Here is a 57671-nt window from a genome sequence, read left to right as displayed (position 1 = left end):
GTTTGCGTTCGGTATTTTTGCGTTAGTAGTTGGAATAATTGTTGATATTTATGGGCTCGTCACCCAGTTTGGCTCGCTGGACAGCGCTCAAGTCGTCCTAATCGGATCCATTATTTTAGCGATCGGCCTGGCATTCCTGTCTCTCCCCAATCGGTGGGAACGATATTCCGGCCAGCTGATTGTTGGACTGGGACTTTTTTATTATTTTTATACCCAAACCAACAAATGGTGGGTAGCGCTGATTATCGCAGCAGTCGCCATGGCATTAATGGAATATGGCCTTAAACATCGTTAAAATGTGTCAAAATTTCAATTATTGGTATAATGGATTTATAGAACAAGTTGGATCATGAATTTTGATGGAGGAGAATTATGATGGCAGAAAAATTTAGTACCTTAGCAGAAGAAATTATCAATTATCAAAAGAAGAACGATATGCCGGATACAGCGTTAGCATTTAACCTGCACATATCAGTTGAACGCCTCCACAACATAAAATCAATGGAATCGGACCCTACTCCTGATGAGAAGCGGACGATTGAGCAGTTTGTGAGATAGAGTGCGGACTGGGGCGGTTAGCAACCAGTGTCTAAGGTGCTTTGGGCGGAAATCGAGTTTGATTTTCGTCCGAAGCACCTTAGATGCAGGTTGCTGCCCCAGGGAGCACGTTTCGGCTAGAGAAAAAGCAACCACACAACAACCTCTACCGAAAACCAAAACCACAAACAAACACCACAAAAAGAGCACGAAAAAAATAGGATCGAAGCCCACAAAGGCTTCAATCCTATTTTTTATGCTCATGATCCTGTGATTTTTTCTCCGCCTCATAACGGCTCATCCCCTCTTTATAGGGATTGCCAAACAACTTGCTCAACCCTGTCCACCAAGAATTGGCGTTTTGGCTGTGGTCATCATTTATCGGCAATTTCTTGCCGCAGCTCGGGCACACAACGTCTTCAGGTTTCAACTTCGCACCACAATACGGACAAAATGAAAACTTTTGCTCTGCCATTCTGCTTACCTCGATTGCTGCTGACCTTTGTTGCGGTTGGCATTTCGTTGACGGCGCTTCTCGGCTTCCGCCTGTTCTTTAGCTGCACCAGCCTGACGAATTTGTTCTTCGCGTTCTTTTTTGGCTTTGTCTTCGGCCACAATTTGGTTATGCATAATGTTCATCCGATGAGAAAGAAAGTTCCAGCCACCAATTAAAAACAGCGCGCCGACAAGTGAGTATGGATATGTCCACCAAGGAAAATAGTTGCCATTTTTAAAAACCATTGGGCCAAGAAAATTATAAAGTGCCATCAGGATTGCGACCATCACGGTCATCTGCAATGTATTGGTCAGCCACTTTGGAAATTTAAAGCCCTTCTTTTTTGCCACAGTGCATCCCCCTAATCAATTTCGTTTTCTGTCAGGAAGGCTTTGAAATAATCAAAGGCCATTTCCCGAATATTTTCGATGCCAATCTGTCTTGTCGGCAAGTCGCCATCATCGTCAACGTCGAGCAGCTCAACTGTCAACACCCCTGTCTCCAAATTAATTGAAGTTGGGTATCCGGCAAAGTTGTCTTCATCGGCCGTTTCAAAGCGAATCACCTTTTGATACTGAATCGACTGGGTAATAATATGAACCAAAATATTGTCAGCGTTATCAAATGCGCGGTCAGAATTCAGGACCGGTAAGGCAAACTGCTTGTTATGCTTGTTTTCTGTCACAAATTTATCGATCACTCGTAAGTAATCAGAATCTGTAATAATTCTACCAATATCATCATAACGAATCCAGACGTATCCGCCAAATCGGCCGTTCATATCCACGACCATCATGACAAATTCCTTGAGGTTGCTGGAAATAATCTTACCAACATAAAAATATTTGCGATCGTCATTGGTATCAATCACAACCCAATCACTACTATCGCGTAGCTTCTCAATCTCATCATGGAAGGTAGATGAATCTGAAATGATGACATTTTCTACATGATTCTCTGGTTTGACCATGTCCAATACGTTTTGAAGCAGTTGCAGTTCAGTCCCGCCAAATTCGATGCCACGAATGTCGTCAAATTTAATGTTGAAAACTGGCCGCTTCGAAAAATCGAATTTATTAATATTGGTGAAAGTCAGTCCATCGTCTTGGAGCTCTGAGATCAAGCCTTCATTGTATTTCAGCTTGCCACTCTGTTCCGTAATGATCAGGCCAACCTTTTGCTCATCATGCAAGGTATGAATCACTCGGTCAGATAAAGAATCGCTCATCTTAATTGGCAAATCAAATGCCGGCTGAGAATTTGAATGATGTTTCTCATCAAACTCAATTCGATCCTGCATATTCGCCAGATCATAACTATCTGTATCGATTGATTTAACAGATGAAATCTTCAAATAAACTTCCCCATCCTGAATCCCATAATCGTTGTAGGTCAGCATGATGAAGTCTCGACTGCTTAAAAATTGGATGACACCGGTGTAAACGATGTCGGAATCATTTTGAAACGCATTAATCAACTGCTCATCGATTTGGGCTGTGCGCAGTTTGTCGTATAGGGTTTTCAAGGTGTCACTTCTTTCTTTGGTTTGGTGGTGTTGGTTTGTGGTATTTGTTTTGGTTGGATGTTGCTTTTCCGGGTTTGCTTTTCTCTAGTGGAAACGTGCTCCGACGCAACTGAGGCTAACTTCTAAGTGCACTTCGATTAAAGCCCTAAAACCAGGGTTTCAATCAAAGTACCCTTAGAAACCGCCTCAACCGTTGCTCGTCGCACTCTATGAAATTGCATTCCCCATAAACTCCCGCAACTCATCTCCATGCATATTATCACTCAATCCGACTAAAAGCTTGATTCTTGCCTTCTGCCCATTCAATCCTTGGCAGAGAATCGTTCCCATTTTTCTTAATTGGATGCCGCCACCCTCATAATCGTAAATATCTTGGGCAACTCCGTTATAACATCTTGAAACCAGCACGATTGGGATCTGATTGTCCAACAATCGTTGGATTGCCGGTAATGTCTGTGGTGGCACATTTCCTGCTCCCAGGCCTTCCAGAACTAAGCCCTTGGTATTTTCTTTATTGATCGCATCAAACAGGGTGCCGTCCATTCCCGCATATGCTTTGATCAAATAGACGCCTTCGACCACTTGATTAATGTCGCAGACTTCCGTTTGAATTAATTCCTGGAAGTATTTTGCCTTGTTTTGCGTTACAATTCCAATTGGTCCAAAAGTTGGTGTTCTAAACGTTGCCACGTTGGTTGTATGGGTTTTCGTGACATATCGAGCCGTGTGAATTTCATCATTCATGACAACCACGACACCTTTACCGTATGACTCGTCGGTAGCAGCCACCATAATGGCATTTCTAAAGTTGTACAAACCATCTGAGCCGATTTCATTTGATGATCGCATTGCCCCAGTTACCACAACCGGGATTGTATTTGGCAACGTCAAATCTAAGAAATAAGCCGTTTCCTCCAGTGTGTCGGTTCCGTGGGTAATGACCACGCCGTCGACTCCTTCGTCAATGGCTTTCATGATCCGCTGCTTGATTTTTAACATCACTTCCGGTGTTACATGAGGTGATGGCAAATTGAACATTTCATCCGTTATTAAGTTAATTTGGCCTTTTAAAATCACCTGTTCTTCGGCGATTGGGTTTTCGTCATTTGGGACGACTTCACCCTTCTCATTTTGTGACATTGAGATTGTGCCGCCTGTATGAATTGCAAGAATTGTTTTCATTAATTTCATCCTCCATCAACCTGTTAATCTATACCATTGTACCGTAAAATGGAACTTGTAAACTTACAATCAAGAAAGAAGTGCCAGATATGCCAAATTCCGACCGTTACTATACGCCGCAAGATTCTAAAGATGCCATGCGACAAATCGAAAAATTGTTCAATAAATATAAGGACGCCCCAATTACCCAAGAGCTCGTTACCTACCATCAGAATTTAGTCAACCGTTTGAAGACCGACATCATGGCAGCTGCCAAACAGGAAAATGTCCCGGCTCGAGTTGAATCAATCAACTCAATGATTGCGGTCATGGAACGCTGGCTCAAAGTTCGAATGGCTGGCAATCCGTTTAACGGTAAAATGAAGAATTTCAAATTTGTTGGTGACGAATCCCTGCCGAAATTTAAACGCCACGTCCACAAAATGAATGGCAGCTCCGGACACCGGTCTTCTCGTCATTAATCAAATAGTGTCTAGTCAATTTGCTTGTAGCGCGGTGTATCCAATCGTTATAATTATCGTATTCAATCATATTAGGAGGAAGACCGTTGAGCAAAACCATTGTTGAATTAAAAAACGTCTACAAAAAGTACGACGACGGCTTTACCGCTCTTAAAAATATCAGTTTCAAATTACAGGAAGGTGAATTCTATACCCTCCTTGGCCCCTCCGGCTGTGGGAAAACGACGATTCTTCAATCAATCGCCGGTTTTACCGAGGTGACTTCCGGCCAAGTCCTGTTTGACGGCAAGAAGATCAATGACATCCCCGCCAACAAGCGCCAATTAAACACCGTCTTCCAAGATTACGCACTCTTCCCAAACATGAACGTCTTTGATAATGTTGCTTTTGGGCTTGTCGTTCACAATGCCAAGAAAGATGAAATCCAGACTCGCGTTCACGATGCCTTGAAAATGGTTCAGCTGGAACAATACGCCAACCGGGAAATTAGCGAGCTCTCCGGTGGCCAACAACAGCGAATTGCGATTGCCAGAGCGATTGTCAACCGGCCCAAGGTATTGTTGCTCGACGAACCATTGTCGGCCTTAGACGCCAAATTACGCAAGGATATGCAGTATGAATTACGTGAGCTCCAGCAAAACTTGGGCATCACCTTTTTATTCGTGACTCATGACCAGGAAGAAGCCTTGGCAATGAGTGATGAAATTTTTGTCATGAACAAAGGTGAAATCCTTCAAAAAGGCTCACCGGTGGACATTTATGATGAACCAATCAACCACTTCGTCGCTGATTTTATTGGGGAAAGCAACATTGTCCAAGGAAAAATGGTTGCTGATTACCAAGTTGCCTTTCTGGGTCACCAATTCGAATGTTCTGATGCCGGCATGCGGCCCAACGAACCTGTCGAAGTGGTGATTCGCCCCGAAGATTTGGTGATTACCACTCCGGAAAAAGGCAAGCTCCAGGTGAAAGTTGACACCCAGTTGTTCCGTGGCGATTACTATGAAATTCTCGCCTATGACAAAGCCGGCAACGAATGGCTGATTCATTCAACTAACGCCAGCACAGATGATGCGATTGTCGGACTGACATTTGGCCCTGATGACATGCATATCATGCGTTATAACGAAACTGAAGCCAAGTTCAATCACCGGCTTGAAAGTTACGAAGATTAGGGGGCTGAGAAATGAAGAAAAACTTTCGTGGATTATTTTTCACCCCCTATGTGCTCTGGTTAGCGATGTTTGTCATTGCGCCAGTGGCGTTAATCTTCTACTATTCATTTTTTGATATTCATCACAATTTCACCTTGGCTAACTACCAGGAATTCTTCACTTCCGGTACTTATTTGACGATGACCGCCAACTCGGTGTTGTACGCATTTTTAATCACCTTGTTTGCGATCTTGATCAGTTATCCGATGGCATTAGTTATCAGTAAACTCAAGCACCGCGATTTGTGGATCCTGCTGGTCATTCTACCAACTTGGATTAATTTACTGCTGAAAGCTTATGCCTTTATCGGCCTGTTAAGTCACGACGGTTTGGTCAACGAACTGTTCCAATTCTTCGGTCTTCCGATTCAGCACATGCTATTCACGGACGCCAGCTTTATCCTGGTTGCCGCCTACATTCAAATTCCGTTTATGATTCTGCCCATTTATAATTCATTAACCGATATCAGCAATTCATACATTCGGGCAAGTCGGGATTTGGGTGCAACCAAATGGCAAACTTTGACCAAAGTGATCATTCCGATGACCCTGCCCGGAATTAAATCCGGCATTCAAATCGTTTTCATCCCTTCATTATCACTCTTCATGCTTTCACGCCTGATCGGTGGTAATAAGGTGATCACTTTAGGGACTGCCGTTGAGGAACATTTCCTCACAACCATGAACTGGGGAATGGGCTCAACGATTGGGGTCGTCTTGATTATCTCGATGGTGATTGTCATGCTGCTGACGAATACGAAACGTAAAAGGAGGCGGGCATAGTGGAAGATAAAGCCTCCAGAACCGGTAAAATTTATATCACAATTGTCTTTTTACTTTTGTATATTCCCATCGTTTACCTCATCCTGTACTCATTCAGTAAAGGGACGACGATGACCAATTTTCAAGGATTCTCGCTGAAACATTACGGCGAACTCTTCGCTGATAAACGAATGCTGGCAATCTTCCTTAACACGATTTTGATTGCCCTGCTTTCATCCGTCTGCTCAACGATTATCGGAACTATGGGTGCCCTGGCTGTTCACAACGCCAAACGTCGGCACGAACGGGAAACCCTACTGTCACTCAACAGCATCCTGCTAGTGTCACCGGATGTTATCATTGGTGCCAGCTTTCTGATCTTTTTTACGGCATTGAAGCTGCCACTAGGATTTTGGTCAGTGTTGCTAAGTCATATTGCATTTGAAATTCCAATCGTCTTGCTGTTAGTATTGCCACGACTAGATGAAATGAGTCCATCCATGACCAACGCTGCCATGGATTTAGGGGCAAGTCCATCCCAGATCTTAAGCAAAATTGTCCTGCCCTACATTCAACCGGGGATCATCGCCGGCTTCTTCATGGCGATTACCTATTCGCTAGATGATTTTGCAGTGACCTTCTTCGTAACTGGTAACGGCTTTACCACCTTGTCAGTTGAAATTTACTCACGGGCTCGCCAAGGTATCAGCCTGGAAATCAATGCGTTGGCCGGCATTATGTTCATCTTCTCGCTGATTTTAGTTGGTGTATATTACTTGATTGAAACCCACAACACCGGCAATGGCGCTAAGAAGAGCATTGTGGAGGTGACTGATCGATGAAAAAATTTCTCGCAGCATTCATCGCAATTCTGGCTCTTTGCGGCGGCCTGGCATATGGCAGTAATCAGTTGACCAAATCCACAGGCGACACCGGCAACAAAGTTCTCAACCTCTACAATTGGGGGGATTATATTGATCCAGCCCTTCTCACCAAATTCCAGAAGGAAACCGGCTACCACGTTAATGTGGAAACTTTCGATAGTAACGAAGCCATGTATACCAAAATTAAGCAGGGCGGTACCAGTTATGACCTGACCGTCCCAAGTGAATACATGGTTGAAAAAATGAAGACAGATCACATGCTGATCCCGCTGGATAAATCACGGCTGACCGGCATGAACAATTACGGCTCATCTTTCATGAACAAATCGTTTGATCGGGGCAACAAATATTCAATCCCCTATTTCTGGGGAACCTTGGGAATTATTTACAATGATCAATCCATCAAACCCGGTTCGTTGGAGCATTGGAACCAGCTTTGGAGTACGAAATATCGGAATGATATTATGTTGATCGATTCAGCCCGTGATATCATGGGCTTCTCGCTGATTTCAATGGGCAAATCAGTGAACACCACCAATTCAGCTGAGTTGATCAAAGCCAAAGACAAGCTCAATCAACTGTCACCAAACGTCAAAGCGGTGGTTGCTGATGAAATCAAGATGTACATGGCCGAAGGTGAAGCCCCGGTAGCAGTTGACTGGTCCGGTGAGGCATCAGAAATGATGTCGCAGAATTCACATTTGCATTATGTGGTTCCGACTGAAGGCAGTAACATGTGGTTCGATAATCTGGTTATTCCAAAAACTGCCAAACATTTTAAAGCAATTTATGCCTTCCTGAATTTCATGAGCAAACCTGAAAATGCCGCTCAAAATGCCGAGTATATCGGTTACTCAACTCCGAATACAACAGCATACAAATTGCTTCCTAAGAATATCCGGGATGACAAACAATTCTATCCGGACCAAAAGGTGATCGACCGCCTGCAGGTTTATAGCAACCTCAGCCCGCAAAAGGTTCAGGAATATAACGATTTGTATTTGGAATTCAAGATGCACCATTAATATTTGTTAATCATTCTTAATTGGTCTTTATACACAAAATGCATTAAACTTATTACGAGGTGAAAATAATGGCAAAGAAAAACATGCGACAAGAAATCATTATTGATATGGACGAATTCATCGTCACATACGCAGCAACACTATTAGATCCAAATGAAAATCTTTCCCAGTTAGTATATAACACAGCAAAAGATGACATCACAAAGTGGGACGACCTGTTCCACGATCAAGGATTTGGAAGAAAAAACAAGTTCATCAACATCGGTAGAGGCTACTTACGCGATTCCTTAAACTTGGATGCAGAAGAGGCCGAAAAACAAGGCGACCAGTTAGCTCAAGAGGCCATTGAGTACCTGGGCAAGCACACCGACTTTTTTGAGAAGTGGAGAACAGATTAGAGTGTGACGAGACCTGGGTGGTCGCGGTGCATAAGTGGAAAATGGCTATTAATGAACGGTCTTTGTTCATTGATAGCCATTTTCTGCTTATGTGTAGCGACCAGGGTCGTCGGAGCGCATTTTAAAGGCCGAAGGGAGCTCTAAATATCATAACAAACGTGCCGCTTACGACTAAAAAATTTCTACCAAACAACACTCGACCCACCAACCAAAACTAAAAACGAGGCTGGGATAAAAGCGTAAAACCTTCTATTCCAGCCACTTTTTGTGCTCCCTTGTTATTCAGCAAAAACGTGCAACAATCGGCTGATCCCTCTTAAATTCTGGGATTAAAGCGCCTCTCGTCCCACTCTCACAAGCTTTTTCCACCAATTTCCCGAAGCTTTGCGTCATAATAGACCTGTTTAAAATTAACGCAAATTCGGAGGGAAGGTAATTCAAATGAACAACACACCTGCACAATCGACCACCCAAAAGAATGGTTGGTGGATCCTGGTTTCTATCGGCATGTTTGCCTTCATGTCGAACCTGGACTCCAGTATTGTGAACATTGCGATGCCAATCATGGCAAAGCAGCTGCACGTGCCCATGAACCAGATTGAATGGGTTGTGTACTCCTACCTGATTGTGCTGACGGCGTTATTGCTATTTTTCGGGAAATTAGGTGACATTTACGGTAAGATTAAAGTCTTCCGAATCGGGACGGTGGTCTTTTTGCTGGGATCATTCTTATCTGGCCTACAAATTAACTTCCCATTCCTGTTGGTTGGCCGATTTATCCAGGGAACCGGGGCTGCAATGACCCTTTCCAACACTTACGGCATTACAACTTCGACTTTTGGGATTAAAGAACGTGGCCGAGCGATGGGGTTTGTCGGCACATTTGTGGCCTTAGGTGCGATTGCCGGACCAGGGCTCGGCGGTTTAATTCTGTCTCAGTTATCTTGGGGCTACATTTTCTGGGTCAACCTGCCGATTGGCATCATTGCGGTTGCTTTGGGAGCGATTGTGATGCCCAAAGCTTATCAAACAGTCCCTGGAACCATCGACTGGCTGGGATTTATCAACTTTTCACTGATGATCATCGGTCTATTCCTCGGTGTCTTCATTGGCCAAGAAGTTGGTTACACCAAGCCGATTCCCCTTGCATTGTTTGCGTTGGGAATCGTTACCTTCTGGGGGTTCTTCCACACTGAAAAGCGCGCCAAAAATCCGCTGATGCCCCTTTCATTATTTAAAATCAAGCCCTTTTCATATGGGCTCGGCGCTGCGGTGCTCATCTTCTTATCGAACTTCTTCACCGTGGTCATTGTGCCCTTCTACCTTGAAGACGCTCGGAAACTAACGGCTGGTCAAGCAGGTATGCTACTAATCATCTTTCCAGTCGTCATGGTCTTTGCGGGCCCATTTGGAGGCTGGTTGGCCGATCATTTTTCACCAGCCAGAATTGCGACGGGTGGCCTGCTGATTGTCGCGGTCGCTCAGGCGATGTACTACTTCCTGACCTTAACCAGTCCGATGTGGGTGTATGTCATCATCACGATTATCATGGCCTTTGGCACTGGTTTGTTCCAGTCACCAAATAGCGATATTGTCATGTCGGTGGTCCCAAAAGATTCACTTGGAAGTGCCGGGAGTCTAAACGCCTTAGCACGAAACGTCGGAATGATTTCCGGAACGGCACTCTCAACCAGTACTTTATTCATTGGGATGAGTATTAAAGCTGGCTTCCACGTAACCAACTATTTGCCAAAACAACCTGAAGTTTTTATTTTCGGTATGCATATTGCTTTCGCAGTCTCACTGGTCATTATCCTCGGCGCCTGGGCCCTTTCGATCATGCAGGGCCGAACCGTTAAACCCGGTGATTTGAAATAGTCAATGGTGTTCATCCAACACCGTTGTTGTTAAAAGTGATATAACTGATTTATAGAAAAAATATAACTTTGGGGGTATTTGAATGAATTCTGATAATAATAAGAATCAAAACAATGATCAACGGGCAATGTGGTTATTGCCCTTACTGAGCTTGGTTACGCTGTCGATTTACTATACATCAGTCGTTAGCCGACCAATTGAATCAACCTATTTCTTCGCAATTGTCGTGCTGGTTGGATACCTGTACTTCGCTTGGGACTATTACCGCAAGCATGAAATGAAGTACATGGTGACAGCGCTAATTTCATTAATCGCAATTCCAATTTTGATCGTAATCATTAATCTATTTAGATAATATGTATAAAAAATGAGACCTGGCAAACAACTGCCAGGTCTCATTTTTGATTACTCTTTAATTTTAGTGGCTTGTCCCTTACGTTTCCGATACTCAATCCGGCCAAGCTTGATAATCTCTGTAACCACCAGTACGATAAACCCAGCAATGGTTGGAACAACCCAGCCATAGTAAAAGTTAATTGTACCAGTGTGGAAGACATCCTGCATGAATGGAATGTAAATCATTGCGGCTTGAAGTGCCAACAGGATTCCAATGATGATGAACGCCATCTTGTTCTCAAAGAAATGCTTGGAAATAATTGGATACGAATTTCGAATATTGAACAGGTAAAAAATCTTACCAAAGATAATGATGTTGACGGCCATGGTACTACCTAAAACGGCAGTCAGCACGCCGGAATCAACAAATCGGTCAAAGGTGAAGATACCCAAGGCGGAAATTAGGACGGATACGTAGGCGATTTCAAACACATCCATCTTCCCTAAGATCCCCTTGGCGACATTTCTTGGACCACGAATCATAATTGATTCTTCAGCCGGCTCGAAGATGAAGGCAAACTGAATTGTCAGGGCTGAAACAGTGTTGATCCACAGCAATTGGGTTGGGAATAATGGTAACTCCTGTCCCATAATCATACTGAGTAAAACAACCAGACCTTCAGCAAAACTGGTTGGCAAGAGGAATCGAATTGTCTTTTGAATATTATCAAAGACATGTCGGCCTTCCGCAACCGCCTCAACAATGGTGGTGAAACTATCATTCACCAGCACCATATCCGCAGCTTCTTTGGCAACGGCAGTTCCCTTGATTCCCATGGCAATGCCGATATTGGCTTGCTTCAACGCAGCCGCATCATTAACCCCATCACCAGTCATGGCAACGATCTTGTTGTTAGCCTGCTGAGCCTTCACAATTCGCAACTTGTTGGCAGGTGTGGTTCGGGCAAAGACATTGTAGCGACCAATATTTTTTATCAAATCTTCGTCAGACATCTCGTCGACTTCAGGGCCGGTGATGGCATGAATGCTTTCATCCAAATCCAGTTTACGAGCAATCGCCGCAGCGGTATCCGGATGGTCACCTGTGATCATATTAACCTTAACACCCGCACGTCGCAGACTGTGAATAGACGGAATAACTTCCTCACGAGGCGGGTCGATAATTCCAACGACACCACTTAACTTGATGCCATCATAAATCTTATCTTGATCAATCTCGCTTATGTCGGCTGAGACATCTTTGTATCCCAAAGCAACAACCCGCAATCCTTGTTCAGTTAACCCGGCAACTCGCTTATACCAGGTCTTGTCATCAAAGCTGGGATCAGTTTTCTTAGCCATATCGAAGATGGTTCCGGGCGCACCTTTTACCATTAATTCGTTATGGTCGGATTCTTTGATCAAACGGGCACTGTAACGGTACGCCGAATCAAATGGAAGTGTGTCAACTTCTTCGACTTCTGGTTCGCGTCCAATCAGCTTATGAAACAAGGTCGTCAAAGCACCATCGGTCGGCTCACCGTTTAACTGCCATTTGCCGTCAGTTTGCACCAACTCGGCATCAGTCGTTGTTCCGGCGATATCGACTAAATCACGGAAATGTTGGTCATTTTGCCAGTCATATTTTTTACCATCAAGTATAACGTCACCATCAACGCCTTTATCGCCATCTACAAACCCAATTCCGGTCACATGGTAGTGATGTTCATCAGTAATCACATCGGTAACGGTCATTTCATTCTTGGTCAAAGTTCCCGTCTTATCAGTATCAACGATATCCACAGCACCTAAGGTTTCGACGGCGGGTAAAGTCTTGACGATTGCACCCTTCTTGGTCATCACCTGGACACCTCGTGCCAACACAACCGATGTGGAGGCTGGTAGTCCTTCAGGGATTGAACCAACGACCATTGTGATGATCGCAATGGTTAGCGTAGGCAAACTGTAAATTTTGGTGTACAAACCGAGCACAAATAGCAGAACGGCAATCGCAACGATAAAGATTGATAAGTTGACACCCAACTTATTCAGGTTCTTCATTAATGGTGTCACTTGAGATTTAACTTCGGCAACACTCTGTTGAATCTGGCCAATTTGCGTTGCCTGACCGGTTGCAATCACAATTCCAACACCGGATCCCTGGGTAACGGCAGTCGAAGCATATGCCATGTTCGAACGTTCAGCTAATGGTAATTTGTCTTGATTGATTGGATCTTCGGTTTTTTCAACTGAGTTACTTTCACCAGTTAACGTTGATTCCTGCGCCCGCATATTATCTGCAGAAATTAATCTCAAATCCGCCGGAACTGCATCCCCGGCTTCAAGGTTAACCAAATCACCAACAACCAACTCACGCGCTGGTACTTCAATCTTGTGACCGTCACGAATAACATAGTTCTGACTAACCAGAAGTTCTCGGATTCTACTTAAAGCATTGTCAGCCTGCATTTCTTGGAAGAATCCAATAAATGCGTTGGCAATAATAACGATCCCAATAACCGCCGAATCTGAATAATGGTGCATGATCAGCGTAATGACGGCCGCAGCAATCAAAATATAAATGATGCTGTTGTTAAATTGAAGTAAGAACTGGAGCAGCTTACTCTTTTTCTTGGCGGTTAATTCGTTATAGCCATCTCGAGTCAGCCGTTTAGCTGCTTCTTGTTCGCTGATACCATCTTCCGCATTGGTCTGATACTTCTTAACCAACTCTTCCGTGGTACTTTGCCACAATTTTTGATCAGGAGGAACCTCGTTTGTATTGTCTGACATTACATGTATCACCTTTCTTTTTATGAAAATTAGATTCTTGTTAACAATATTATAATATATCATCAGCAAGATTTGGTAGTTAAATCACCGTGGCTAGATAATTTAATCTTTGCAACACAAAACAGCCGGCAAAAACCAGCTGCTGATCGAGCCTATTCTTTAACAACCGTCCATTCATTAATCGACTTGCCGTCATCATCCTTCAAAACCAGCCAGCTGTTTGTCCCGGCAAAGTACAAAAAGAGGCCAACTTCATTGACCGACTTCAAGACGATATCTTTGGTGGTCACAAAATTCTGAAAACTATCGGTATGTTCAGAGCGCAGTTTGAGAGCAAACTTGGCCGAAAATCCCATGGAGCCGTCTTTGTTCAAATCCGGTTGTGGCTTCATCACAGCGCCTGCCTTGATCAACATTTCGTTGCGCTTCTGCCAGTAAACAGTGGCTTTGGCGCCATCATGATCAACGTGGAATGGAATTTGACTGACCTGTTTGGTGAATTTATGACGGGGCTTACCTTTGAATTTCTTCTTGGGTATGGTGAGCGATCTAAAGCCGAGTCCATTCAAAACAGTCAGGATCATATCCCGAAATTTTTCGATAGTGGCTCTTTGACTGCCAGGAATCTTGATAGCTGGTAAGGGATCCTTTTTGAAAACACCCTTTTCAACAGCGTATTCAGAGAAGCTCTTGGCCAGATAGTCAGCTTCCTGGTCCCAAGCCGGTTCAATCCGGATCAGACCATCAGCCACCTTGGCAGCTGACGAATCATCAATACCGGCCAATTTCCCATCTTTCAAATACAAATTTACCGTGGTATCGGTCGCTTTATCAGGATTGGCCACAACCAGCCGACCCTGGCCGTCTGGTAATGTAATCACGGTTGAATCATCATTAATTTCAACTTCAAGTTTCATCTAATCACCTTTTTTTATTGTCCAACTAAATTTATCATAACATTAAATTAAAAAATAAGTTCATGATCCTCTATTTCTAAAGGGGTCATGAACTTATTTTTAATCGAAGAAGAAGTTGTGTTATTCAGTGGTAAGTTTGTTGGTTAAATTACCAGACCATTTCCAGTTTTGAACTTCTGGAATATCTGTTCCGTATTGACGGATGTAATCATGATGCTTCTGAAGCATTTGATCCATTTTAGCTTCAAATTTATCAGCTTGGGAAGCAAACTGAGTCTTGGAAATTGCATCTTTGGCCAAGTGGTAACGGTCGAGTTCGTTCAAGACTCGCATATCAAATGGCGTGGTAATATCACCGTTCTCACGATAACCGTGGAAACTGATATTGTGATTATGACGGTTGTATACCAACCCACGGAAGGTGTTTTCAAAGCCGTGGAAGGCAAAGATAACTGGTTTGTCAGTGGTGAAGTATTTGTCAAATTCATCCTGGGTCAAACCACGGCTGTCCTGATCTTCATTACTTGGACGTAATCTCAAAATGTCGATCACATTGATGAAACGCACTTTGAGTTCAGGGAATGATTCGTGCAGCATGTCAATCGCAGCTAAGCTTTCCATTGTAGCTTCGGTTCCGGCAGTCGCAAAGATAACGTCTGGATCGCCTTGATCATTTGAAGCCCAAGGAATAATGCCTAGTCCATCGTTGACCAGCTTAGTGGCTTGATCCATTGAGAACCATTGTGGACGTGGGTGCTTTGAGGCAACAATCAAATTGATCTTTTCGCGGGTCTGCAAAGCCGTGTTCATCACTGCAAGTAATGAGTTGGCGTCGGCAGGAACGTATTCATTTACTAATTCATGACCCTTTTCAGCCAAGTGACCGAGCATCCCTGGATCTTGGTGAGTATAACCATTGTGATCCTGCTGGAAGGCGTGAGAAACGTTCATGATGTTCAATGAAGGATAGTCATGACGCCATGACTGTTCATTGGCCTTTCTAAGCCATTTGTAATGCTGTGTGAGCATTGAATCGATGACTCGGGTAAATGCTTCATATGAGGCAAAGAATCCGTGACGACCGCTTAATACGTATCCTTCAAGCCAACCTTCTGCTTGATGTTCTGAAAGTTGAGAGTCAATGACCCGGCCTTCTGGTGCCATGTTTTCATCATTTGGCGTCTTAATTGGTTCTTCCCATTGACGCTTACCATAATCCAACATTGAGAAGAATTTGTTGGACTTGGTTTCATCGGGGCCAAACGCTCTAAATGAATTGGCATTGCGTTTCATGATTTCAGTGTAGAAATTCGACAAGACTTCAGTATCTTGGGCTTCTTTGTCACCAGGCTTGTCAATCTTCAAGGCAAAGTCAGCTGGATCAGGCATATCCAATTTCTTAGGGTTGATGCCGCCGTTGACGATTGGGTTCATTGCCATCCGTTGATCGCCTTCTGGTGCCATTGCCTTGATATCAGCTTTGATTGAACCATTGTCGTTGAACAAATCTTCTGGATGATATGATTTGAGCCAGTTAACCAGCAAATCCTTGTGTTCCATTTGACCGGCACTGACAGGAATTGGCACTTGGTGAGCACGGAATGAGCCGGCAATTGGATTGCCGTCAAGGTTAAACTTAGGACCTGTCCAGCCCTTTGGTGAGCGGAGAACCAGTATTGGCCAGTGTGGCAGCGTATCATCGTTGTTATCACGTGCATTCTTTTGAATACTCTTGATTTTGGTAATGATGGTATCCATTGTCTTGGCCATATCGTGGTGAACTCGAGTATAGTCTTCGGGATCGCCTTGGGTTTCAACAAAATATGGTTTCCAGCCCATGCCTTCAAAGTACTTAGTCAAATCGGCATCACTCATGCGTGACAGGATGGTTGGGTTTGAAATCTTAAAACCATTCAGATTCAGCATTGGCAGAATTGCGCCATCGTGGATCGGATTGATAAATTTGTTTGAGAACCATGAAGCAGCTAAAGGACCAGTTTCAGCTTCACCGTCACCAATTTCAACTGCGGCAATCACATCTGGATTGTCAAGAATCGCACCGGTACCATGAGCGATTGAATAGCCCAATTCGCCACCTTCATGCATTGAGCCTGGCGTTTCTGGTGCAGCATGTGAAGCAACCCCACCTGGGAACGAGAATTGTTTGAACAAACGTTGAAGGCCAGTTTCATTTTGAGCAATTTTTGGATAAATTTCACTATAACTGCCATCAAGGTATGAGTTGGATACCATGACCTGACCACCATGACCGGAACCTTCAATGTAGAACATGTTCAAATTATATTTCTTGATCACTCGGTTTAAATGGGCATACATAAAGTTCTGTGAAGCAATTGTGCCCCAGTGACCGATTGGCTTGATCTTAACATCGTCGGCAACCAAGTCCCGTTTGAGTAATGGGTTGTCACGTAAGAACAATTGACCAACTGATAAGTAGTTAGCGGCATTCCAATAGCGGTTGACTTGTTGCAGATATTCGTCAGAATCGAAGTTTGTCATATTCGTAACCTCCTGAATTTTCAGTAAGCAGACACCAATTTGATTATTGGACCGGTCCAAATTCAAATTACAAGTTAATTGTATGCCTGAGCAACTGATAATTCAATGGTTTAAGCATTGTGTTTTTTTATTTTAATATAGACAAAGTTTATATTAAACTTGTTTGTCATAGAAAAATGCATGTATTTCAATAAAACCATTCAAATTTTGGAGGACATTTATGCCAAAAAGTCGCGTATCGACATCCATGCAATTTGTCATTGCTGCGGGATTGATTTTAATTCTTGAAGTACTGGATATTTTTCTAAAGCGCACTACCCCAACTGTCAGAGCATGCGTCGGGCTATTATATTCAATCATATCAGCTGCGTTAATTGGCTACATATTAAAATCAACCAAAGTTCGCGATTATCACATCAAGTATCAAAAAGCGACAAAAGTCATCGGAATCATCTGGATAATTGCGTTACTGGTCTTATTCCTGATATTTGCCCACGTCCTTAATAATGTCATTGCCGTTTTAGACGCCAAAACGCTGATTTCAGACACCATGATGTCTTTATCAGCAGGCTTTTTTGAGGAATTTATTTGTCGCGGCTTACTGTTCAGTGCCTTTTGACTATGTTTAAAAATAATGGTTATAAATATACGCTCACTGCTTGTTCTTCGGCGCTCTTCTTTGGTGCCTTTCATCCATTAAATCTGATCAATGGACAGCCACTCGATCCAACCATTCAGTAAGTCATTTACGCATTTGTTCTTGGCATCATTCTGGCGTCCGTTCGCGCGGTAACCAATACTTTGGTCTGGCCGGTGATTCTGCATTTCTTATTTGACTGGCAGGCCGGGATGGCTGTCAGTCATGTTTTTACCGGGGTTGTCGCCTGGCCAGCCTTCCTAATTGTGTGGGGATTCTTCTTGATAGTGACACTTATTTTCCTAATTTCTTATGATCGGAATGTGAATCATTCACGACCCTTAAGCAGTTATCGTACCAGTTAATTTAGAAATTGTTCTTTATTAAGCTTGATTTGAGAAATCCATTTGTTTCGGAAAAGAGAACTTCCGGTTATAATTGAATTAAGTTATTCAAGTGATTTACCTAACGGACTTAAATAATTAAGTTGCTTTCATGATATACGATATATTTAAATATAGGTCGGGTGTCCCACAGCAACATTTCAAAATATTTTTAAAATGGAGAAACTAACTCATGAAAATTAATTTATTACATCTTTCAAAAATTATCGGTGGCATAGCTGCCATTGGTACAGCTACATTAATTGGATTAACGACCACCACCCACGCATATAGTGATTTGGGTGCAAACACAAACATTCAATATGTAAAAGTGAAGCGGCCACTCTTTACCGGCCAGTACACTAAGGTTAATGGCAGAAAAGGCCAAAAGGTCATTACCCCCAAAGGAACCATCCTTAAAGTTGAGCAAACCAATGGCAAGTCGCAGGCTTACTTAACCCGTGGTGCAATTAGTTACCAAAAACAACAACGGATTTATCAGCCCTCTCAATCAGTGCCCTATACAAAGCATTACACAACACAGTATTTCACGCCGTATAAGCTCAAATTGCCGGTTAGAACTCGAGCATTACAACTGGGCAAAGGCTATACTAACAACAAATCGGGTGATTACAAGCCAATATTTTATATCACTTTGGATGGGTATATTCAATACTACAGTACACCGCGTCTGAAACATTATAAGATTCAAAATAGCCAGGAATCATCGACTCAGACACGTGCTATTGATAATCCAATTTGGACAATCCAGCCAACAACGACAGAAAAAGTCAACACATTCAAAACTAAGGGTAATACATCATACGTTTACTATAAGAAAGGAATCAAGGGGCTCCCAGATAAAAAGGTTTCCTCAAATTATTATCGGCTGGCTATTAAAAAGTTAAACGCTCAAAATAAACTCACTCATTATGGTGATGAAGATTGGCAACTAGCAACTTGGGTAACGTACAATGTTGGTGGTCACCACTTTTATGATCTGACTGAAATCTCAAGTGGTGATTAACATCCGGAATATGAAAACGCCAATTTTTGAAATTTCATATAATTGATGAAAAATAAAATCGGATCTTAAACTCACCTATTATCGCTTTCTGTGGAATCACAACTGGAGGCAATTACAATGAAGTACCTATATTTTGCGTTATTCACTAAGAATTCAGACGACCAAGTTGAAGTTAACTTTCCCGATTTTGATCCCCATGTAGTAACTTTTGGTGATAATATGTCTGATGCTCTTCACATGGCCCATGACGCTTTAGAGGGATATCTGCTCACAGTACAAGATTATCATGATGCCTTGCCGACCCTTTCTGATCCCCAAAACATCCCCCATAGTCAAAATCAATTGGTTATTCCAATTGAAGTGGACACGACTATTGCTAGGGAACGGGAAGAAAATGCAAGTGTTAAAAAGACGCTTACCATTCCTAAGTACCTTAATGACCTGGGCAACCAACACCACATCAACTTTTCTGCAACGCTTACCGATGCTTTGAAAGAAAGGCTTGGTGTATCGTAATTAAATAAATTGTCTCTTCATCCTCACCATAGTCAATACTGTGGTGTTTTTATGTAAAGATCTCAGAAAACGCCCCAATCTGAACTAAAAAAAACACGCGCCAGAAGGAGAAAGTATCATGACCCAGACTGATGATTTGATTAAAAATTTATGAAGGAACGCCCCGGCTTGGAAAAGAAGATGCTTACTATGACCAGCAATTTGATTATGCCACAGCAATCATTGACCTCCGGAAGTCACTCAATCTAACTCAGCAGCAATTGGTGAAACCTGAAAATTCATTCTTGGGTTTTGCTTTTTTTATGTAAAAAAGACCGACCAATTCGAAAAATGGTCGGCCTTTTGTTAATTTTTGAATTATGTGTGAATCAAATTTCTATTTCATGTAGATTAGGACAGCTCCGACGCAACTGATGCTAGTCGCTCACTATCCCAAGTACGGGTCATCCGGCACTCTAACCAAATCATCGGCAACCAAACGTTCCGCAATCTGGACAGCGTTCCAAGCAGCACCCTTCAATAGGTTATCGGAAACAACCCACATGTTGAATGCCCCTTCGTTTTCGAAATCGGGACGAACACGACCGACGAAGGTGTCACGCTTGCCTTCAGCCTCAATTGATTGAGGATAAATTTGGTGGGCAGTGTCGTCTTGTAAGACAACGCCATCTGCACCATCCAAGACAGCCTTGATTTGATCAGCAGTCGCAGTTTGGTCAGCAACTTCAAAGTAGACTGACTCACCATGGGCAATTCGAATTGGTACTCGGACACAAGTTGCAGTTACTTTGATATCCTTGGCATCCATATCATCAAGCATAATCTTCTTGGTTTCATGAATCATTTTCCACTCTTCATGAGTGTAGTAACCGTCGGATTCAAAAACATCGATCTGCGGTAAGAGGTTAAAGGCCATTTGGTAATGTTTCTTGTCACCCTTGGTAGGCAGGATCTTTGGATCAGTTGGTTCGCCATTCAAAACTTGTTGAGATTCTTCCATCAACTCATTCAGTGCTGATTGACCAGCACCAGAAACAGCTTGGTAAGTTGAAACAATGACTTGTTTCAAACCGTACTTCCTATAAATAGGGTCGAGACAAACCACCATTTGAATCGTTGAACAGTTAGGGTTGGCGATAATGCCGCGATGATTGTAAAGCGCCTTTTCGTTAACTTCAGGAATGACCAACGGAACTTCTTTTTCCATCCGGAAAGCACTGGTGTTATCGACACAGACAGCGCCACGTTTAACAGCTTCCGGCAGGAATTTCTTAGAAGTTGAGCCACCAGCTGAAGACAGAACCAAATCAATCCCGTTGAATGAATCCGGGGTGGTTTCTTCAACCGTGATATCTTCACCACGGAACTGCAGAACTTTACCTGCAGAACGTGAGGAGGCCAGCAATTTAACACTCTTAACTGGAATGGTTGATTGCTCTAATTGTTGAATCATGCGGGTTCCAACAGCTCCCGTAGCACCTAAAATTGCGACGTTAAACTCTTTCATCTAATGAATCCCCTTTTCTTTATTTCGTTAATTCAAGTAAATAACTGTTCATTCGATCCATTGCCAACTTGATGTCGTCATCAGAAGCGGCGTATGACATCCGGATCCAACCTTCACCGCCGGGACCAAATGCTGATCCTGGAGTAACACCAACTTTGGCATTCTTAGCCAACTCAGTCGCAAATTCGACTGATGTTTCGTCTATTGTATCAGGAATTTTGGCAAAAATGTAAAAAGCGCCTTGAGGCATGACAATGTGCATCCCCATTTTCTCAAGTCGATCCGCAATGTAATCCCGACGTTTATGATAAGCAGCCCGCATTGGGATTGGATCATCAAGACCATTATTCAAAGCTTCAGCAGCAGCGTATTGGGCTGGGTTGGAAGGTGCAGTCACCACGAAGGCGTGCATCTTGGAAGCATTGGTCACAAAATCCTTGGGAGCGGCAATATATCCGATACGATACCCGGTCATTGCGTGGGATTTAGATAAACCATTGATTAAAATGGTTTGCCCTGGAATCATAGCAGCGATTGAATGATGTTCCACACCATAAGTCAATTCACTATAAATTTCATCAGCCAACACATACATCTTGTGTTGAGAAATAATATCAGCCAAGGCTTTAAGTTGGGCCTCTGAATATTCAACACCAGTTGGGTTGGAAGGATAATTCAAAATAATTGCTTTAACACTGTCCCCGTTTTCATCAAGGACTTTTTGCAGCTTCTCAGGAGTTAAGACAAACCCATCGTCAGAAGTATCAATTGTGATCAGCTCAGCCCCAGCCACCTTGATGATTGGGAAATACAGCGCAAATGCAGGTGTCGGCACGATGACTTTATCACCAGGATTCAAAATTGAAGTCAACGCTGAAAAAATAGCCTCTGTAGCCCCAACGGTGACAATAATTTCGGATGCTGGATCATAGTAAACACCCGTCCGTTGTTTGAGATAATTGCTGATACCAGCACGTAATTCGGCAATCCCCTTTTGAGCAGAATAGTGAGATTTATTTTCCTCAATACTCTTAATGGCAGCCTCCTTGGCATGTTCCGGAACATCAAAGTCCGGTTCACCAATCGTTAATTTAACGATACCGGGGATCGATGAAATCTCTTGGTCAAATTCACGAATCCCTGAAGGGCCAACTGCGTTCACGTTTTGATTTACTACTTCTGAAAGTTTGCTGTCTAACTGTGGCATATTTTCCTCCTGAATTTTAATTACATAATGTTTTCCAAGCCGACGATCAATTGAGTTGCTTTGGCAGCTGCCGGTACAGCCAGTTCAACCCCACTCATAAATGAGCCGCGGTCAAACGAGTCCTGCCTGATGGTTAATGCTTCACCTTTGCTGCCAAATAAGACTTGTTCATGGGCAACATACCCTGGCAGACGCACGGAATGAATTTTGATACCATCGTAATCACCGCCACGGACACCCTTTAAGGTTTCCTCAGTGGTCGGAGCATCCTGCTTGCCACGAACTTCGGCAATCATTTTAGCGGTTGCCAATGCGGTCCCTGAAGGCGCATCCAGCTTGTCGTCGTGGTGCATTTCAATGATTTCAACACCTGGCATGTACTTAGCGGCTTCTTTGGCAAATTTCATTAACAAGACCGCTGAAATACCAAAGTTGGGAGCAAGAATGCCGCCAACCTGTTTTTCTTCTGCCAACTTGCTCAGCTGGGCAACCTGGTCATCGGTCATCCCCGATGTGCCAATGACTGGATGAATGCCGTGTTCAATCGCAAATTTGGCGTTATCAAACGCTGCACCTGGGACTGTAAAATCAATCCAGACGTCGGCGTCTGTGTCGATATCGTCCAAGTTTGCAAACAATTTGACCCGATCGTCCATCCCCATCCCTTGGAGATGAACCGTGTCAATTCCAGGGTTGTAGGCGCCAACCAATTCAAAATCGTTATTTTTATTGACCATCTGAACGGTCTTTTGACCCATTGAACCCATAAAACCAGCGACTAAAACTTTAATCATTGAGAAAAACTCCCTTGTCTATGTTTATCGAATTCCAAATCAAGCGGATTAACTGTGTGCCATTTCAGTCCCGTCCACCGGAATGTCTTCCAAGCGTTTAACCCCTAATTTTGCGGCCAACGTGGCTTTCTCTTCGTCGTTTAACGAAAGAATTGGAAGACGGCAGTCACCGGCACCAAAGCCTTGAACGTTCAAAATAGCTTTGATACATGATGGTGATGGGTACATGAACAATGCTTGAACTTTAGGTGTTAAGAAACGCATCATATCACCAGCAGTCTCAACATCACCCGATTCAAGAGCATCGTACATCTTCCGCATTTCTCGACCATAGATATGGCTGGTAACTGAGATCACACCGTTGGCACCAACTGCTTTGGCAGACAACGCCTGGGCATCTTCACCGGTGTAGACGTTAAAATCATCAGGGGTGTTTTGAACCAGATATTCCAAGTCTTCCAATGAAGTACATTGTTTAACACCAGCGATGTTGCTGTTGTGTGATAATTCAATCACCGTGTCGTTCGCCATGGTGACGCCGGTTCGACCAGGAATATTGTAAATGATCAACGGAACTGGTGATTGTTCTGCGACAGCGGTGAAGTGGGCAACCATTCCGCGTTGATTTGGTTTGTTATAGTATGGCACAACCACGAGCGCGTAATCAATGCCGGGGATATTGCCAACTTCAGCAGTTAGCTGCACCGTTTCAGCAGTGTTGTTGCTACCGGTACCGGCAATAATGGTGCCTCGGCCAGCAACGATTTGTGCGAAACGGGTGTAAAGCTCAATCTTTTCATCATGACTCAAAGTTGGTGTTTCACCAGTCGTTCCGCCGATGACAAATCCACGGCTGCCAGTATCAATTAAATGGTTGGTTAATTTTTCCAAACCATCAAAGTTGATATTGCCGTCTTCACCAAATGGGGTCACAATCGCTGTCATAATATCTGCACTAATCATAAGAATCCCTACTTTCTTTTTTGTTAGTTTAATTATTCATCCTGTATTCAAAAAATCTGGTAATCGAATTAATGCCCTTTGGAATTGACGATTCTTTGGGGTTCAAAGTTGCCGAGTGGAGCTGTGAATCATCGTCGACCCCCAGCCAAAACATGGTTCCGGGAATCTTGGATAATAGGTAACCGAAATCCTCGCCGGTCATTGCCGGTTCAGTTTCAACAAAATCGGTTTCCGGATCCTGTTTGGCAAATTCAATGAAGCGTTTGGTCAACTCATCGTTATTTTCAACCGGTAAGTAGCCGCCTTGGTTAAAATGAATGTCCACTTCAGCACCGTAGCTGGTTGCAATGCCATTGGCGACCATCTTCAGTCGATCAACAATGTGTTCAATCATCTTTTGAGTCAGTCCGCGAATGGTGCCTTCGATCCTGGCTTGACCGGCGATGACGTTTCGGATCGTACCTGCGTCCAATTTGCCAAAGGTAATCACACCGCCTTCGATTGGGTTAACACTTCTGGAAACAATCGTCTGCACCTGACCGATAAATTCGGCTGCGGCAACCACCATGTCGTTCGCATTTTGTGGATATGCCGCGTGGCCGCTTTTGCCAATCAGGTCGACATTAACTTCAGTGGTTCCGGCAAACAAAGTTCCCATCCGGCAGCCAATTGCACCAGCAGGTAGATCAGGATTGTCGTGGAGCCCATAAAATTCATCTGGCCGCCACTTTCCTTGAAATACGCCTAGTTCATAAGCAACCTTGCCGCCGTTTTCACTTTCCTCGGCGGGTTGGAAGAAGAAAATCAGGTTATCAGCTGGCTGATGCTCGGTAAACCAGTTCAGAACCCCCAGTGCGACGGTCATATGAATGTCATGACCACAGGCGTGCATCACGCCAGGATTTTTAGATGAAAATGGTAATCCCGTCTGCTCGGTAACCGGCAGCGCATCGATATCGGTACGATAACCGATTGTCCGCTTGGGATTGGAACCATTCACGTACACCAACAGTGCGGTGGGCAACTTAGGAATTTCTTTTATTTCAATGTATTGTTGGTTGAAGGATTGAATGGTTTTCAACAGGTAGTCATGAGTGGTGGTTTCGTGCATCGCCAACTCAGGATACTCATGCAAGTGCCTGCGGATACCAATTAATTCTTCCTTAGTTAGTTGAGTCATTGAATCACAACTTTCTTAAATCGTCTTCCAAACCAGTTTCTGAGGTTGTCTTTTCGTCAACATCCTTAACTTTGCGAGCAGGTACGCCAGCAACCACCGTATGTGGGGCAACGTCTTTGGTGACAATCGAGCCTGCCGCAACAACGGCGCCTTCACCAACATGAACGCCTTCAATGACCACGGCATTGGCACCTACCAAAACATTGTCATCAATCTGAACCGGTTTGGCAGAAGCAGGTTCGACTACTCCGGCCAAGACAGCACCGGCACCGATGTGGGAATGCTTCCCGACAATCGCTCTGCCGCCCATGACGACCCCCATGTCAATCATGGTGTCATCACCGATTTCTGCGCCGATATTGATAATTGCACCCATCATAATCACGGCGTTGTTTCCTATTGTAACGTGATCACGAATGATGGCGCCTGGTTCAATCCGGGCATTGATATCTTTAATGTCTAACAATGGAACAGCGGAATTTCGGGAATCAGCCTCAATTTCGTAATCATCGATGGCCGCCTTGTTCTTCTTGAGAAAACGTTTGACGTCTTCCCAATCCCCAAAGAATGTGGCCGTGTGTTTTTCAGCAAATGCTTTGATTGATTTGGGAAACTTGATGTCCTTGATTGTCCCTTTGAGGTAAACCTTGACTGGGGTTTTCTTTTTGGCATTCCCTATAAAATCGATGATTTCGCGTGCGCTTAATTGTTCCATTACTATTCTCCTTCGTTATTCGAATTCTTCATCTAGTGATAGTAAATCTTCAAATGTTTCTCGTCTAATGGCAACTTGTGACTTGCCATTTTCGACAAATACAACAGCTGGTCGTGGATTGCGGTTGTAGTTGGATGCCATTGCGTATCCATAGGCACCGGTGTCCAACATTGCCAAGACGTCGCCGGGCTGGGTTGCTGGCAAATCTTGCTTTTGAATCAGGATGTCACCAGATTCACAATACTTGCCGGCAATTCGAACCGTTTCTTTGGTAGGAGCAGTTGGGTTCTTAGCCAAAACTGCTTCATACTTGGCTTGGTAGAGTGCTGGGCGAATATTGTCACCCATGCCGCCATCAACTGTGACATATGATCGAATGCCTGGAACATCTTTACGACTGCCAACTGTGTATAAATTGTATCCGGCAGGACCGGCAATCGATCGGCCGGGCTCAATCCAAACGGCAGGCATTGGCAGGTTGGTTTCTTCTGTCCGCTTCTTGATTGCCTTCACGATTGCATCAACGAACATCTCTGGTGCAATTGGGTCGTCTTCTTCGGTGTACTTAATTCCAAAGCCACCGCCGACGTTGACAACCTTGGCAACATACCCGATTTCCTTATTCCATTCGGCTAAGGTATCGATCAGCTTCACAGCTGCCATTTCAAACCCTTTGACTTCAAAAATCTGTGAACCAATGTGGCAGTGGATTCCCAACATGTTCATGCGATCGTCTTCAAGGACCAAGCCAAGTGCTTTGCGGGCCTGACCGCTTTGAATGTCAAAGCCAAATTTACTGTCAACTTGGCCGGTTTGATCATATTCATGAGTATGAGCGGAAATTCCCGGTGTCACTCGCAGCATCACATTGATGTGTGATTCTTTGTCGGCCAGAACTTCCTTCAGCAAATCAATTTCATGAAAGTTATCTAAGATAATGACCCCGATTTGATGGTCAACGGCCATTTCCAATTCTTCCCGTGACTTGTCATTTCCATGGAAACTAACCCGCTCCATTGGGAAGCCTGCCTTGATCGCCGTGTATAACTCGCCGCCGGACACAACGTCGATGTGACCCTTTTCCTGATTAATCAATTGGAACATGGCAATGCAGGCGAATGCTTTGCTGGCATAACTGACTGCGAAATCGACACCGTTATCTTGGAACACCTTTTGGAAATGGTGAATCTGGTCGCGGATGGCTTTAACATCGTAAACCACCAATGGTGTTTTGTACTGCTTGACGAGATCCAGTGAATCCACTCCCCCGATTTGTAGGTGTCCCGCTTGATTGGTTGATAACTGGTCAATTTGATTGCTCATGTCTTCTCCTCCAAAAATTATTGAAATAAAAAATCTCTTCATTCGGCGAACGCCGAACAAAGAGATTCAGAATTTTAAAATCATATTCCGTATCATTTGTCGTTAGCGCCCCGCAGCCGACTTATCCGCCGCGACAGTCCATAGCCTTTTAAGCTAAGTCCCAGCGCGCCAAGTGCTACCTCACATGGTGCTTCGGCAACCGCCCCTTTCATTAGCTTCAAAGTTCAGGTAGGAACTCCACTAATTACTGATGTTGGTTGCAACCTCTAATGATTTAATTGTCACAATTTTATAATGATTCTCATAAAGTGTCAATAGTTTTAACGACGCTTTTGTAAATTTATGCAAACACAAGTCGACAAACGACTGACTCTTGCAAAATAATTCAAAACTGCTAAAATTCGTTTTAACAATCTCTAATCGAATTGTTAATTAATGGGAATAGCCAGGGAGTGAAGGAAAGTTATGAAAGTCGTTAAGTTTGGGGGCAGTTCCTTAGCGGATGCCGCCCATGTTCAAAAAGTGATCAACATCGTTGAAAGTGATCCGGAGCGAAAAATTGTCGTCACTTCTGCACCAGGGAAAAGATTTGCGAATGACATCAAGGTGACTGATCTGCTGATCAAATACGCCAACGCCATCATCAAGGGCATGGATGCCAAACAGATTGTTGCTGACATCTTTGCCCGCTACCAGGAAATTGGCAAAGGTTTCGGCGTTCCACAAACCGTTCTCAATGATATCAAAGACAAGTTAAACACCCTGCCGAGCAAATCTTACCCTAATGACGACTACCTGATGGCAGCTTTCAAAGCTCATGGCGAGCGCCTCAATGCAGAATTATTTGCGGCCTGCTTGACTCAAACTGGCACTAAAGCACGCTTTGTTGATCCCAGTGAAGCTGGCATCCTATTGAGTGACGACCCCAATGGCGCAACCGTCCTGGAACAGACTTACACTAATCTCACCCAACTAAAATATGGCGACGAAAAACTCGTCTTCCCGGGATTCTTTGGCTTTACAGAAGATGGCAACATCGTCACGTTTGCTCGCGGCGGCTCAGACATTACTGGATCAATTTTGGCTCGTGGCCTTCACGCTTCACTCTATGAAAACTTCACAGATGTTGACGCAATCTTTGCGGCTAATCCCAAAATTGTTCCTGATGCCCGACCGATCCACAAAATGACTTTCAGAGAGATGCGTGAACTTTCCTACGCTGGCTTCTCAGTGTTCAACGACGAAGCAATCATCCCCGCCATTCAAGGGCAGGTTCCAATCAACGTGAAGAACACCAACAACCCAGAGCTCCCAGGAACTTTAATCGTGCCGGAAAAAGACTTTACCTCCAAACGACCAGTCACCGGTATCGCAGGGTCCAACCGCTTTTCAGCCCTTTATCTTCACAGATACCTGCTGAACAAGGAAGTTGGTTTTACCCTTAAAATTTTACAGATCCTTTACAAATATGGCGTTTCATACGAGCATATGCCATCAGGAATTGATGATTTGACGATCATATTTGACCGTAGTCAGCTGGACAGTGATACAATTAAAAAAATGTGTCATGACATTCAGGTCGAGCTCAACCCAGATACATTGGATTGGATTGATGACTACGCGATCATCATGGTGGTTGGTGAAGGCATGCGGGCTCGAGTTGGAACGATTGAAAATATCATCCGGCCACTTGCCGAACACGACATTCCCGTCCACATGATCAACCAAGGTGCTTCCCGAATTTCAATTATGCTGGGAACCCGTCAATCGGATGCCGATGCTGCTGTTAAATACATTTACCAACATTTTTTTAAAGAAAATCCTTCCGTTAACCAACTCGAATATCAGGCGGAAGTGTAAAGGAGGAGCGTTATGGTTCAATTATTAAAAGTCCATGGGTCACAAAATAAATTCTTTATTTTGGATCAAACTGAATTACAAACTAAGTTAAGTCAACCAGAATTGGTGGCTTTGGCCAAACACATTACTGAACCTGAAACTGGGCTCCTCAACGGTGCCGATGGACTGCTGGTCATTGACAAATCTGATCATGAAGGCACGTTAGGCAGCATGCAGGTCATCAACACTGATGGCAGCATTGCTTCAATGTGTGGCAATGGCTTACGAACCGTGTCGCGTTATCTTTCCGATAAATTTAACAAAGATGCCTTCAAGGTTGAAACCATGGACAGTGACTTACATGTTCACCGCGAAGCAGACCTCGCTGACAACGTGCCAACATTCAGTGTTGAAATTTCGCCTGTGACGTTTGCTAAGGAGACCCTCCCCTTTGATAACTTGGGAACTGATACCTTGATTAACAAAGCTGTTCCAGCCTTCGCACCAGGGCTCAAGTTTACCGCCATTTCAGTGCCAAATCCTCATTTGATCAGCTTTGTCGATGACGACACAATGCACTCAAAAACATTGGGTCAACTAGGCAAGATGCTCAATGAACCCAACGACTATTTCCCAGATGGCGTCAACGTGAGCTTTGCGAAAATTCTGGACCACAACACTTTATTTGTTCGAACTTATGAACGGGGAGTTGGCTTCACCAACGCTTGTGGCACCGGAATGTCAGCGACCAGCTTGGCGTTCTGCTTAAATCATCCGGAAATGGCTGATTTTGATGAATTGATTTCCGTGTACAATCCAGGTGGGATGGTTAAAACTCGTGTTCACAGCCGAGATGATACCTTCTCAATTGATTTAATCGGAAATGCAACATTCACCCACAAAATCGAGATTCCTGAAACTGACCTGCATGCCAATGATTTGGATCATGCAGAAATTACGGAAACTGATGAGCAACCAGCTTATCTGCGTTTTGTAGAAAATTTGAAGAATCAAACAGTCTAACAAATTAAAAAATGATTCGGCCAAAAGTGCCGAATCATTTTTTTTGCTCATATTTCCAAGTCTCATGAATCAATTGATTAGCCATGACCTTACAAATCATCTCGATCAACTGATCTTGCATAAAGGTGGTTGCGTCAAAATCCGCGGATTGACCATTGATGCCAACAATCTGCATCCCGGCAGTCTGAATCTCAATGTTATATTTGGCGAAGGTCTCAACAATTACCCGAAGCTTTTCTTCGTTCAACATTTTATTGGCCTCCCAATCTCAATTTTAACCGCCATTCGTCTTGGCGAACCTGGCTTTGCTTCAGTCGTAGATCCATGTATGGTGCTACCGACAACAGAAAATCCTTCACGTCTTCATAATGGGCCTTGCTGGAAAAATAGTGGTTAGCCTTGCGTTGGGACAGCTTGTCGATCTTTGCCTGCAGCTGGTTTAAATAATCTTCCACCAACTGAATGGTGTTCTCACGAATGCTGGCAACATTAGCAATTTTTTCATCAGCCGGATCTTCAATTTCCAATTCGTCCACAAATTGATAACCGCTCAACTTGTCATCCAAGTTCACCAGTTCCAATTCATGATCGGCGACTGCTCGTTCAAACAATCGAATATCAGTCTGATCCAAATATTTCGGCAGGGCTTGTCCACTCATTTTCACCATCAAAATCGCTTTTCGGGCGATCCCCTGACCAAATTTGATGTGAATCACAAAATTCTTCTTGCCAATGTAATTCACGTTGTCCAAAATCAATTGCGGGTTATGGGTCACAACCTCGCCAATCGCAAAATAGGTTTCATGTTTTGTTCGGTAAACCTCACCAAATTTTGGTGTCACAATCCCACATCCTCTCGCAATTACTCATACTCACAATTTTACTTTACTTGTGGATTTTTTCAAACCGAGATTTTCCAAACATACGTTCAATAATTTTGTATAATAGACGTTAGATATTTCGAAATGAAAGGAGGGGTTGGGTATGGCCGTGCATCAAGTCGGCATTCGAGAATTAGTGGAATTTTTGCTGCGGACAGGCGACCTCAGCCCGGTCCTTAGCAGTGAAAACACTGCTCAAGAAGGCAGCCGGATCCACCGCAAAATCCAGCACAGCCGACCGGCCTCCTATCAATCAGAGGTGGCATTGAAAACATCTATCCAGTATATGGACGACGAATATGTCATTAGTGGCCGAGCAGACGGCATCGACGAACGTGATGGCAATCCACTGATCGAAGAAATCAAAACTTCCGACCTGGAATTCAAATCTATTCCAGACTCCACATTGCAGCTCTATTGGGGTCAGGTCAAAGTTTACTCGTACATCGTCATGCATCAAGCCGACATCAAATCAGTCGACCTCCAGTTGACGTACGTCCAGACGCCGGATGAAAAAATCACCACCAAGACCCAACTTTTCACTAAAACGGACTCGGAACTTTTCTTTACAGCACTGGTAACTGAGTTCGAACAGTGGATTCAACTGCGCCATGATTTGGATGAACGCCGAATCAATTCAGCCAAACAATTAAAGTTCCCGTTTCCCGATTACCGGCCAGGCCAACACAAGCTGGCGACGAACGTCTATAAAACGATCCTATTGGAAAAGCACCTCTTCGTTGAGGCCCCGACTGGAACTGGGAAGACTATCTCAACGCTGTTTCCAGCTATTAAATCAATGGGCGAACAATTAATCAATCGGATCTTTTATTTTACGGCCAAGCAAAGCACCCGCCATGTTGCCGAGAACACCATCTCAATCATGGCGCAACAGGGATTGACGCTCAAAAGCATCACCCTAACGGCCAAAGACAAAATTACTTTTCCAACTGAAAAAGAACTCCCACCCGAGAAAAATCCGTATATGGTGGGTTATTATGACCGGGTTCGCCCTGCCATTAAAGATATCATTCAACATGAGGATCAAATTACCAAGAACACGATCCAAGAATACGCAGAAAAGCACAAAGTTGACCCCTTCGAGTTTTCACTCGATGTCAGCTTGTTTTGTGACGTCATCATTTGTGATTATAACTATCTGTTCGACCCCCAAGTCCACCTCCAACGGTTCTTTTCGTTTCCTGACCCAACCAACTGTTTCTTGGTGGATGAAGTCCACAATTTAGTTCAACGATCTCGAGAAATGTATTCAGCGACCTTGGAATCCTCACCAATTAATCCCCTACTGGAACAGTTGGTTAAACATAAGACATCCAACCAAAAGGTGATTAAACGACTGGAATCCTTAAAACGTTCATTCAAGCGTTACAGTAAGCCAGCCGCAGAAGTTGTCGATAAACAGATTGCCCAACTAGCCCCGCTGGATAATTTCAACAACACCTTAGAAAACTTAATCGAGACGATTCATCAATGGCTGGCTACTCAAACACCAAGTGATACCGTTGATGCAGTCGTTGACTACTACCTGCAGTGCCGGCGCTATTATCTCATCAGCACATTTTATGACGAAACCTATCGCACCCGGATCATTATCGGTGATCATACGATCATCTTCCGCCAGTTCTGCATGGATCCCAGTAAGCAGCTCAAAGCGAGTCTGAATTTAGGACGAGCAGCGATTCTGTTTTCGGCAACTTTGAGTCCGATGCCCTATTATCAACAAGTATTGGGGGACGAAGACGACAGTCTCGGCATGATTTCCCATTCGTCATTTCCACCAAAAAATTGTCAGGTCGTTATTGCCAATAATATCAACACCTTGTATGCCAACCGGGAAAACAGTTTGCAACCAATTTGCGACAACATCTTCACGATGATCAGTCAAAAATCTGGGCATTACATGATGTTTTTTCCTTCGATGGCCTATTTAAACGCCACTTTAAGCAAATTTGTCGAGTTGCATCCAGACGTGAATGTGATTAACCAGAAACCAGACATGGATAACGCTGCCCGAACTGCATTTCTCGACGCTTTTCGAACTGACGATCATCAGACGAAAGTTGGCTTTGCACTGCTTGGCGGTATTTTTTCGGAGGGAATCGATCTCAAAAACGACCAACTGATCGGCGTTGGAATCGTGAGCGTTGGACTGCCTGGAATGAACAAAGAATCCGATCTCATCAGAGACTATTTCGACTCCCTAAACGGCCAAGGCTTTTCGTTTGCTTATCAGCTTCCCGGCTTCAACAATGTCAGCCAAGCAGCCGGCCGAGTGATTCGGACCGATGACGATAAGGGGGTCATTGTTTTAATGGATCAACGCTTTAATCAAACCCGTTATCGGCAAATTTTTCCGCAGAATTGGACCAATATTAAAGTGACCAATAATGCTGCCCAACTCAAAAATGTTCTGCAAAACTTTTGGCGGAATGGGAATCAGTAAGCGTTCTCGTGCCAAAAAATGCGATTGGGTGTATACTAATATCGCTGTTCGTTAATTGAATGAAAGCCAGGAGGGGTAATATTGAAATTAGCAATGTATAATAATCAGCCAACATTCGTTGCGCTCCAAAACGGTCAGTTCTGGGGCGTTCCAATTACTGGTTACGACTCAATCGACGATATTTTGAACGATTGGCAAAACTTCTTGTCAAACGTCCTAATTGATATTAATGACGACAAAATTATCGACAACGATGCCGCAGAACAGCTCGACCCAGAGAAGTTCGAGCAGCCCGTTCAGCATCCTCGTCAATTACCCGCAATTGGTTTCAACTATCTTGATCACATGAAAGAAATGGACATCGTGAAGCCTAAACGACCGAATGTCTTTAACAAGTTTGTCAGCTCACTTGCCGGGCCTCATAATTCAATTCACCTCAGTGGCGATACAGTTGACTGGGAATCTGAATTGGTAATTGTGATTGGCCGCGGTGGCCGCAACATCAGCCGGGAAGACGCTGAAGATGCGATTGCCGGTTACACGGTCGGCCAAGATATTTCCGATCGAACCGTCCAATCAATCGATGGCCCAAGTACCCAGTTTGATCTCGGAAAATCATTCAAAAATTACTCACCTATCGGCCCTTACATAAGCACAATTGCTGACGTTGACGACATTGTTTCAAAAAATGTTACGACCAAGGTTAACGGTGAAATTATGCAGCAGGCGACTGTTAACAAGATGATTTTTGATATTCAAACCTTGATTTCATATATTTCAGGTGTCATCGAATTGTACCCAGGCGATCTTATTTTTACCGGAACCCCAAGTGGCACCGGCGTTGGCAGAGATCCGCAAGTCTTCTTAAAATCTGGCGACGTGTTCACCAGTGAGATTGATGGCTTGGGAACGATTCAAACAAAGGTCAACTAGAGACGTCGGCCGTTCCAAATAATATTTAAATGCAAAAAGCTGGAGCTAAATCGTTGTGATTTAGTCCCAGCTTTGTTAGTTTAGATTTTGTGTTTGTTGGTTTGGTCAGTGGTGGCAGGTAAGGCTATATAGCCAAAATGTGCTACTTGGGGCAACAACCTGCAGCTAAGGGAAATCCCTCGAAAATCAAACTCGATTTTCAAGCGATCCCCCTTAGCCTACGGTTGTTAACCGCCCCAATCCGCACTCTACTTCTTTCTCAAAATACTAACCCCTTCGGGCACCATGAAGTCCTTCTGCACCATCGTCAATTTGCCTGATTCACTGTCGCGTGTGTACAATGTGGCGTTGTCTGAATTTTGGTTCAGGGCAATGACAAACGATTCATCATCGCTCAAATTAAAGTCCCGTGGGAAGTCCCCTTCCGTTGAGATTCTCTGGATCAATGACAAATTCCCTTTTTCGTCTGAACTAAAGACGGCGATTGAGTTATTACCACGGTTGGAAACATACACGAAACGGCCATCCTTTGATACCCGAATTGCAGCGGCACCATTATGTTCCGTCCAGTCATCTGGAATCGTTGAATTGATATCACGTAATGATAGAACGCCCTTGTCAGCATCGTAATCCAATACGGCAACGTTGCTGCTCAATTCACCCACCAGATAGGCAACTTTCTTCTTAGGATCGAAGTAGATGTGACGGGGACCGTAACCATCCTGCATTTGTAATTCGCTGACAGGAACTAATTTGCCGCTGTCTTGCAAATCATAAATGAAGACTTTGTCGACGCCCAAATCAACGGCAACAATTCGGCCTTCCGGTGTTAAATTGATATAATGTGGATGAGGGCCATCCTGCTGTTCTTTACGAAAGCCGAGTTTCCCCTTGTCCATAATTCGATCAGCTTTAGAAATTGAGCCATCGGCGCCAATTTTATATGAGTTAACAGTTCCAGCATGATAGTTGGCGGTGAAGACCAACTGCTTGTCTTCATCAACTGAGATGTAGGCCGGTGAGGTTTCCTGGTCATGAATCGAAGCGATCGGCTTCAATGGAAAATCGGTGCTGGTGCCATCCCATTCGACAAAGCCCCCGGTAACGTTGTCTTGGTCATCTTTGACCTTGGTAATCGCATAAATCCGCTTTTGATCAGATTCGGCTACATAGGTTGGGTCGATGGCGCTGCCCACAAACACCAAGTTTTGTAGTTTTTTATTTTCAGTATCCAATTCTAATTGATAAACACCTTTACTAATTCTTCGGGTGTATGTCCCAAGCAAGTATTTTTCTATCAAAATTTTCCCTCCAAAATAACTTTATAGGTTCATTATGCCACAGATAAAACGTAACCAAAACACCTTTGAAAGCTTTTTCACGAAAGGAACCCACTTTATGACATCTTTTGAAAAATTTCATCCAGTTCTCACCGCCCATTTGACGCTTGATTGGCTCACTCAAACACCCGTCAAATCAATTGATGACTTATTTTCCAAGCCATCTATCACCACTGCCAAAGCTGAAAAAATGCCCAGCAAAATTCTTGATACCGTTAAAGAGATTAATCACATAATGCGTCGGGTCATGAATGCCAAAGAACTTACCTGGGGCATTACTGATTCTAATTCGGAGGTGTTCGTCGGCATCATCAGCCTGCGTGGATTTGATGAAGCTGCCAAACATGGTTCGATTGAATTCATTATTGATCAGGATCACAGCGAGTGCCTGGCGGAAGTGGTTGAACGAACGGTTCGTTTTGCCCAGGATCATTTTAATTTTGACCAGCTTTCAATCACATTTACCAACGCATCATCCCAAACTCAAAAGGATTTAACTGGCCTTGGATTTGAAGTGATACAAGCCAATCAATTTACCATTAGTATTTAAATTGATTTCAAACTAAATCAGCTGAAGACCGTCAAACAATACGAATTTCTTGCACAATTTCAATTATCATATTAGAATTGTTCTAAAGTGCAAAATGAATTATAATGAACTTGAAATGATACCTTACTGAACCGCTCCTCATGGAGGTGCACCTAAAATGACAAACGCAACTTTAAAACATTCTCTTGGTCAGCTTAAAAAACAGGGTATCCGAATTACTCCACAGCGTGAGGTAATCCTGGATTATTTGATTACCCACCATAACCATCCAGATGTCGAAACCATTCGTGATGGGATCGAGGACAAATTACCCAACTTAAGTGTGGCTACAATCTACAATACATTAAGAATGTTAGTCGACAACGGCCTGGTTATCGAACTGCCGAATAATGACGGTGGCATTCGCTACGACTATTTTGGGGTTCCCCACTATCACGCGATCTGTGAGAACTGTGGCAAGATTATCGATATTTTTGACGACGATTACCCCGAGTTGGTGAAGCATGTCCAACAGACCACTCGAGACAAAACCGACTTTCTGGTAACCGGAACTCAGTTAGAGGTCACCGGGATCTGTCCTGACTGCCAGCGTAAACTGCATTTGGCCAAGCTTTCCAACAAATGATTATTACAGCGTCAAAGTGTTGATATATCAGTCGTTTGTGAAACAATTTAAGAATTTTGTCAACAACTCTTAATATGATTGACAATTAGTACTGTAAAGCCCACGGGTAAGCGTTAAGTCGCTGTTCGTGGGCTTTTTGTCTGGTTGAATTGTATCATGCAAATCGTATATATTAATGACCGTAGCTAATTACCACTATGTAAAAATAAATTAAACATTTAAAACGAACTTTTAAAAAACACTAATAAACAATTCTGAAGGGACTAATTGATTTGAAGAAAAGAGCGATTATAACTGCCCTTTGCTCGCTAACGCTGGCGGCAATCGGTATGTTTGGACTAAGCAGCACAGCGGGGGCCAGTAGCGTAAACGATTATATTGCCAGCAATAACATCGGCCATGCACACGTAACATCTTCTGTGTGGGGTGGTTTTCCTAAGAACGCTTATCGGAAGGGTGTTGGAAAGCCGGAGGGCGTTGTTGTTCATGAAACTGCCAACCCAAATTCAACCATTTACAACGAAATTGCCTACATGAAGAAAAATTATAATAACGCCTTCGTGCATTCTTTCGTTGACGCCAGCCGGATCATTAACATTGCCAACACCAATTACTTATCTTGGGGTGCCGGCTATCCAGCTAATGCTCGCTTTGTTCAATTTGAACAGGTTGAGGTTCATAGTAAATCAGCATTTGCCCATGAAATCGCCAATGCTGCTTACTACACTGCATACATTTTGAACAAGTATGGTTTGACACCGAATGATGCCGCATACGATGGCAAGGGAACTGTTTGGTCACACGGGGGTGTTTCCAAATATCTGGGTGGTACTAATCACACCGATCCAGCCGGCTATTATGCATCAGCAGGTAAGAAATACTTTGGTTCCAAATACACGTTCGCCCAATTCTATCAGTTGGTGAAGACCACCTATAACAATTTGGCAGCGGACGGCGCAGCTCATGGTTCATTAACAGCTTCATCAGCAAAAAAGGCATATGACAAGGTCACATATGCCAAAGCAGATTCACAGGCGTCATTAGGAGACGACTACAAGTCATATAGATTATATAACCATATTAAGAATTCCCGCTCTGGGGTCAAGTCATATTCATGGGATTCAGTCAAAGCTTCCGTTGGCAAGAAGGTTTATATTGATGACATCGGAACAAAATCCAATGGTCACGATTGGTACCGAGTCACCTTCTCAACCGATAGCGGCGCTCAAAAATACTGGGTCTATGAAAAGGCACTTGATCTAATCAATTGACAACATAATTGAATTAATATATGATTATGTCAATTTAGAAGACCAAGTAGTGTCACCTCAGAGAAAATGTCGTCTGGTGAAAGACATTTAAGTACACGAATCCTATCTTCATTAATACGATTGCCCTAATCAGGCACGGATTTTTCCGTTATAAAACAAAAGTGTGAAGCCTAGCTTTGAATGAGAATGGTACCGCCCGTTGTGGGTGTCTCAAATTCAAAGCAGGCTTTTTTTATACAAAAATATGGGGTGAATAAGATGGACAAACGAATCATTAACGCAAATCGAATCGTGGTCAAGGTAGGAACCAGTAGCCTGATCCACCCAAACGGAATGGTGAATCTGAAGACTTTTGATGAATTGGCATACACCTTGAGTGCACTGAACAATCAAGGTAAAGAACTAATTCTCGTCTCTTCTGGTGCCATTGGGGTTGGTTTGAATAAAATGCATCTTAAAAAACGGCCAACCGAGATCGGCGCGCAGCAAGCACTTGCTGCCATTGGCCAATCTGAACTGATGACTTTGTTCACTCAACGCTTTGACCATTACCTCACTGACATTGCCCAAGTGCTGCTGACCCACGACATTTTCGATTATCCCAAAAGCAATCAATTCGTTATGAACACCTTTGATTGTCTGCTGCGGGACAACGTCATCCCCATCGTCAACGAAAACGATACGGTGGCCACTGATGAGTTGGACCATAAGACCACCTTTGGTGATAACGATCAGCTATCGGCAATTGTTGCCAGCCACGTTGACGCCGATCTGCTGATCGTCTTGTCTGATGTCGACGGTTTCTATGATCAAAATCCTAACAAGTATCCTGATGCCAACCTCATCAGTACTGTAAACCAGATTGACGAAAACGAGTTTGGCGTTGCCGGTGGCACTGGCAGCCGCTTTGGAACTGGTGGCATGCAAACCAAACTGTTGGCTGCTAAGCGCATGTTGGATGAAGATCGCATGATGGTTCTCGCTAACGGTGCCGATCCACGAATTATCTTCAAAATCTTAGCCGGAAAAAGTGTGGGAACAATCTTTCAAAAGGAGAGTGTAGCTCATGAATGACAAATTACTCGAAATTGGCAAGAATGCCAAAGCTGCCGCTTACAAATTAAATCTAATGGATACGGTCACTAAAAATAAGATTCTCAACGCTTTTGCGGAAGCATTGGGTACAAACGTTGACACCATTCTAACCGCCAACCAAAAAGATCTGGCCAACGCCACTGATATGCCGGCTAAATTCACCGACCGACTCAAGTTAACCGAACAACGGATCAATGATATGGCTGAAGGACTCCGCCAAGTGGCTGCTTTGCCTGACCCAATTGGCAATATCGACAAAGGTTGGCAAAACGACGCCGGCCTAAACATCGAGAAGAAACGCGTGCCATTAGGAGTCATCGCCATGATCTTTGAAGCCCGCCCAAATGTCACCGTTGACGCTTCTGCCCTGACGTTTAAGAGTGGTAATGCAGTTATCTTACGTGGCGGTAAGGAAGCCTTAAACAGCAATCTTGCCCTCGCCCAAGTTCTAAGAGATGTTTTGAAAACGCACGGTTTAGATGAAAATTCAATCCAGATTCTACACGATACCAGTCATGAAACTGCCAACGACCTCATGCATCTCAACAAATATGTCGATGTGTTAATTCCTCGTGGTGGTGCTGGTTTAATCAACGCTGTTGTAAAGAATGCCACGGTTCCGGTAATCGAAACCGGTGCCGGAAACTGTCACATCTACGTTGATAAAAACGCTGAATTACAAATGGCCATCGATATTGTCGTTAATGCGAAAGTTCAACGACCATCCGTCTGTAATGCGGCTGAAAAGCTACTGATCCATAAAGACGTGGCGGAAACCATGCTGCCAGCTATCGCCAAAGCCCTTGAAGAACACGGGGTCGAGCTTCGCGGCGATACGACCAGCCGAAAAATTGTCTCGTCAATCGTCCCTGCTACTGAAGAGGACTGGTCAACTGAATACAACGATTTGATCATGGCAGTTAAAGTGGTTGACGATGAGCAACAAGCCATCGATCACATCAATCAGTATTCAACTGGACACTCTGAGGTCATTATTTCTGATGATTATCAAAGCGGTCAAGAATTCCTCAACAAGATCGATTCGGCCTGTGTTTATGTGAATGCTTCAACTCGATTCACTGACGGCTTTGAATTTGGCTTTGGCGCAGAAATTGGGATTAGTACCCAGAAACTGCACGCCCGTGGCCCGATGGGATTGAATGAATTGACGACTACCAAATATGTTATCCGAGGTAACGGTCAAGTTAGAAAATAAGCAAACAACTAATTTTAAAAGGAACTCGACAAAATGCCGAGTTCCTTTTTTCAATCTAAGAGATGATGTGCCTGAAGATATTCTTTCGCAACATCCGCAGCATTGCGGTGCTTAACGGTTACCTGGTAATTCATTTCCTGCATGTCACTGGTCGTAATTTTACCGGACAAACGACTCAGTGACCGGACCACGTCAGGGTGACTCTTGGCAAACTCATTGGTCATCATAGGTGCCCCCTGGTATGGTGGAAAGAATTTTTTGGAGTCCTTCAACACGACCAAATGGTATTCCTTGATTTGCGGATCAGTGGTGTACGCATCGGTCACGTCCACCCGACCGTCCGCTAAAGCAACATATCGCAGCGACGGTTCCATCGTCCGGGCAGATTTTAGCTTAAACTGATAGGCCTGCTGCAGACCGGGATAGCCATCAGATTGTTGGTAAAAGTCCGGATCAAATGCCCCGTTCAAGCGGTTCCCGACCCTTTGCAAATCAGCGATCGTCCGCAAATGATATTTATCAGCAGTCGCTTTTCTAACCGTGATTGCGTAACCATTTTGATAAGCCATTGGTTTTAAATAATGCAGATGAAATTTCTGATTTAATGCGACCTTGGCATCGCGATACGCCAACTTAGGACTGGGATCGACCTTTTTGGGTGAATGAACCAGCGATTGAAGAACCGTCCCAGTAAACTCTGGATACACGTCAATTTGGCCGCTTTGCAGCGCCTTAAACAAAAAACTGGTGCCACCAAAATTGGGTTTGAGTTGAACCTTCGTCCGCGGATTATCCTGCTCGACCAAGTCCTTATACATATTAATCAGAATTTCGGGCTCACCACCCATTTTCCCTGCAATGGTGATGGTTTGAGCAGGCTTGTCAAAGAGTGACCAGCCAAGCACGCCACCGCCGAACACAAGGATGGCCAAAACGCCGATCCCCAATTTTTTGAAGGAAGTTTTGGAAAGCGCCTTAATCAACCAACTTGCTAGTAACGCTAGAACTGCAGACAATACTGCACCCACAATCAAGGCGGCGTTGTTATTGGTCTGGATTCCTAACAGAATGTAGGTTCCCAGGCCACCGCCGCCAATCAAAGCAGCCAGTGTCGCCGTTCCAATCACCAAAACAGTCGCAATCCGAATCCCCGAAAGGATCATTGGCATCGCAAGCGGCAGCTCAATTCGGAATAACTTGAAGCGCTTCGTGACGCCCAGCGCATCGGCAGCTTCCAACAACACTGGATCAATATGGGTCAGTCCAGCATATGTGTTTTGGAAAATCGGCATAATTGCGTACAGAACCAAGGCGATAATCGCTGGCACGATCCCAATCCCAACAAACGGAATCAAAATTCCTAATACCGCCAAGCTGGGGATCGTTTGAATCACCCCGGCTAATTGAGAAATGACTTCGCCGATCTTAGGGCGATTAACCAGCGCGATTGCCAGTGGAATGGCAATCACAATCGTGATGATAATCGCAATTAATGAAATTTCCACGTGCTGCCAAAGCGCTTGAATAATGGCGCCGGCATTTTTACTAATGTAGGTACTGACTTCATCAACCATTTGCAGGCTCCTTCCCCAAGTCCGCGATATAGGAAATTAAATCGCCTTGACTGAGAACTTCGCCATCAACCGAAATCAGCTGACCAGGATTCTTCTCCAGTAGTCCAGCCCATTCGTAAACCGTCTGACTGTTTTGAAGGCGAATAACGTTGTCGCCCTTGGCCAGATGCCGGCCCAAGCCGGAGTTAATAACCTGTTTGAGCAGTTGGTCACCTGAATTGTCCACATCAAAAAAACGTTTAACGAATTCATTGGCGGGATTGGCCATCAAATAATTCGGCTCGCCTTCCTGAAGTAAAACGCCGTTATGAATCACGGCCAGCCGATCTGCAAGTAAAAAGGCTTCATGCATATCATGGGTCACAAAGACAATAGTCGTGTCAATTTGTTTATGGAGATTCAAAATAATTTTCTGCAACTGTCGCCGGGAAACCGGATCCAAGGCGCTAAAAGGCTCATCCATCAATACCAGTTTGGGTCGCGCAGCCAACGCCCGCACAATTCCGACACGTTGGGCTTCACCACCTGACAATTCACTGGGCATGCGATTAAGAAATTGATCCGGATCCAAATTAACCTTGGTCATTAATTCAACAATTCGAGCATGCTTTTCTTGAACTCCCCAACCCAAATTATCAAGCTGGATTGAAGCATTTTGTTCAATGGTCATGTTGGGAAATAGCGCGCCTGTCTGCAAGACATAGCCGATGTGGCGGCGGAGTTTTTGCAAATGACTGTCGGCCACATTTTGACCATCAATTTTCACAATGCCACTGGTTGGGACGACTAATCGATTAATAGTTTTTAAAAGCGTGGTCTTCCCACTTCCAGAAGGTCCAACCAACACAAAAAGCTCACCATCATCAATGGTGAGATTTAGGTCTTTTAATGCAAATTGACCGTCAAACTTTTTAGAAACGTTGGTAAACTCGATCATTCGCGATCACCTCGTCAAATACATGGTGCTTTAAATATAATCAATTTATTAGGTAAGCACAACTATTCCTTCAGCTGCGATTTGTGAAGCCGTTTCAACTTAAAGCTCATAATCCAAGTTGTGATTGGAATCGTGGTCACCACGCCAATCAATGAAACGACAATCGCAATTAATTCGGCAGCAAAAACTTTATCATTTAAAATTTCCCCAAATGAATAATTGAGCCCGTAGAACCAAATGAACAAAGCCAGCGAACTGCCAAAAAAGCCGAAAAACAGTGTGTTCACGGCAGTTCCAATGATTTGCTTGCCGATGACCGTCCCGTCGACGAATAGTTGACCGCTCGTAATGGCTTGGTGTTGGGAAACAATTTCATCCAACCCCGACGCGATGGCAATGGCCGCTTCCGCAACTGCTCCCAAGGAACTCAAGATCGCAGTCGCTATCGCAATTTTAGTGAAATTAATTCCAACGTATGTCGATAGGCCTTCAAGCTCTTCGCTGTCTTCCAAACCGAAGCCACCGACTTGAGCCCAATACTCAATTGGAATGATAATCACAACAATCAAAATTAAGACGATAACTGAGGCTTGAAAAGCAGTCGTCGAAGCATTATCGCTGGCACTGCTCCAAAAAATTGTAATTGAAAGTAAAATCACGCTGGAAACAATTGTCACAATAATGGGTGGGAGATGAAAGGCAATTAGAACAATCGTAAAAAAGAGAATGCCAAAGTTGACCACCATGCTCAAAAATGAAGTGATCCCTTGTTTGCCACCCACGATAATCATGAGAACCAGTAAGACCAGCCCCAATGCAGTAATTGATCCCATCAGCGTTCATCTCCTTTAATCCAAAGTCCGGCAAAGGCACTCGACAAAATCACTGTCAAAACAATCCCGATGCCGCTAATTAAGCTGGAGGTCATCCCCAAGGACATGTTCATCGAAAACGAATAGTGCCAAGTATTCCCATTCTTCAGGTAAAGTAAAGTCATCGCCAAAGTTTCAGCCATGAAAATAAAGAACAAGACATTAATCAGCGGCCCCATAATTGATTTACCAATTTGTCGACCAGATTTAAAAATATCCATTCGACTAAGCTGCGGCCGCTCTTGCTTCAAAGTCGCCAATGAGGCGACAATATCAGTAGCCTCGTCCATGACGGCCCCCAGAACACCGATCAGCACTTCAGCAATGAACAACGGTTTTGGCAGCTGAGTGACATATTGCATTGACTCATAATAGACGCCCCGTTCTTGAGTCACCCCAAAAACGATGAGCGTAATCAAAATTGTGGCCGCCGTCGCACAAAGTACAGCAGAAAGCGTGACTAGCATTTTTTTGCTCCAACCCATAACCAGTATCAGCGTCACGAAGCAGAAAATAACAGCTAAAATGCTAAAAATCAAAATAACCGCTGCACCATTATTGTTGTGATCAATCTTAATTGCCAGCCAGAACAGAATCGTATTGATCAAAATGCTGGAAATTACTGTGACTCCCCGTAATTTGAGAATCACAAACAACAGACTGATGGCAATCGCAAATAAAAAGGCGATTGGCGCGTCCCGCTTAATGTCCTTCACCGTTGCGTGCAGCTTAGGTTGTGTATGTACAGTGATAAAGAGTTTTTGACCTTTGGTATATTGGTGATCCATTGCATGAGAGTCAGAATAAGAATTTTTAATATGGAGTTTTTGGCCCGCATGCTTGCCGTTGGTAATCGTCCCGTATAGCTGCTGAGTGTGGTAATGATCGACATTTTGAAATTCATCGGTCATTTTAACCGCCCGACCATTTTGCACCTGATCGACCTGATAAATCGTCTGATGATACAGGCCATCATTGTGCTGACAGAAAAAAGCAGCCAGAAAACAGAAGGCCACCACCAACAGGATTTGAAGCCAGGTCATTTTATTTGTTAATTTCGCGTCCATATCACACATCTTTTCAGATTAATTTAGAATTATTGTAACATTTGTGGAATTGGACTGCTGGCTTTATGTAGAATCGTTAGGAAAGTGAAAGATTCCGGGGGAAGTGTAAGTGAATGGGAATTGGTTTGTCGTGGTTTGGCCTTCTGCTTTTGAGTTATGTGCCAACGACCGGCGGAAAGCCTGTCTAGCCTACTTGGCGACGACCCAGACCCCTACTGTATAAACGAAGGCAGTCAACGACGAACACACTACGTTCATCATTGACTGCCTTCGCTTATACTCCGACGGCCATCAAATGCCTAGCCTACTCGGCGGGGTCTAACCGGGTCTCGTTACATACTATTTTTTAAAATCAACGACCATTACATTGACAGTTGAATGTCGAACAACATACGCTGTCGTGGATCCCAGGATTGCCCTGGAGAGTCCGTTAACACCTGATTTTCCGATGACAATCAACGAGGCACCGTACTTTTCAGGTAATTCCTTTGAGATTTGAATTTTTGGAACCCCGACAACAAAGTGGGTTTCAACTTTGGCGCCTTTTTTCTCGGCAATTTCTTTTGCGTCATCCAAAATTTCGTCTGCCCGTTCACGGAATGACTCCATCACGTCTTGACCCAGAGTGACCCCATACTGAACGTATCGTTGGTCACTGGCAACCGAGACAATCTGTAATGTGGAGTCAAAAGACTTTGCCAAAGCAGCTGCTTCTTCCACAGCCTTCATCGCATTATCACTACCATCAACCGGAACCAAAATTGTTTCATACATATCCAACACCTCCAAATTACTCTATCTAGATTTATCTTACCATTGTGTGAATGAATATACATGAATCAACTCCTGATAGGCTTACTTTAAGTTCAAATGGGAAATAATTGCCTTATTATCTGCCAATTCAGCGTTACGTTCCTTTAGACGTTCGCCATAGCTGCCCAGCAGATATTTTTCTTCATCTGACTCGGCTATTAATTTTGGAAAATGAATTTCGCTCATGTCATTAGTGACAATCAGAGTGCAAAAAGCGATAAAAGCCACCTTGACTTCCTTGGTCTTGGTATCGGTCGTCAAAAATTTGGTAAACACTTCGACTGCCCGTTTATGACTGCCAGTCACATACGAAATACACGTCAGGATCTCATTGGGTTGAGCTGGCGATAGGAATTGCACGTGGTCATAGCCAGCCGTCACAAACGAGAGGTTCCCGGGAAGAAATTTCACACCCGCTAAACCGGCGTTGGCATCCAAAATTCGCAAGGTTTCTCCACCAAACTGAATTTGACTGTTATTCAATTGAGCAGGAAAAACGTAGCTTTCATGAGTTGCCCTGGTGTCTGCACACTTAATTATTTTGATGATAATCTCCTCCAAAATTAAGCCTTTTTCAATCGCTTGCTAATAAAATATACACATTTAATGATAACCTTTTCATGCCTATAATAGCAACACTTTTCAACGTTAATTGCGTTGTTTGTGAATGTAATATTAAATTATTGCATTCATTATTGTAGGCGGTTTCACATGGGTGTAAACTTAGGTTGTTGATGGTAAGAAGTTTTTCATTCTAGGAGGTCATAACATGAAAGCAGTACGTATTTATGGTGAGAAAGATATCCGTGTTGAAAACGTAGAGATCCCAGAACCAAAGGATGATCAAGTTCAAATTAAAGTTAAATATTGTGGAATTTGTGGGAGTGACTTACACGCCTACCTCGAAGGTTGGGGTTTGCCAACCGTGCCTTATCCATTAACTGGTAAAACCGTTCCAATCACCTTAGGCCATGAGTTCTCAGGTGAAATTGTCAAAGTTGGTAAAGACGTTGATGACCTGCAAGTAGGTGACCATGTTGCCGTAGAACCATTACTTGCTTGTGGAAAATGTGAAAACTGTCGTGCCGGAAACTACAACTTCTGTAACAAAGCCGTTTCAACTGATGGCGCCGGAAACTTCTTAGGATTCTCAGAAGATGGCGGAATGGCAGAATTTGCCAACGTTCAAGGTGTCTTTGCTCACAAGATGCCTAAAGACATGGACTTCGAGTTAGGTGCACTGGCAGAACCAACTGCCGTTGTTTACGAAGCCATTAAGAAGAGTCATTTACGTGAAGGCCAAAACGTTGCTGTTATGGGTGCCGGCCCAATTGGTTTGCTGGAAGCCGTTTTAGCTAAAATTGCTGGTGCGAACCACGTTTATATCGTCGATGTTTCCAAAGTCCGTTTGGATAAAGCCAAGGAATTGGGCATCGAGCATGTTTTGGATCCAAGTCAAGACGATGTTGAAAAGATTATCAAGAAAGACTTGCCAAACGGGGTTGATATTACCTTCGAATGTGCCGGTGTTCAAGCAACCTTTGACTCAGCTCTCAAGGTAACTAAGCGAACAGGTATCATTCAAGTGGTTGCCCTTTACGCAAAGCCAGTTACCATGAACATGACCGATGACTTGATTATGCAAGGCAAGGATGTTATTACCACCCTTTGCTACAACAACTCATTCCCTAACGTTTTAGGCATTATTGATAACCATAAGGATCTGTTCAAGCAAGTTGTTACCAAGAAAGTTAGTTTGGACAATGCTTTGGAAGATGGTATTAAAGCATTATCAACTGACAAATCTCAGGTGAAGATTATGATTGATCCATCACTTTAGAGTGCGTACTAAGCGGAGAAATCTGGCTTAGGCAGCACATTCTGTCAAAATAAGCTTACAAAAACAATCAAAAACTGGAACCCAACGTGGGTTCCAGTTTTTTGCATAATCATATACATATGTTATAATATTCATATGAAAGGAATGACATATATGGTTGATAATTCAAATTCTCAACAAGAAATCTCTCTCATCGACGCTCGTCATTTATCCGAATCGGAACGGATTTTTAAGCTGCTGAGCAATCCAAACCGTTTACAAATGCTTAAGGTCTTGGAGCAGCAAGAACTCAACGTCACTGAACTGGGAAGCTTACTGGGGTTGGAGCAATCGTACGTCTCCCATCAACTTGCGCTGTTGAGAAAGCATCAACTGGTGTCATCCCATCGCGTTGGTAAAGCAAATTACTATCAATTAGATGATCCCCACATTCTCGATGTCATTAACGAAATGCTCGAGCATGCCGATCACGTCATAAGGGGTAAAAAACATGGCCAGTAACACAAATTCTCAAGTATTAATCGATCGAAGTCTCCGCACAGAATATTTTTCCACGGCTTGGATGGCGTTCGAATTCGTTGTCGGCTTCTATTCAGGACTAAAGGCTGGTTCAATCCTGCTAATTGCATTCGGATTGGACAGTTTTCTAGAAATCATTTCTGGCAGCACCTTGATTTGGCGACTGCAAAAAGAAAATAACGGTGCCAGTCCCGCAGAAATTGAACATGCCGAAAAACGATCATCACTGATTGTTGGCTCCGTGCTACTGCTATTATCGGTATATGTCACCGCAGTATCGCTGTTCAATCTATTCGCCCATTCGGCGGCGGACACCAGCTATTCTGGGATTGCCATCGCCATTGCATCAGTCGTTCTGATGCCAATTTTGACTCTTCGGAAACGCGCGCTTGGTAAGGCGTTGCATTCTGATGCTCTGGTCGAAGATGGAATGTGCAACATCACCTGCGCCTACATGGCCGGAACCGTCTTGATTGGTGGATTGCTAACCGCTCTGTTCAACTGGTGGTGGGCCGATTCAGTTGCTGCACTGATCCTGGTTTACTTTATTGCCAGTGAAGGACTGGAATCCTTTAATGAAGGCCGAAATTAAACAGAACCTCAAAAATGCCAAGCACGTGAATCATGATCGTGCTTGGCATTTTATTATTTATAGGCCAAAAACGAACCGAATAACCCCCAAAGAAATAACACCGACAATGACAATGACTAATAAATTTTTGGAAATAATTGCTGCAATAACCGTTGGCACTGAGGCGAGGAAGTTCCCCCATTCAATCGACGGCAGTTGGCCGATGTGCTGAATAAACAAATTTTCAAACCATAGTGCTGACATGATCGCAATCGGTACAAAACTCAGGAATTCAACAACCCCTTTTGATAATTCGAATTTTTTCAACAGAACAAATGGGGTGATTCTTGATATCCAAGTAACCAGGCCGGTTCCCACGATCGTGAGCAGTACAAAATTAAAAGAAGGCATGTTTCATCACCACCCCAAAAGTGCAGGCTACCAGGGTAACCAACAAGATTAGCAAACTGCTTGGAATAAAAATGAGTCCAAAGTAGATTGCGACCAATACGAAACCGACGACGATTAATTGGAGATTGAACTTGATCGAACGATCACTAATCAACTGAAGATAGAGCAAGCCAATAAACATAGCAACCAAGGCAAAATCCAAGCCGAATTTTTCAGGGTTGCTGATGAAATTTCCGAGCACGGCACCAACCAGCGAAGAGAGAATCCAAGTCATGTAGGCCAGCAGATTAGCTGTATTGAACCACGGAAAATTCAAATGATTATCAGAATAATTGAGCTTATTCATCCCCAGGGCAAAACTTTCATCGGTCAACAAACTGCCCACCAAAATGTTCTTAATCATACTTTCATGCTTAAAATAAGGTGCCAGAGTCGTACTCATCAAAATCATCCGTGAGTTGACCAGGAAAACCGAGAAAATAATTGAGAGAATCGGACTATGAGCTGCCAGTAAACTGACAACCACAAATTGTGCCGATCCAGCGTATGTAATAATGGACATGAGTGTCACTAGTAGTGGACTTAATCCCGCGGCTTTGCCGACGATGCCGAAAGCCAAGCCAATTCCTATGTATCCAAAAACGGTGGGTAATGTGTCTTTTGTTGCTGCTGGAACAGTTAATTCTCCATTCATTTAACACACTCCTTCTGAACGTTACATGTTGATGTAACTTGCTAGTATTAATAAAATTCTAATGTGCTTCTCATTTAAAGTCAATGATAATCTGTCGCTAAACTAGAAAAGCTCGAAGTTGTTGATGCTCATCAACGATTTCGAGCTTTTTCTGACTATTTTTGTTGGTTCAGTTCAGCTTCATATGCATCATAAGTTCCCGAATCAAACGCCACCATCGTGACGTCGAGTGGCGCCTCAAAGGTTTTAATCGCATCAATCGCGATCTTGGCCGCCTGATCCAGTGGATAGTCATAAACACCTGTGCTGATCGACGGAAACGCAACTGTCTGGCAGCCATTTTCAACTGCCCGCTTCAAACTGTTAACATACGAGTTTCGCAGCAATTGCGCTTCATTACTGTGCCCGCCGTGCCAAATTGGCCCCGGGGTGTGAATCACAAATTTAGCTGGGAGATTAAATCCCGGTGTCACTTTTGCTTCCCCTGTTGGGCATCCATTGAGCTTCCTGCAGGCCTCGTCAAGCTGAGGACCGGCTGCCCGGTGAATTGCCCCGTCAACACCACCACCGCCGCTCAGCGCTGTATTAGCAGCATTGACGATCGCGTCAACATGCATCGTCGTGATGTCGCCCTTGATTAACTTAAATTGTGCCATTGAATTACCCTCACTCTCTGTGGGCCTTTTCCCAGGCCTTGATTTGTTCCAAACGTTTCTTGAAACGAATTTCATTACCTTGCTCGGTTGGCGCGTAATACGTATGCCCAACCAATGAATCCGGCATCGTCTGCATGTTGGTTAGTTTATCTTTGGACTCATGCGCGTATTGATAACCTTTACCGTAGCCCAACTCAGACATTAAGGAAGTCGGCGCATTCCTTAATTGCAACGGAACCGGTTCATTGATTGAGTGTTTGACATCTTGTTCAGCCCCTAGGGTCGCCTTGTAGACGGCATTGGACTTGGGTGCCAGTGACAAATAAATGGCACATTCGGTCAAATGGACGTTACACTCTGGCATCCCCAAAAATTGGCAGGCCTGAAAAACATTAATCGCCACGTTCAACGCGTTGGTATCTGCCAAGCCAATGTCTTCACTGGCAAATCGAACCATCCGTCGGGCAATATACAGTGGATCTTCACCGCCACTCAGCATTCTGGTCAACCAATAAACTGCGGCATCCGGGTCGCTGTTTCGCATAGATTTATGCAGCGCAGAAATAATGTTGTAGTGCTCTTCACCATGTTTATCATACAAAAATGACTTGGTATTCATCAATTGATGCAGATTATCTGTGGAAACGGTGACTTGGCCATCCTTCTTAGGACTGTTATTCACAGCCATTTCCAAAGTATTTAAGGCGACTCGGGCATCGCCATTGGCAAACTCGGCAACTTCTTTGACTGCCTGCTCATCAATTTGAATCGTCTCTTTTGGAAAAGCCGCCGGATTGTTCAAGGTCTGATGAATGAGTTGAATGATATCGTCAGTTTCCAGCGGTTGGAGGACAAACACTTTGCAACGCGAGAGTAAGGCTGAATTAATTTCAAATGATGGGTTCTCAGTAGTCGCGCCAATTAAGGTGATGCTGCCCCGTTCGACAAACGGCAGGAAGGCATCCTGTTGCGCCTTATTAAATCGATGGATTTCATCGACAAACACGATTGTCTTGCCGCCCATCTCCCGGTTGGCTTCGGCATCCTTCATAATGTCACGAATCTCTTTGATCCCACTGGTGACAGCACTAAAAGTCACAAATTTAGCTTGCGTCTTTCGGGCAATAATTTCAGCGAGCGTAGTTTTGCCAACACCAGGTGGCCCCCAAAAGATAATCGATGGTAATTGATCACTTTCGATAATTTCTCGAAGAACCTTTCCCTTGCCAACGAGTTCGTGCTGGCCCACAAACTGGTCCAGTGTCTTGGGCCGGACTCGGCTGGCTAATGGCTGGTTACCGGATTGATTACCGGCAAATAACGATTCTTGTTTCATGATGACACCTCCTGACTAGTCGAATGAATATGTATATTCCAATTATACGAACACACGTTCTAACGGTCAACTCCTACCTTTATTCTATCGCAACCAGATTTCACTGGTCGATTTTCGCAACTTACGAATGCATTCCGACCACTCATCGACGTTTCAATCACAACCGCCACAAAACGGATTAATATAACACCATCAAGAGGAGATGAGCGTCATGTTAATCAAAACCAGAGAGTTAACCAAAACTTTTGGCAGTCAAATTGCCGTCAATCATTTAAACATCTCAGTTGCCGAGGGCAGCCTAACCGCTATTCTGGGGCCAAATGGAGCTGGCAAAACAACTGCCATGTCGATGTTAACCGGGCTGCTCAAACCCACATCGGGCACGATTGAAATCGCCAAGGATGCCCGAATCAGCATGGTCTTCCAACAAAGCATTTTAGATGACAATTTGACCGTCAAAGAAAACTTGGTAGTCCGGAGTCGGTTATATAAACATTCATCCAGAGATTATCTGGATACTTTGATCAAACAAGTCGAACTCACTTCTCTGATCAACCAAAAATATGGCAGCTTATCCGGTGGACAACGACGGCGTGTCGACATTGCGCGGGCCTTGATTAACAAACCAAACGTTATCTTCTTGGATGAACCAACAACTGGCTTGGATATTCAAACTCGAGAAGCCATTTGGCAGCTTCTGCACACCCTTCAAGAAACCCGCCAGCTAACGATTATTTTAACCACTCACTATTTGGAAGAAGCTGATCATGCAGATGAGGTCTATATCATCGACCATGGCAGTGTGATTGCCGAAGGTTCCGCTGAAACCATCAAACAACAATATTCGAAAAATAAATTAGTGATCCAAACGAATCAGCCAGAGCAAGTGAGTGATTTAATTCCTGCTACTATGATGAGCCAATCAGCTGATCACCAAATCACCTGCTGGCCGGATAATTCGACTCAGGCTTTAGAATTATTGGCATCGATTAAAACATATATTGTTAATTTTGAATATCGTCATGGGACGATGGACGATGCATTTCTAAAACTGACTGGAAGGGAGATGCGTTAACATGCTCGCATTATGCCAACGCAATTTAATGCTTTATTTCAAGAACAAGACCAGTGTCTTCTTCTCACTGTTCGGAGCCATGATTTCATTTATCCTGTTCGTGGTATTTCTAAAACATTCTATGGTTCAGGAATGGCATCACATGCCCAATGCCACGATTATGATGGATCTTTGGCTGATTGGCGGTACGCTTTCAGTAACAGCAATCACGACGACTCTAACGACATTGGGTCGCATGGTCATCGACGAATCAAAAGGCGTCTTAAAAGACTTCTATCTAACAGATGCCTCCCCGTTCAAAATTAAAATCAGCTACATGCTCAGTGCGGCCATCATTGGCTTCATTATGCAGCTGGTGATGTTAGTGGTCATGCTGGGTTATTTTGCTCTGGTCGACGGTCTGGCAATTCCCTGGCCGAAAACCGTACAGCTGGTCGTTTTGGCAATCGCCAGTTCGCTCTTAGCCGTTGCCATCAACATGATCATTGTTCAATTCGTCCACCGGATCGAAACGATGAGTGCAATCGATTCAGTCATCAGTGCTGCCGCTGGATTCCTAGTTGGTACCTATATTCCGATTGGGGCGCTGCCGAACTTTGCCCAGACAATCATCAAATTCACGCCCGGTGCGTATGTCGCCTCGCTGTATCGGCAAATCATGATGAATGACAAGATTCACTCGGTGTTTGGAAGCGGTCAAGCTTTGCACTATTTCAACAAGGAAATGGGCATTCAGCTCGACTGGAACCACCTGCTGACCATGAATCAGAGCTATGCGGTTATCGGATACACACTTTTGGGTAGCATTTTGCTCATCTTCGTGACAGAATTGGTTAAGAAACATCAAAGTGCCGTCACAACGATCGGCTAGCGTTGAAGGAGCGATTTGAATGGAAATCCATTTTCAGCAAAATACACAATTGAATGATGGTGACATTGAAATCACTTTGTCTGCCAAGGAACGCTCTTTAGAAATCGATGAGCTGATTGCCTACCTCAAGAACTATCAGTCGATGCCGCCGGCTGTTGTTCCGATTAAGTCGGATGACCATGTCTATTTGGTCCAGCCGGAAAATATCATCTTGATTGATGTGTCCGGAAACGACTTGAACGTGTACACCAAGGAAAAGGTCATCCCCACTAAAGGTCGACTGTATGCGTTGATTGATAGATTAAACAATCCAGACTTTGTCCAGGTTTCCAAGCATGCTGCAGTGAACATCAACCATCTCCAATCGTTAGAAGCCAGCTTTACCGGTGGCATGACAGCCATCTTAACCGACAAATTAAAAACGGATATCAGCCGAAAGTATCTTAATGTCTTGGAGCATCGGCTTGGACTGTGAAGGTGAAATTATGAAGAAACAATTTAAATTAATTGGCAGACTGTTCATCAATGGGGTTGAGATTGCTTCAGTAATCTATTTGCTGCTACTGGCCGCTGGTGCTCAGTCGAATTTCCCAACGGTCAAAAACATCTTAAGTATTATGATCATGGGTGGGCTGATTGGTATCTTTAGCGGAATATTCTCCCTCGACGACATTCGAATCGAATTACCAATTCATTTTGTAATCACATTCTTAGCTGTGCTTGCCATGATGGCGATTAATAACTGGGTACTGTGGTCAAACATGACATTTTGGCTTGGATTCATTCTTGAATATGTCATCATTTACGCAATTGCCTGGTTCATTGTTTTTCTTTCGGGAAACGTCAAAATCAATCGAATCAACAAGAAGCTCAAAGAACGCCAAAAAGCGCAAAATAAGTAGCAAAATTACCGGGTGATTATCTCCCCCAACCAATAACAAACGGGTTATAATTAAGCTAAATTTATGGGCTGTCTGTTTGCACTTTTGAGGGAGATGGCAAGCATGTCATATAATAAAAATTTCTATCGCGAGCCGGCCTTCTGGCTCAGCATTTGTGCGGCTGCGGTTGGTTTGATGTCACTATTTGCCGGCAATGCGGTCCAATATAGCATTATCTGGTGGCTGCAGCTATTGATTGTGGTGATTGCACTCGTTGGAATTTTATATTTCTTTTCTAAATATTCAAAGGATCAAGAAGATCAGAATAAACATTTATAAAAACACATATCAAAAATGAGGCCGGAACAAAAGTGTAAGCTTTTGTTCCGGCCTCTTTATTGAAGAATATAAAACGTTTTTTATCGATATTTTTTAACTATCGCCAGTACCAACAGCCCCAGCCAACCCAGGATGGACAGGCCAATGAACAGCCCATTAAATTTGGTACCATGACTTTGAATGCTAATTTTGGCACTTTTGACAGTCTTAGGAATCGTCAACTTGAAGGTTCCCCGTGACGATGTCTGCGGCGTCTTAACAGTTTTACCATTAAATTTTACGGTATAATTCATCCCCGCATACTGGACAAATGGCAAATCCAGCGTCGTGCCTTCCTTCATTGGGACAACCAAATTATAACGAAGGGAATTAGTGCCAGGATGCAAACTTGATGATGAAATATTGAACTGTTGGCCATTTAAAATAGCAACCTTGTTTGCGAGATCATCAATATGTTTGCCTGCCGCAACCGGCAGATAATCTGTCCGGCCGGAACCGTTATCCGTTGGGAATTGATTATTATAATCCTGATTGTTGACCTTGTAGTTCTGCAGATTCATATTTGATCGAGGAATTTGACGAGTCGGTGTTGCTTTATATGTTAGTTCCGGCTGACTTGTTCGGTTGTACTGGTTATCAAATGGATTTTGATCTGTTGTAATGTTCATCGAATACATCGCCGAATAGTCAAATGAGTTGATTAGGCACAGGCTAAAGACAATTAGCAAAGCGCTGGAACCAATCATCTTGTTGCTAAACTTCACCCCCAGCAGGTAAGCACCAAACGCAGCAATGAACATCAGAGCGACCGGGATAATTCGATGGCCACTTTGAATCGCCTCGATACCTTTCAGAAGTGGGATATGATGAATAACATTCCACGGGAATAAGTTGGACAGAATAAAGAACGTTACCAGACTGCCAAAGTAGGCATAACGGCCAACCCGCGGTACCTGTTTGAGAAACAAGAAGCCAAAGATGAACATGAATAGCAAAATCATCCCCATCCCTTTATTGGCAATACTTTGATTAAACCAGGTAAAGAGGCTTTGAGGATCTGCGTACAATGTCTGCGGATTGGGACGCATCAGTTTTTGACTCAATGACAGCACTGCCAACGGTCCCCAAACAATTAAGCTGAGAATCAAACTGTATCCGGCCGAAATGGCGATGTACATCAAACGTCTTGCTCGCTCTTTCTCAGGTTGTTTGGCAAAAAACACCAGGTAAAAGATGAGTAAAGCAACCACGATAATCAACGTGGTCGGTGCGTGACTGTACATGATTCCCGTGACCCCAATTGTTAACAAATACCAACGTTTGTAATTGTTGAACATAATTTCATACAGCCCGGCAAAGGCTAGTGGAATGAATGGGTACGCCAAGAATTCACCAAACTGAGTGGTAATCATTTCCATGACCAAATAAGTTGTGAGGCCGTACAGAATCGCAAAGTAAAAGGAAATTTTAGTGGATTTAGAAATCAGCTTCATACTGTGGTAGGAAACAACCAGTGTCACAAAAATAATCAGCACGTATGTAAAGTAGATTGCGCTGATGGGTGAAAGAATAAATTTCAGCCCGGCAAATATGTACAGCCAAATCCACGGATAACATGCGACTGCCGCATCACCAATTTGATTAAATGTTCGCGTCGCAATGTGACTAATCGGTGCCCCGTTTTTTAGATTATCAAACATTTCCTGAATTCGACTTAAATGAAATTGCAGGTCGGGTCCGGAGTATAAGTGCATGGTTGTCCAAAATGGTAAAACTGTTAGAGCTGCCAGTCCAAAAAAGATCAGATAAATCGCTAAAGCATGGTGTTGCTTAAGCTTGGGAATTAATTGCTGAATCATAAAAAATGGACCTCCTAATGATAGAATTAGCGGTCCCCTCTGTCGCTATTATGTTTCATGATACGTGGAATTCGTACAAAATTCAAACTCATTTATTCGATTGAAAAATGGCAAATAAAAAATGGAAGTCAGAAAAGGCGGTTTGATCCCAGAATTTAAGGGAGCAACCAAAAAAGGCTAGAGCAAAAGTTAACGCTTTTGTCCCAGCCTTTCTAGCTTGCAAATCTATATTATTATGAAAACTTGCGCTATGGACCATGGCCTTTTTAATTGTCATGAATCTCATAACACTTTGTCTTATCAGGGGATAAAAATAATGCGTGGAAATTAAGCTTAACGATCAATCGTATCCGCCGTCATGTGGAAAACATCTGACAGCGAAGCACCCTTATCCGCAAATTTCTTATTGAGAATCAATTGACGGAATTCTTCAACTGAAATATTTTCAGTATCCTTTATTGGAAATGCTTGGCCAGTGTATGAACCTGTAACCAAGGTGATTACCAAGCCATTCTTACTGTCCAAATGGACTTGATAGTTTTCAAAATAAATTCCATCATCATAACTACCAGATAATACCTTGTGAGATGCAAAATAATTTGAAATAAAATCATTAAACATTTCTTTTGAACCTAATGCTTCCTTGAATTGTGCTTGAGTTGCGACTGTCATCGTAAGACTCCCTTTCTCTCAAAATTGTGTCCAATCAAATAACAACGCACATTTATTTTTGTAAATGATATTTATTAATCATCTACTAATTTTCATTTTAGGCCCTCGTTACCATTCTGCAAGTGAAAACACCATGAAAACGTTGCCAGAACACAATTTGTAACATTTGCATTCTGGTAACGCTTTCAATTTTGCTTATTCTTTTTTTGCTTTGTCGGGAACTTTTTCCAATTCGGCTAAAGCTTCCTCCAACTCAGCCTTTTCTGAA

At 43.6% G+C, this 57671-nt stretch carries 60 protein-coding genes and 1 riboswitch (2 of these 61 running past the window's edge); of the genes, 30 read left to right on the top strand and 30 right to left on the bottom strand.

The features are described from left to right. Positions 1–295, top strand: partial view of a hypothetical protein gene (locus FD05_RS02725; protein ID WP_020281211.1) — the 3' portion only. The gene continues 20 nt to the left of window position 1, outside the view; the window shows 295 of its 315 coding nt (coding positions 21–315); the start codon falls outside the window, past its left edge; its stop codon occupies positions 293–295. A 77-nt stretch (positions 296–372) separates the two neighbouring features. After that, entirely contained in the window at positions 373–558 is a 186-nt protein-coding gene (locus tag FD05_RS02720) for an LBP_cg2779 family protein (RefSeq protein ID WP_020281212.1), read from the top strand. 226 nt (positions 559–784) lie between these two features. On the opposite strand, the gene FD05_RS02715 is transcribed toward FD05_RS02720, so the two are convergent. From FD05_RS02715 to FD05_RS02700, 4 genes are all read right to left on the bottom strand, one after another. Further along, on the bottom strand, positions 785–1012 hold the full coding sequence (locus FD05_RS02715; RefSeq protein WP_020281213.1) for a zinc ribbon domain-containing protein: 228 nt from the start codon (positions 1010–1012) through the stop codon (positions 785–787). Positions 1013–1017: 5 nt separating this feature from the next. Continuing rightward, positions 1018–1383, bottom strand: a complete 366-nt coding sequence (locus FD05_RS02710) for a cell envelope integrity protein TolA (RefSeq protein WP_039932892.1) — start codon at positions 1381–1383, stop codon at positions 1018–1020. A gap of 11 nt (positions 1384–1394) precedes the next feature. After that, entirely contained in the window at positions 1395–2558 is a 1164-nt protein-coding gene (locus tag FD05_RS02705; protein ID WP_039932893.1) for a hypothetical protein, read from the bottom strand. Between the two features lie 207 nt (positions 2559–2765). Further along, positions 2766–3749, bottom strand: coding sequence for an asparaginase (locus tag FD05_RS02700; protein WP_275452781.1), 984 nt, complete (start codon positions 3747–3749; stop codon positions 2766–2768). A gap of 80 nt (positions 3750–3829) precedes the next feature. Between FD05_RS02700 and FD05_RS02695 the strand changes: the two genes are divergently transcribed. The 8 genes from FD05_RS02695 to FD05_RS02660 all read left to right on the top strand — a co-directional run bounded on the left by FD05_RS02695 (position 3830) and on the right by FD05_RS02660 (position 10716). Then, the gene (locus tag FD05_RS02695; protein ID WP_039932894.1) at positions 3830–4201 is read left to right on the top strand and encodes a hypothetical protein; all 372 of its coding nucleotides are present in this window, start codon (positions 3830–3832) and stop codon (positions 4199–4201) included. Between the two features lie 86 nt (positions 4202–4287). Beyond that, positions 4288–5376: an ABC transporter ATP-binding protein gene (locus tag FD05_RS02690; protein ID WP_020281218.1), complete on the top strand. Its 1089-nt coding sequence runs from the start codon at positions 4288–4290 to the stop codon at positions 5374–5376. A gap of 11 nt (positions 5377–5387) precedes the next feature. After that, entirely contained in the window at positions 5388–6197 is an 810-nt protein-coding gene (locus tag FD05_RS02685) for an ABC transporter permease (protein WP_020281219.1), read from the top strand. Beyond that, the gene (locus FD05_RS02680; RefSeq protein WP_020281220.1) at positions 6197–7018 is read left to right on the top strand and encodes an ABC transporter permease; all 822 of its coding nucleotides are present in this window, start codon (positions 6197–6199) and stop codon (positions 7016–7018) included. Before FD05_RS02685 ends, FD05_RS02680 begins: the two co-directional genes overlap by 1 nt. Next, positions 7015–8085 (top strand): ABC transporter substrate-binding protein, encoded by a 1071-nt coding sequence (locus tag FD05_RS02675; protein ID WP_020281221.1) that lies wholly within the window; start codon positions 7015–7017, stop codon positions 8083–8085. The genes FD05_RS02680 and FD05_RS02675 overlap by 4 nt, the downstream gene beginning before the upstream one ends. A 68-nt stretch (positions 8086–8153) precedes the next feature. Beyond that, the gene (locus FD05_RS02670; protein WP_020281222.1) at positions 8154–8483 is read left to right on the top strand and encodes a hypothetical protein; all 330 of its coding nucleotides are present in this window, start codon (positions 8154–8156) and stop codon (positions 8481–8483) included. Between the two features lie 441 nt (positions 8484–8924). Further along, a complete protein-coding gene (locus tag FD05_RS02665) occupies positions 8925–10361 on the top strand; it encodes an MFS transporter (RefSeq protein ID WP_020281223.1) in 1437 nt (478 codons plus the stop codon). An 82-nt stretch (positions 10362–10443) separates the two neighbouring features. Then, positions 10444–10716 (top strand): hypothetical protein, encoded by a 273-nt coding sequence (locus FD05_RS02660; RefSeq protein ID WP_020281224.1) that lies wholly within the window; start codon positions 10444–10446, stop codon positions 10714–10716. 50 nt (positions 10717–10766) lie between these two features. Here the strand turns inward: FD05_RS02660 and FD05_RS02655 are convergent, their stop codons facing one another. The 3 genes from FD05_RS02655 to FD05_RS02645 all read right to left on the bottom strand — a co-directional run bounded on the left by FD05_RS02655 (position 10767) and on the right by FD05_RS02645 (position 16927). After that, positions 10767–13490 carry an HAD-IC family P-type ATPase gene (locus FD05_RS02655; protein ID WP_020281225.1) on the bottom strand — a complete coding sequence of 908 codons (2724 nt, stop codon included), beginning with the start codon at positions 13488–13490 and terminating at the stop codon, positions 10767–10769. Between the two features lie 152 nt (positions 13491–13642). After that, on the bottom strand, positions 13643–14407 hold the full coding sequence (locus FD05_RS02650; protein ID WP_020281226.1) for a hypothetical protein: 765 nt from the start codon (positions 14405–14407) through the stop codon (positions 13643–13645). A gap of 120 nt (positions 14408–14527) precedes the next feature. Then, on the bottom strand, positions 14528–16927 hold the full coding sequence (locus tag FD05_RS02645) for a phosphoketolase family protein (protein WP_020281227.1): 2400 nt from the start codon (positions 16925–16927) through the stop codon (positions 14528–14530). A gap of 220 nt (positions 16928–17147) precedes the next feature. On the opposite strand from FD05_RS02645, the gene FD05_RS02640 reads away from it, so the two are divergent. The 3 genes from FD05_RS02640 to FD05_RS02630 all read left to right on the top strand — a co-directional run bounded on the left by FD05_RS02640 (position 17148) and on the right by FD05_RS02630 (position 19490). Continuing rightward, a complete protein-coding gene (locus tag FD05_RS02640) occupies positions 17148–17546 on the top strand; it encodes a hypothetical protein (RefSeq protein WP_051990613.1) in 399 nt (132 codons plus the stop codon). A 594-nt stretch (positions 17547–18140) separates the two neighbouring features. Further along, positions 18141–18974, top strand: coding sequence for a hypothetical protein (locus FD05_RS02635; RefSeq protein WP_020281230.1), 834 nt, complete (start codon positions 18141–18143; stop codon positions 18972–18974). 117 nt (positions 18975–19091) lie between these two features. Continuing rightward, positions 19092–19490, top strand: a complete 399-nt coding sequence (locus FD05_RS02630) for a type II toxin-antitoxin system HicB family antitoxin (RefSeq protein WP_020281231.1) — start codon at positions 19092–19094, stop codon at positions 19488–19490. A 427-nt stretch (positions 19491–19917) separates the two neighbouring features. Here the strand turns inward: FD05_RS02630 and FD05_RS02625 are convergent, their stop codons facing one another. Genes FD05_RS02625 through lysA form a run of 7 tightly spaced genes read right to left on the bottom strand, consistent with a single transcriptional unit; the run spans position 19918 to position 27179 of the window. Next, on the bottom strand, positions 19918–20997 hold the full coding sequence (locus FD05_RS02625) for an aspartate-semialdehyde dehydrogenase (protein ID WP_020281232.1): 1080 nt from the start codon (positions 20995–20997) through the stop codon (positions 19918–19920). Between the two features lie 19 nt (positions 20998–21016). Beyond that, positions 21017–22204, bottom strand: a complete 1188-nt coding sequence (locus FD05_RS02620) for an aminotransferase class I/II-fold pyridoxal phosphate-dependent enzyme (RefSeq protein ID WP_020281233.1) — start codon at positions 22202–22204, stop codon at positions 21017–21019. A gap of 20 nt (positions 22205–22224) precedes the next feature. After that, positions 22225–22998: a 4-hydroxy-tetrahydrodipicolinate reductase gene (gene dapB, locus FD05_RS02615; protein WP_020281234.1), complete on the bottom strand. Its 774-nt coding sequence runs from the start codon at positions 22996–22998 to the stop codon at positions 22225–22227. Positions 22999–23046: 48 nt separating this feature from the next. Beyond that, positions 23047–23961: a 4-hydroxy-tetrahydrodipicolinate synthase gene (gene dapA, locus FD05_RS02610; RefSeq protein ID WP_039932896.1), complete on the bottom strand. Its 915-nt coding sequence runs from the start codon at positions 23959–23961 to the stop codon at positions 23047–23049. 28 nt (positions 23962–23989) lie between these two features. Beyond that, positions 23990–25141 carry an N-acetyldiaminopimelate deacetylase gene (locus FD05_RS02605; protein WP_020281236.1) on the bottom strand — a complete coding sequence of 384 codons (1152 nt, stop codon included), beginning with the start codon at positions 25139–25141 and terminating at the stop codon, positions 23990–23992. A 4-nt stretch (positions 25142–25145) separates the two neighbouring features. After that, complete coding sequence (dapD, locus tag FD05_RS02600; protein WP_020281237.1) at positions 25146–25856, bottom strand: 2,3,4,5-tetrahydropyridine-2,6-dicarboxylate N-acetyltransferase; 711 nt, start codon at positions 25854–25856, stop codon at positions 25146–25148. Between the two features lie 15 nt (positions 25857–25871). Beyond that, positions 25872–27179 (bottom strand): diaminopimelate decarboxylase, encoded by a 1308-nt coding sequence (gene lysA / locus FD05_RS02595; RefSeq protein WP_020281238.1) that lies wholly within the window; start codon positions 27177–27179, stop codon positions 25872–25874. A 95-nt stretch (positions 27180–27274) separates the two neighbouring features. Further along, positions 27275–27456, bottom strand: a riboswitch (Lysine riboswitch). Between the two features lie 188 nt (positions 27457–27644). Between lysA and FD05_RS02590 the strand changes: the two genes are divergently transcribed. Both FD05_RS02590 and dapF read left to right on the top strand, forming a co-directional pair. Further along, positions 27645–29039 carry an aspartate kinase gene (locus tag FD05_RS02590; RefSeq protein ID WP_020281240.1) on the top strand — a complete coding sequence of 465 codons (1395 nt, stop codon included), beginning with the start codon at positions 27645–27647 and terminating at the stop codon, positions 29037–29039. A gap of 12 nt (positions 29040–29051) precedes the next feature. Next, the gene (gene dapF, locus FD05_RS02585) at positions 29052–30041 is read left to right on the top strand and encodes a diaminopimelate epimerase (RefSeq protein WP_020281241.1); all 990 of its coding nucleotides are present in this window, start codon (positions 29052–29054) and stop codon (positions 30039–30041) included. Positions 30042–30075: 34 nt separating this feature from the next. Here the strand turns inward: dapF and FD05_RS02580 are convergent, their stop codons facing one another. Together FD05_RS02580 and FD05_RS02575 are read right to left on the bottom strand one after the other, a co-directional pair. Beyond that, positions 30076–30291, bottom strand: a complete 216-nt coding sequence (locus FD05_RS02580) for a hypothetical protein (protein WP_020281242.1) — start codon at positions 30289–30291, stop codon at positions 30076–30078. Position 30292: 1 nt separating this feature from the next. Next, the gene (locus tag FD05_RS02575; RefSeq protein WP_020281243.1) at positions 30293–30883 is read right to left on the bottom strand and encodes a hypothetical protein; all 591 of its coding nucleotides are present in this window, start codon (positions 30881–30883) and stop codon (positions 30293–30295) included. A 142-nt stretch (positions 30884–31025) separates the two neighbouring features. Here FD05_RS02575 and FD05_RS02570 point away from each other — a divergent pair, with 142 nt between their 5' ends. After that, complete coding sequence (locus FD05_RS02570; RefSeq protein ID WP_020281244.1) at positions 31026–33386, top strand: ATP-dependent DNA helicase; 2361 nt, start codon at positions 31026–31028, stop codon at positions 33384–33386. Positions 33387–33467: 81 nt separating this feature from the next. Beyond that, a complete protein-coding gene (locus tag FD05_RS02565; protein ID WP_039932899.1) occupies positions 33468–34319 on the top strand; it encodes a fumarylacetoacetate hydrolase family protein in 852 nt (283 codons plus the stop codon). A gap of 248 nt (positions 34320–34567) precedes the next feature. Here FD05_RS02565 and FD05_RS02560 read toward each other — a convergent pair whose 3' ends face one another. Next, a complete protein-coding gene (locus FD05_RS02560) occupies positions 34568–35620 on the bottom strand; it encodes a lactonase family protein (protein WP_020281246.1) in 1053 nt (350 codons plus the stop codon). A 97-nt stretch (positions 35621–35717) separates the two neighbouring features. Between FD05_RS02560 and FD05_RS02555 the strand changes: the two genes are divergently transcribed. From FD05_RS02555 to FD05_RS02535, 5 genes are all read left to right on the top strand, one after another. Beyond that, entirely contained in the window at positions 35718–36209 is a 492-nt protein-coding gene (locus FD05_RS02555) for a GNAT family N-acetyltransferase (RefSeq protein WP_020281247.1), read from the top strand. A 157-nt stretch (positions 36210–36366) separates the two neighbouring features. Further along, positions 36367–36834 (top strand): Fur family transcriptional regulator, encoded by a 468-nt coding sequence (locus tag FD05_RS02550; RefSeq protein ID WP_020281248.1) that lies wholly within the window; start codon positions 36367–36369, stop codon positions 36832–36834. Between the two features lie 272 nt (positions 36835–37106). Then, a complete protein-coding gene (locus FD05_RS02545; protein WP_039932901.1) occupies positions 37107–38105 on the top strand; it encodes a peptidoglycan recognition protein family protein in 999 nt (332 codons plus the stop codon). A gap of 258 nt (positions 38106–38363) precedes the next feature. Next, positions 38364–39179, top strand: a complete 816-nt coding sequence (gene proB / locus FD05_RS02540; RefSeq protein ID WP_020281250.1) for a glutamate 5-kinase — start codon at positions 38364–38366, stop codon at positions 39177–39179. Continuing rightward, positions 39172–40416 carry a glutamate-5-semialdehyde dehydrogenase gene (locus FD05_RS02535; RefSeq protein ID WP_020281251.1) on the top strand — a complete coding sequence of 415 codons (1245 nt, stop codon included), beginning with the start codon at positions 39172–39174 and terminating at the stop codon, positions 40414–40416. Before proB ends, FD05_RS02535 begins: the two co-directional genes overlap by 8 nt. Positions 40417–40466: 50 nt before the next feature. Here the strand turns inward: FD05_RS02535 and FD05_RS02530 are convergent, their stop codons facing one another. The 6 genes from FD05_RS02530 to FD05_RS02505 form a co-directional block, all read right to left on the bottom strand. Then, on the bottom strand, positions 40467–41990 hold the full coding sequence (locus FD05_RS02530; RefSeq protein ID WP_020281252.1) for an ABC transporter permease/substrate-binding protein: 1524 nt from the start codon (positions 41988–41990) through the stop codon (positions 40467–40469). Beyond that, complete coding sequence (locus FD05_RS02525) at positions 41983–42927, bottom strand: ATP-binding cassette domain-containing protein (protein ID WP_020281253.1); 945 nt, start codon at positions 42925–42927, stop codon at positions 41983–41985. The genes FD05_RS02530 and FD05_RS02525 overlap by 8 nt, the downstream gene beginning before the upstream one ends. A 62-nt stretch (positions 42928–42989) precedes the next feature. After that, positions 42990–43760: a YibE/F family protein gene (locus tag FD05_RS02520; protein ID WP_020281254.1), complete on the bottom strand. Its 771-nt coding sequence runs from the start codon at positions 43758–43760 to the stop codon at positions 42990–42992. Beyond that, positions 43760–44875 (bottom strand): YibE/F family protein, encoded by a 1116-nt coding sequence (locus FD05_RS02515; protein ID WP_039932903.1) that lies wholly within the window; start codon positions 44873–44875, stop codon positions 43760–43762. The genes FD05_RS02520 and FD05_RS02515 overlap by 1 nt, the downstream gene beginning before the upstream one ends. Before the next feature lie 330 nt (positions 44876–45205). Beyond that, entirely contained in the window at positions 45206–45640 is a 435-nt protein-coding gene (locus FD05_RS02510) for a universal stress protein (protein WP_020281256.1), read from the bottom strand. 81 nt (positions 45641–45721) lie between these two features. After that, positions 45722–46240 carry an acyl-CoA thioester hydrolase gene (locus tag FD05_RS02505; RefSeq protein ID WP_223602570.1) on the bottom strand — a complete coding sequence of 173 codons (519 nt, stop codon included), beginning with the start codon at positions 46238–46240 and terminating at the stop codon, positions 45722–45724. A 208-nt stretch (positions 46241–46448) separates the two neighbouring features. Between FD05_RS02505 and FD05_RS02500 the strand changes: the two genes are divergently transcribed. The 3 genes from FD05_RS02500 (at position 46449) to FD05_RS02490 (ending at position 48630) form a co-directional block, all read left to right on the top strand. Then, positions 46449–47519: a 2,3-butanediol dehydrogenase gene (locus FD05_RS02500; RefSeq protein WP_020281258.1), complete on the top strand. Its 1071-nt coding sequence runs from the start codon at positions 46449–46451 to the stop codon at positions 47517–47519. A 153-nt stretch (positions 47520–47672) separates the two neighbouring features. Further along, entirely contained in the window at positions 47673–48020 is a 348-nt protein-coding gene (locus FD05_RS02495) for an ArsR/SmtB family transcription factor (protein WP_020281259.1), read from the top strand. Next, positions 48010–48630 carry a cation efflux transmembrane domain-containing protein gene (locus FD05_RS02490; RefSeq protein WP_039932906.1) on the top strand — a complete coding sequence of 207 codons (621 nt, stop codon included), beginning with the start codon at positions 48010–48012 and terminating at the stop codon, positions 48628–48630. Before FD05_RS02495 ends, FD05_RS02490 begins: the two co-directional genes overlap by 11 nt. Before the next feature lie 57 nt (positions 48631–48687). On the opposite strand, the gene FD05_RS02485 is transcribed toward FD05_RS02490, so the two are convergent. From FD05_RS02485 to FD05_RS02470, 4 genes are all read right to left on the bottom strand, one after another. Next, positions 48688–49020: an AzlD domain-containing protein gene (locus FD05_RS02485; protein ID WP_039932908.1), complete on the bottom strand. Its 333-nt coding sequence runs from the start codon at positions 49018–49020 to the stop codon at positions 48688–48690. Beyond that, positions 49007–49714 carry an AzlC family ABC transporter permease gene (locus FD05_RS02480; RefSeq protein ID WP_020281262.1) on the bottom strand — a complete coding sequence of 236 codons (708 nt, stop codon included), beginning with the start codon at positions 49712–49714 and terminating at the stop codon, positions 49007–49009. The genes FD05_RS02485 and FD05_RS02480 overlap by 14 nt, the downstream gene beginning before the upstream one ends. A gap of 155 nt (positions 49715–49869) precedes the next feature. Continuing rightward, positions 49870–50370 (bottom strand): O-acetyl-ADP-ribose deacetylase, encoded by a 501-nt coding sequence (locus FD05_RS02475; protein WP_020281263.1) that lies wholly within the window; start codon positions 50368–50370, stop codon positions 49870–49872. A gap of 10 nt (positions 50371–50380) precedes the next feature. Then, a complete protein-coding gene (locus tag FD05_RS02470) occupies positions 50381–51706 on the bottom strand; it encodes a replication-associated recombination protein A (RefSeq protein ID WP_020281264.1) in 1326 nt (441 codons plus the stop codon). Positions 51707–51917: 211 nt separating this feature from the next. Between FD05_RS02470 and FD05_RS02465 the strand changes: the two genes are divergently transcribed. The 5 genes from FD05_RS02465 to FD05_RS02445 all read left to right on the top strand — a co-directional run bounded on the left by FD05_RS02465 (position 51918) and on the right by FD05_RS02445 (position 54872). Then, positions 51918–52781, top strand: coding sequence for an ABC transporter ATP-binding protein (locus tag FD05_RS02465; RefSeq protein WP_020281265.1), 864 nt, complete (start codon positions 51918–51920; stop codon positions 52779–52781). Between the two features lies 1 nt (position 52782). After that, entirely contained in the window at positions 52783–53652 is an 870-nt protein-coding gene (locus FD05_RS02460; protein ID WP_039932910.1) for an ABC transporter permease, read from the top strand. Positions 53653–53671: 19 nt separating this feature from the next. After that, positions 53672–54127 (top strand): LytTR family DNA-binding domain-containing protein, encoded by a 456-nt coding sequence (locus FD05_RS02455; protein WP_020281267.1) that lies wholly within the window; start codon positions 53672–53674, stop codon positions 54125–54127. 10 nt (positions 54128–54137) lie between these two features. Next, positions 54138–54554, top strand: a complete 417-nt coding sequence (locus FD05_RS02450) for a DUF3021 domain-containing protein (protein WP_039932996.1) — start codon at positions 54138–54140, stop codon at positions 54552–54554. Between the two features lie 102 nt (positions 54555–54656). After that, on the top strand, positions 54657–54872 hold the full coding sequence (locus FD05_RS02445; RefSeq protein WP_020281269.1) for an NfeD family protein: 216 nt from the start codon (positions 54657–54659) through the stop codon (positions 54870–54872). An 80-nt stretch (positions 54873–54952) separates the two neighbouring features. Here FD05_RS02445 and FD05_RS02440 read toward each other — a convergent pair whose 3' ends face one another. The 3 genes from FD05_RS02440 to FD05_RS02425 form a co-directional block, all read right to left on the bottom strand. Next, positions 54953–56731 carry a glycosyltransferase family protein gene (locus FD05_RS02440; RefSeq protein ID WP_020281270.1) on the bottom strand — a complete coding sequence of 593 codons (1779 nt, stop codon included), beginning with the start codon at positions 56729–56731 and terminating at the stop codon, positions 54953–54955. A 333-nt stretch (positions 56732–57064) separates the two neighbouring features. Then, entirely contained in the window at positions 57065–57403 is a 339-nt protein-coding gene (locus tag FD05_RS02430) for a hypothetical protein (RefSeq protein WP_020281271.1), read from the bottom strand. Between the two features lie 195 nt (positions 57404–57598). After that, positions 57599–57671 carry the end of a PPK2 family polyphosphate kinase gene (locus FD05_RS02425; protein WP_020281272.1) on the bottom strand. It continues 845 nt past the right edge of the window, so 73 of the gene's 918 nt are visible here — the last part of the coding sequence; the start codon falls outside the window, past its right edge; it ends in the stop codon at positions 57599–57601.

It is taken from the genome of Lentilactobacillus otakiensis DSM 19908 = JCM 15040, assembly GCF_001434145.1.
GTDB classification, from domain to species: domain Bacteria; phylum Bacillota; class Bacilli; order Lactobacillales; family Lactobacillaceae; genus Lentilactobacillus; species Lentilactobacillus otakiensis.
This window is presented reverse-complemented; position numbering and strand designations above follow the sequence as displayed.

Bases quoted from the DNA above. Each gene is read 5' to 3' on its own strand.
- dapB (WP_020281234.1), bottom strand. From the start codon at position 22,998: ATGATTAAAGTTTTAGTCGCTGGTTTTATGGGTTCAATGGGTCAAAAG.
- FD05_RS02700 (WP_275452781.1), bottom strand. From the start codon at position 3,749: ATGAAATTAATGAAAACAATTCTTGCAATTCATACAGGCGGCACAATC.
- FD05_RS02430 (WP_020281271.1), bottom strand. From the start codon at position 57,403: ATGACAGTCGCAACTCAAGCACAATTCAAGGAAGCATTAGGTTCAAAA.
- FD05_RS02635 (WP_020281230.1), top strand. From the start codon at position 18,141: ATGAAAATTAATTTATTACATCTTTCAAAAATTATCGGTGGCATAGCT.
- dapD (WP_020281237.1), bottom strand. From the start codon at position 25,856: ATGGAACAATTAAGCGCACGCGAAATCATCGATTTTATAGGGAATGCC.
- FD05_RS02550 (WP_020281248.1), top strand. From the start codon at position 36,367: ATGACAAACGCAACTTTAAAACATTCTCTTGGTCAGCTTAAAAAACAG.
- FD05_RS02485 (WP_039932908.1), bottom strand. From the start codon at position 49,020: ATGCCTTCTTTTAATTTTGTACTGCTCACGATCGTGGGAACCGGCCTG.
- FD05_RS02495 (WP_020281259.1), top strand. From the start codon at position 47,673: ATGGTTGATAATTCAAATTCTCAACAAGAAATCTCTCTCATCGACGCT.
- FD05_RS02470 (WP_020281264.1), bottom strand. From the start codon at position 51,706: ATGAAACAAGAATCGTTATTTGCCGGTAATCAATCCGGTAACCAGCCA.
- FD05_RS02605 (WP_020281236.1), bottom strand. From the start codon at position 25,141: ATGACTCAACTAACTAAGGAAGAATTAATTGGTATCCGCAGGCACTTG.
- FD05_RS02530 (WP_020281252.1), bottom strand. From the start codon at position 41,990: ATGGTTGATGAAGTCAGTACCTACATTAGTAAAAATGCCGGCGCCATT.
- FD05_RS02465 (WP_020281265.1), top strand. From the start codon at position 51,918: ATGTTAATCAAAACCAGAGAGTTAACCAAAACTTTTGGCAGTCAAATT.
- dapF (WP_020281241.1), top strand. From the start codon at position 29,052: ATGGTTCAATTATTAAAAGTCCATGGGTCACAAAATAAATTCTTTATT.
- FD05_RS02445 (WP_020281269.1), top strand. From the start codon at position 54,657: ATGTCATATAATAAAAATTTCTATCGCGAGCCGGCCTTCTGGCTCAGC.
- FD05_RS02535 (WP_020281251.1), top strand. From the start codon at position 39,172: ATGAATGACAAATTACTCGAAATTGGCAAGAATGCCAAAGCTGCCGCT.
- FD05_RS02640 (WP_051990613.1), top strand. From the start codon at position 17,148: ATGCCAAAAAGTCGCGTATCGACATCCATGCAATTTGTCATTGCTGCG.
- FD05_RS02645 (WP_020281227.1), bottom strand. From the start codon at position 16,927: ATGACAAACTTCGATTCTGACGAATATCTGCAACAAGTCAACCGCTAT.
- FD05_RS02555 (WP_020281247.1), top strand. From the start codon at position 35,718: ATGACATCTTTTGAAAAATTTCATCCAGTTCTCACCGCCCATTTGACG.
- FD05_RS02455 (WP_020281267.1), top strand. From the start codon at position 53,672: ATGGAAATCCATTTTCAGCAAAATACACAATTGAATGATGGTGACATT.
- FD05_RS02660 (WP_020281224.1), top strand. From the start codon at position 10,444: ATGAATTCTGATAATAATAAGAATCAAAACAATGATCAACGGGCAATG.
- FD05_RS02675 (WP_020281221.1), top strand. From the start codon at position 7,015: ATGAAAAAATTTCTCGCAGCATTCATCGCAATTCTGGCTCTTTGCGGC.
- FD05_RS02580 (WP_020281242.1), bottom strand. From the start codon at position 30,291: ATGTTGAACGAAGAAAAGCTTCGGGTAATTGTTGAGACCTTCGCCAAA.
- FD05_RS02475 (WP_020281263.1), bottom strand. From the start codon at position 50,370: ATGGCACAATTTAAGTTAATCAAGGGCGACATCACGACGATGCATGTT.
- proB (WP_020281250.1), top strand. From the start codon at position 38,364: ATGGACAAACGAATCATTAACGCAAATCGAATCGTGGTCAAGGTAGGA.
- FD05_RS02720 (WP_020281212.1), top strand. From the start codon at position 373: ATGATGGCAGAAAAATTTAGTACCTTAGCAGAAGAAATTATCAATTAT.
- FD05_RS02480 (WP_020281262.1), bottom strand. From the start codon at position 49,714: ATGAATGGAGAATTAACTGTTCCAGCAGCAACAAAAGACACATTACCC.
- FD05_RS02440 (WP_020281270.1), bottom strand. From the start codon at position 56,731: ATGATTCAGCAATTAATTCCCAAGCTTAAGCAACACCATGCTTTAGCG.
- FD05_RS02625 (WP_020281232.1), bottom strand. From the start codon at position 20,997: ATGAAAGAGTTTAACGTCGCAATTTTAGGTGCTACGGGAGCTGTTGGA.
- FD05_RS02685 (WP_020281219.1), top strand. From the start codon at position 5,388: ATGAAGAAAAACTTTCGTGGATTATTTTTCACCCCCTATGTGCTCTGG.
- FD05_RS02520 (WP_020281254.1), bottom strand. From the start codon at position 43,760: ATGGGATCAATTACTGCATTGGGGCTGGTCTTACTGGTTCTCATGATT.
- FD05_RS02630 (WP_020281231.1), top strand. From the start codon at position 19,092: ATGAAGTACCTATATTTTGCGTTATTCACTAAGAATTCAGACGACCAA.
- FD05_RS02450 (WP_039932996.1), top strand. From the start codon at position 54,138: ATGAAGAAACAATTTAAATTAATTGGCAGACTGTTCATCAATGGGGTT.
- dapA (WP_039932896.1), bottom strand. From the start codon at position 23,961: ATGATTAGTGCAGATATTATGACAGCGATTGTGACCCCATTTGGTGAA.
- FD05_RS02695 (WP_039932894.1), top strand. From the start codon at position 3,830: ATGCCAAATTCCGACCGTTACTATACGCCGCAAGATTCTAAAGATGCC.
- FD05_RS02715 (WP_020281213.1), bottom strand. From the start codon at position 1,012: ATGGCAGAGCAAAAGTTTTCATTTTGTCCGTATTGTGGTGCGAAGTTG.
- FD05_RS02570 (WP_020281244.1), top strand. From the start codon at position 31,026: ATGGCCGTGCATCAAGTCGGCATTCGAGAATTAGTGGAATTTTTGCTG.
- FD05_RS02510 (WP_020281256.1), bottom strand. From the start codon at position 45,640: ATGTATGAAACAATTTTGGTTCCGGTTGATGGTAGTGATAATGCGATG.
- FD05_RS02670 (WP_020281222.1), top strand. From the start codon at position 8,154: ATGGCAAAGAAAAACATGCGACAAGAAATCATTATTGATATGGACGAA.
- FD05_RS02490 (WP_039932906.1), top strand. From the start codon at position 48,010: ATGGCCAGTAACACAAATTCTCAAGTATTAATCGATCGAAGTCTCCGC.
- FD05_RS02590 (WP_020281240.1), top strand. From the start codon at position 27,645: ATGAAAGTCGTTAAGTTTGGGGGCAGTTCCTTAGCGGATGCCGCCCAT.
- FD05_RS02460 (WP_039932910.1), top strand. From the start codon at position 52,783: ATGCTCGCATTATGCCAACGCAATTTAATGCTTTATTTCAAGAACAAG.
- FD05_RS02525 (WP_020281253.1), bottom strand. From the start codon at position 42,927: ATGATCGAGTTTACCAACGTTTCTAAAAAGTTTGACGGTCAATTTGCA.
- FD05_RS02500 (WP_020281258.1), top strand. From the start codon at position 46,449: ATGAAAGCAGTACGTATTTATGGTGAGAAAGATATCCGTGTTGAAAAC.
- FD05_RS02650 (WP_020281226.1), bottom strand. From the start codon at position 14,407: ATGAAACTTGAAGTTGAAATTAATGATGATTCAACCGTGATTACATTA.
- lysA (WP_020281238.1), bottom strand. From the start codon at position 27,179: ATGAGCAATCAAATTGACCAGTTATCAACCAATCAAGCGGGACACCTA.
- FD05_RS02665 (WP_020281223.1), top strand. From the start codon at position 8,925: ATGAACAACACACCTGCACAATCGACCACCCAAAAGAATGGTTGGTGG.
- FD05_RS02655 (WP_020281225.1), bottom strand. From the start codon at position 13,490: ATGTCAGACAATACAAACGAGGTTCCTCCTGATCAAAAATTGTGGCAA.
- FD05_RS02620 (WP_020281233.1), bottom strand. From the start codon at position 22,204: ATGCCACAGTTAGACAGCAAACTTTCAGAAGTAGTAAATCAAAACGTG.
- FD05_RS02515 (WP_039932903.1), bottom strand. From the start codon at position 44,875: ATGTGTGATATGGACGCGAAATTAACAAATAAAATGACCTGGCTTCAA.